Source organism: Streptomyces sp. NPDC001348, assembly GCF_053597535.1.
Genome location: NZ_JBSFIK010000007.1, coordinates 1 through 57,671, shown reverse-complemented (window position 1 = coordinate 57,671; position 57,671 = coordinate 1). Strand labels below are relative to the sequence as shown.

The 57,671-nt window shown below is 71.9% G+C and carries 40 protein-coding genes and 1 rRNA gene (1 of these 41 running past the window's edge); 25 read left to right on the top strand and 16 right to left on the bottom strand.

The window, feature by feature from the left end; translation table 11 throughout:
• From ACWC21_RS09790 to ACWC21_RS09755, 8 genes are all read left to right on the top strand, one after another.
• Positions 1 to 2,297 carry the 3' portion of an FHA domain-containing protein gene (locus tag ACWC21_RS09790; protein WP_450879924.1) on the top strand. 1,087 nt of this gene lie to the left of the window's left edge, so only the last 2,297 of its 3,384 coding nucleotides appear in the window; the start codon falls outside the window, past its left edge; its stop codon occupies positions 2,295 to 2,297.
• A 142-nt stretch (positions 2,298 to 2,439) separates the two neighbouring features.
• Positions 2,440 to 3,819 carry an ABC transporter substrate-binding protein gene (locus ACWC21_RS09785; protein WP_450879922.1) on the top strand — a complete coding sequence of 460 codons (1,380 nt, stop codon included), beginning with the start codon at positions 2,440 to 2,442 and terminating at the stop codon, positions 3,817 to 3,819.
• Between the two features lie 7 nt (positions 3,820 to 3,826).
• Positions 3,827 to 5,170 carry a carbohydrate ABC transporter permease gene (locus ACWC21_RS09780; RefSeq protein ID WP_450879920.1) on the top strand — a complete coding sequence of 448 codons (1,344 nt, stop codon included), beginning with the start codon at positions 3,827 to 3,829 and terminating at the stop codon, positions 5,168 to 5,170.
• A gap of 282 nt (positions 5,171 to 5,452) precedes the next feature.
• Positions 5,453 to 6,361, top strand: coding sequence for a carbohydrate ABC transporter permease (locus ACWC21_RS09775; protein ID WP_450879918.1), 909 nt, complete (start codon positions 5,453 to 5,455; stop codon positions 6,359 to 6,361).
• 159 nt (positions 6,362 to 6,520) lie between these two features.
• The gene (locus tag ACWC21_RS09770) at positions 6,521 to 8,782 is read left to right on the top strand and encodes a bifunctional glycosyltransferase/CDP-glycerol:glycerophosphate glycerophosphotransferase (protein WP_450879916.1); all 2,262 of its coding nucleotides are present in this window, start codon (positions 6,521 to 6,523) and stop codon (positions 8,780 to 8,782) included.
• 172 nt (positions 8,783 to 8,954) lie between these two features.
• The gene (locus ACWC21_RS09765; protein WP_450879914.1) at positions 8,955 to 11,156 is read left to right on the top strand and encodes a bifunctional glycosyltransferase/CDP-glycerol:glycerophosphate glycerophosphotransferase; all 2,202 of its coding nucleotides are present in this window, start codon (positions 8,955 to 8,957) and stop codon (positions 11,154 to 11,156) included.
• Positions 11,157 to 11,161: 5 nt separating this feature from the next.
• Complete coding sequence (locus ACWC21_RS09760; protein ID WP_450879912.1) at positions 11,162 to 13,396, top strand: bifunctional glycosyltransferase/CDP-glycerol:glycerophosphate glycerophosphotransferase; 2,235 nt, start codon at positions 11,162 to 11,164, stop codon at positions 13,394 to 13,396.
• Positions 13,393 to 14,667 (top strand): hypothetical protein, encoded by a 1,275-nt coding sequence (locus tag ACWC21_RS09755; protein ID WP_450879910.1) that lies wholly within the window; start codon positions 13,393 to 13,395, stop codon positions 14,665 to 14,667. Before ACWC21_RS09760 ends, ACWC21_RS09755 begins: the two co-directional genes overlap by 4 nt.
• Positions 14,668 to 14,689: 22 nt before the next feature.
• Here the strand turns inward: ACWC21_RS09755 and ACWC21_RS09750 are convergent, their stop codons facing one another.
• On the bottom strand, positions 14,690 to 15,103 hold the full coding sequence (locus ACWC21_RS09750; RefSeq protein WP_450880217.1) for an organic hydroperoxide resistance protein: 414 nt from the start codon (positions 15,101 to 15,103) through the stop codon (positions 14,690 to 14,692).
• A 124-nt stretch (positions 15,104 to 15,227) separates the two neighbouring features.
• On the opposite strand from ACWC21_RS09750, the gene ACWC21_RS09745 reads away from it, so the two are divergent.
• Complete coding sequence (locus tag ACWC21_RS09745; RefSeq protein ID WP_450879908.1) at positions 15,228 to 15,707, top strand: MarR family winged helix-turn-helix transcriptional regulator; 480 nt, start codon at positions 15,228 to 15,230, stop codon at positions 15,705 to 15,707.
• Here ACWC21_RS09745 and ACWC21_RS09740 read toward each other — a convergent pair.
• Positions 15,667 to 17,232, bottom strand: coding sequence for a glycosyltransferase family 39 protein (locus ACWC21_RS09740; protein ID WP_450879906.1), 1,566 nt, complete (start codon positions 17,230 to 17,232; stop codon positions 15,667 to 15,669). The genes ACWC21_RS09745 and ACWC21_RS09740 overlap by 41 nt on opposite strands.
• 93 nt (positions 17,233 to 17,325) lie before the next feature.
• On the opposite strand from ACWC21_RS09740, the gene ACWC21_RS09735 reads away from it, so the two are divergent.
• From ACWC21_RS09735 to ACWC21_RS09720, 4 genes are all read left to right on the top strand, one after another.
• A complete protein-coding gene (locus ACWC21_RS09735) occupies positions 17,326 to 18,579 on the top strand; it encodes a glycosyltransferase 87 family protein (protein WP_450879904.1) in 1,254 nt (417 codons plus the stop codon).
• Positions 18,580 to 18,659: 80 nt separating this feature from the next.
• Positions 18,660 to 20,264 (top strand): glycosyltransferase family 2 protein, encoded by a 1,605-nt coding sequence (locus ACWC21_RS09730; protein WP_450880215.1) that lies wholly within the window; start codon positions 18,660 to 18,662, stop codon positions 20,262 to 20,264.
• 62 nt (positions 20,265 to 20,326) lie between these two features.
• On the top strand, positions 20,327 to 21,319 hold the full coding sequence (galE, locus tag ACWC21_RS09725; RefSeq protein WP_450879902.1) for a UDP-glucose 4-epimerase GalE: 993 nt from the start codon (positions 20,327 to 20,329) through the stop codon (positions 21,317 to 21,319).
• Between the two features lie 34 nt (positions 21,320 to 21,353).
• Positions 21,354 to 22,313, top strand: a complete 960-nt coding sequence (locus ACWC21_RS09720; protein WP_450879900.1) for an ADP-ribosylglycohydrolase family protein — start codon at positions 21,354 to 21,356, stop codon at positions 22,311 to 22,313.
• Positions 22,314 to 22,355: 42 nt separating this feature from the next.
• Here the strand turns inward: ACWC21_RS09720 and ACWC21_RS09715 are convergent, their stop codons facing one another.
• Entirely contained in the window at positions 22,356 to 22,982 is a 627-nt protein-coding gene (locus ACWC21_RS09715) for a TetR/AcrR family transcriptional regulator (RefSeq protein WP_450879898.1), read from the bottom strand.
• A gap of 192 nt (positions 22,983 to 23,174) precedes the next feature.
• On the opposite strand from ACWC21_RS09715, the gene ACWC21_RS09710 reads away from it, so the two are divergent.
• From ACWC21_RS09710 to ACWC21_RS09695, 4 genes are all read left to right on the top strand, one after another.
• A complete protein-coding gene (locus tag ACWC21_RS09710; RefSeq protein WP_450879896.1) occupies positions 23,175 to 24,089 on the top strand; it encodes an ABC transporter permease in 915 nt (304 codons plus the stop codon).
• A gap of 4 nt (positions 24,090 to 24,093) precedes the next feature.
• A complete protein-coding gene (locus tag ACWC21_RS09705; RefSeq protein WP_450880213.1) occupies positions 24,094 to 24,951 on the top strand; it encodes an ABC transporter ATP-binding protein in 858 nt (285 codons plus the stop codon).
• Between the two features lie 103 nt (positions 24,952 to 25,054).
• Entirely contained in the window at positions 25,055 to 27,250 is a 2,196-nt protein-coding gene (locus ACWC21_RS09700) for a CDP-glycerol glycerophosphotransferase family protein (RefSeq protein ID WP_450879894.1), read from the top strand.
• The gene (locus tag ACWC21_RS09695) at positions 27,247 to 28,893 is read left to right on the top strand and encodes a glycosyltransferase family 2 protein (protein WP_450879892.1); all 1,647 of its coding nucleotides are present in this window, start codon (positions 27,247 to 27,249) and stop codon (positions 28,891 to 28,893) included. The genes ACWC21_RS09700 and ACWC21_RS09695 overlap by 4 nt, the downstream gene beginning before the upstream one ends.
• Before the next feature lie 18 nt (positions 28,894 to 28,911).
• Here the strand turns inward: ACWC21_RS09695 and ACWC21_RS09690 are convergent, their stop codons facing one another.
• From ACWC21_RS09690 to ACWC21_RS09675, 4 genes are all read right to left on the bottom strand, one after another.
• Positions 28,912 to 30,312 (bottom strand): hypothetical protein, encoded by a 1,401-nt coding sequence (locus ACWC21_RS09690; protein ID WP_450880211.1) that lies wholly within the window; start codon positions 30,310 to 30,312, stop codon positions 28,912 to 28,914.
• 154 nt (positions 30,313 to 30,466) lie between these two features.
• Positions 30,467 to 35,419, bottom strand: coding sequence for an NAD-glutamate dehydrogenase (locus tag ACWC21_RS09685; protein WP_450879890.1), 4,953 nt, complete (start codon positions 35,417 to 35,419; stop codon positions 30,467 to 30,469).
• A 529-nt stretch (positions 35,420 to 35,948) separates the two neighbouring features.
• Positions 35,949 to 36,629: an HAD family hydrolase gene (locus ACWC21_RS09680; protein ID WP_450879888.1), complete on the bottom strand. Its 681-nt coding sequence runs from the start codon at positions 36,627 to 36,629 to the stop codon at positions 35,949 to 35,951.
• Positions 36,630 to 36,685: 56 nt separating this feature from the next.
• Complete coding sequence (locus tag ACWC21_RS09675; RefSeq protein WP_450879886.1) at positions 36,686 to 37,198, bottom strand: DUF6912 family protein; 513 nt, start codon at positions 37,196 to 37,198, stop codon at positions 36,686 to 36,688.
• A gap of 302 nt (positions 37,199 to 37,500) precedes the next feature.
• Between ACWC21_RS09675 and ACWC21_RS09670 the strand changes: the two genes are divergently transcribed.
• Positions 37,501 to 38,010, top strand: a complete 510-nt coding sequence (locus tag ACWC21_RS09670; RefSeq protein WP_450879884.1) for an Rv3235 family protein — start codon at positions 37,501 to 37,503, stop codon at positions 38,008 to 38,010.
• Positions 38,011 to 38,096: 86 nt separating this feature from the next.
• Here ACWC21_RS09670 and secA read toward each other — a convergent pair whose 3' ends face one another.
• Complete coding sequence (gene secA / locus ACWC21_RS09665; protein WP_450879882.1) at positions 38,097 to 40,913, bottom strand: preprotein translocase subunit SecA; 2,817 nt, start codon at positions 40,911 to 40,913, stop codon at positions 38,097 to 38,099.
• A gap of 253 nt (positions 40,914 to 41,166) precedes the next feature.
• Here secA and ACWC21_RS09660 point away from each other — a divergent pair, with 253 nt between their 5' ends.
• Both ACWC21_RS09660 and ACWC21_RS09655 read left to right on the top strand, forming a co-directional pair.
• A complete protein-coding gene (locus tag ACWC21_RS09660) occupies positions 41,167 to 41,772 on the top strand; it encodes a GNAT family N-acetyltransferase (RefSeq protein WP_450879880.1) in 606 nt (201 codons plus the stop codon).
• Positions 41,769 to 42,941 (top strand): winged helix-turn-helix domain-containing protein, encoded by a 1,173-nt coding sequence (locus ACWC21_RS09655; protein WP_450879878.1) that lies wholly within the window; start codon positions 41,769 to 41,771, stop codon positions 42,939 to 42,941. Before ACWC21_RS09660 ends, ACWC21_RS09655 begins: the two co-directional genes overlap by 4 nt.
• A 17-nt stretch (positions 42,942 to 42,958) precedes the next feature.
• Here ACWC21_RS09655 and ACWC21_RS09650 read toward each other — a convergent pair whose 3' ends face one another.
• The 7 genes from ACWC21_RS09650 to mtnA all read right to left on the bottom strand — a co-directional run bounded on the left by ACWC21_RS09650 (position 42,959) and on the right by mtnA (position 51,579).
• Positions 42,959 to 43,705, bottom strand: a complete 747-nt coding sequence (locus ACWC21_RS09650; RefSeq protein WP_450879876.1) for a response regulator — start codon at positions 43,703 to 43,705, stop codon at positions 42,959 to 42,961.
• 204 nt (positions 43,706 to 43,909) lie between these two features.
• On the bottom strand, positions 43,910 to 44,602 hold the full coding sequence (hpf, locus tag ACWC21_RS09645) for a ribosome hibernation-promoting factor, HPF/YfiA family (protein WP_450880209.1): 693 nt from the start codon (positions 44,600 to 44,602) through the stop codon (positions 43,910 to 43,912).
• 312 nt (positions 44,603 to 44,914) lie between these two features.
• Positions 44,915 to 45,697, bottom strand: a complete 783-nt coding sequence (locus ACWC21_RS09640; protein WP_450879874.1) for a ComF family protein — start codon at positions 45,695 to 45,697, stop codon at positions 44,915 to 44,917.
• A gap of 64 nt (positions 45,698 to 45,761) precedes the next feature.
• On the bottom strand, positions 45,762 to 47,603 hold the full coding sequence (locus tag ACWC21_RS09635; RefSeq protein WP_450879872.1) for an LpqB family beta-propeller domain-containing protein: 1,842 nt from the start codon (positions 47,601 to 47,603) through the stop codon (positions 45,762 to 45,764).
• Positions 47,593 to 49,650 carry an MtrAB system histidine kinase MtrB gene (mtrB, locus tag ACWC21_RS09630; protein WP_450879870.1) on the bottom strand — a complete coding sequence of 686 codons (2,058 nt, stop codon included), beginning with the start codon at positions 49,648 to 49,650 and terminating at the stop codon, positions 47,593 to 47,595. The genes ACWC21_RS09635 and mtrB overlap by 11 nt, the downstream gene beginning before the upstream one ends.
• Position 49,651: 1 nt before the next feature.
• Complete coding sequence (gene mtrA, locus ACWC21_RS09625; protein ID WP_187281934.1) at positions 49,652 to 50,341, bottom strand: two-component system response regulator MtrA; 690 nt, start codon at positions 50,339 to 50,341, stop codon at positions 49,652 to 49,654.
• A 95-nt stretch (positions 50,342 to 50,436) separates the two neighbouring features.
• Positions 50,437 to 51,579, bottom strand: coding sequence for an S-methyl-5-thioribose-1-phosphate isomerase (mtnA, locus tag ACWC21_RS09620; protein WP_450879867.1), 1,143 nt, complete (start codon positions 51,577 to 51,579; stop codon positions 50,437 to 50,439).
• Positions 51,580 to 51,719: 140 nt separating this feature from the next.
• On the opposite strand from mtnA, the gene ACWC21_RS09615 reads away from it, so the two are divergent.
• The 5 genes from ACWC21_RS09615 to ACWC21_RS09595 are packed head-to-tail and all read left to right on the top strand — an operon-like array spanning position 51,720 to position 57,303.
• On the top strand, positions 51,720 to 53,099 hold the full coding sequence (locus tag ACWC21_RS09615) for a hypothetical protein (protein ID WP_450879865.1): 1,380 nt from the start codon (positions 51,720 to 51,722) through the stop codon (positions 53,097 to 53,099).
• A 4-nt stretch (positions 53,100 to 53,103) separates the two neighbouring features.
• Entirely contained in the window at positions 53,104 to 53,811 is a 708-nt protein-coding gene (locus ACWC21_RS09610) for a DUF4129 domain-containing protein (RefSeq protein ID WP_450879863.1), read from the top strand.
• Positions 53,808 to 55,004 carry a DUF4350 domain-containing protein gene (locus ACWC21_RS09605; RefSeq protein WP_450879861.1) on the top strand — a complete coding sequence of 399 codons (1,197 nt, stop codon included), beginning with the start codon at positions 53,808 to 53,810 and terminating at the stop codon, positions 55,002 to 55,004. Before ACWC21_RS09610 ends, ACWC21_RS09605 begins: the two co-directional genes overlap by 4 nt.
• Positions 55,004 to 55,993: an AAA family ATPase gene (locus ACWC21_RS09600; protein WP_450880207.1), complete on the top strand. Its 990-nt coding sequence runs from the start codon at positions 55,004 to 55,006 to the stop codon at positions 55,991 to 55,993. The genes ACWC21_RS09605 and ACWC21_RS09600 overlap by 1 nt, the downstream gene beginning before the upstream one ends.
• Entirely contained in the window at positions 55,993 to 57,303 is a 1,311-nt protein-coding gene (locus ACWC21_RS09595) for a DUF58 domain-containing protein (RefSeq protein ID WP_450879859.1), read from the top strand. Before ACWC21_RS09600 ends, ACWC21_RS09595 begins: the two co-directional genes overlap by 1 nt.
• Before the next feature lie 94 nt (positions 57,304 to 57,397).
• On the opposite strand, the gene rrf is transcribed toward ACWC21_RS09595, so the two are convergent.
• Positions 57,398 to 57,514 (bottom strand): 5S ribosomal RNA (gene rrf, locus ACWC21_RS09590).
• Between the last annotated feature and the right edge of the window lie 157 nt (positions 57,515 to 57,671).

The window sequence follows — 57,671 nt, the reverse complement described above, 5'->3', positions numbered from 1 at the left end:
AGGAGGAATACGAGAGATACGAGGGGGTGGAGGGAGGCGCCGGGGAGGCCGCCGCGACGCCGCCCGGTGTCACCGCGCAGCAGCCGGAGACCTGGCCGGACCCGGCGGCACTGCTGCTCACGGCGCTCGGCCCCGGGCCCCGGCTGTGGGAGCGCGGGCCGGGCCACCCGGAGACGCTCACGGTCCGGCTCGGCACCGCCGACCGGGCCGTACCGGACGGCTCGGGCCTGCTGCCCGCCGTACCGGTGACCGCCGATCTGCGGGAGGCCGGGGCGCTGGGGCTGGCCGGGCCGCGCGCGCGGCTGTCCGGGCTGGCGCGGGCGGTGCTGGCCCAGCTGGCCGCGCTGCACTCCCCCGACGTGCTGGAGATCGTCCTGATCAGCCCGGACCGCGGCCGTCCCCTGGAGGAGCGGACCGCCGAGTGGTCCTGGCTCGGCTGGCTGCCCCATGTACGGCCCGGTCACGGCCAGGACTGCCGCCTCCTGCTGGCCTACGACCGGGAGCAGGCGGCGGCCCGCACCGAGGAGCTCCTGCGCCGCGTGGACGACCCGGTGACCCGGAACGCGTTCGACCGCCCCCGTCCCGCGCGGTCCACCGAGCCGGACGACCCCACCGCCAGGCGCCCCTCCTGGGCGCGCGGCGACGCCGGCGCGGACGGGGCGGACCGGGAGGACCGCGGCGTTCCGGGGCCGTACACGGTGGTGGTCGTGGACGGCGACCCCGGGGGCGCCGGCCTGCGGGAGTCGGTGGCGCGGCTGGCCCTGGAGGGACCGCGGGCCGGGGTCCACGTGGTGTGTCTGGCCGAGACGGCACCGGCCTCCCCCGCCTCGCCGGTGACGGAGACGTACGAGGCGGCGTGCGCCGCGACGCCGACGTTCCGCGCGTGCGGGGCCGTCGCGCTGCTCAGCGGTGACGTCGCCACCGCCCTCCGGCTGGTGCGCGTCGCCCGGACCGACACCCCCGCCGCCCCCGCCGGGCCGGTGGGCCACGGCACGGTCGCCGCCGTCGACGCGGTCTCCCCGGCCTGGGCGGAGCGGTTCGCGCGGGCGCTGGCACCGCTCAGGACGGACGGCACCATCGGCGAGGGGCAGGCGCGCGTGGCGGCACCGCTGCCGCTGTCGGCGCGGCTCCTGGACGAGCTGGGCCTCGCCAGGGCGACCCCGGCCTCGCTGATGGCGCGCTGGGCCGACGCCGCCGACGACGCGGAGTCGCTCGGCGGGCGGGCCTGGGCGGTGCTCGGCGCCGGGCCGCGCGGGCCGCTCTGCGCCGACCTCGTCGCCGAGGGACCGCACCTGCTGGTCGAGGGACCGCCCGGCAGCGGCCGTACGGAACTGCTGCGCGCGGTGGTCGCCTCGCTCGCCGCCGCGGAGCGGCCCGACCGCCTCGGTGTCGTCCTGATCGACGGCCGGGACGGCGTCGGCACCGGCCCCGCACACGGCGAGGGCCTGCGGGCGTGCACCGAAATACCGCACGTCACCACCCATCTCACGGTCAACGACCCGGTCCGCATGCGGGAGTTCGCCCAGTCCTTGAGCGCCGAGCTGAAACGGCGGGCCGAACTGCTGGGGCGGGTCGACTTCACCGAGTGGCACACCCACCGCGAGGTGTCCGGCCGGATCGTCGCGCAGCGCACGCCCGCCGGACGGCCCGGCGGGTCCGGGACCGGCTCGTCCGGGACAGGTGCGTCCGGCACCGGCGGGGCCGGGGACCTCGAGACACCGCCGAGTTCGACCGTGCGGCTGCGGCCGGGAGCGGCCTCCCGGCGGCAGGCGGAGGCGGCACCGCCGCTGCCCCGGCTGGTGGTGGTCGTGGACGACCTCGACGCGCTGGTCTCCCCCGCACTCGGTTCACCGGGCCGGCCCGCCGCCGGATCGGTGATACGCGCGCTGGAGGCGGTGGCCAAGGAGGGCGAGCGGCTCGGCGTCCACCTGGTGGCCGCGACCGGCCCCGGCGGCCGTACCGCGGAGACGGAACCGGCCCGCCGGGCCACCCTCCGCGTCACCCTCGACGCACCGTCCTCCGGACCGGACGAGCCGGCGCCCGGGCGCGGGCGCCTCGCCCGCGCCGACGGGCACATAACCCCCTTCCAGGGGGGCCGCGTGACCGGCCGTATACCGCGCACCGCCACCCAGCGCCCGACGGTCGTCCCCCTGGACTGGCACCGCATGGGCGACCCGCCGACCCGTCGTCCGGTCCGTGAACTGGGCAACGGCCCGACGGACCTGGCCCTGCTCGCCAGCGCGGTGGAGCGGGCGGCACGGGAAGTGGCGGCCGCGGAAGTGCCGTCCCTCCTGTAGGTGCCAGGGCGTAATCACGAGCCGGTCACGATCTCCCGGTCGGCACGGCAGGCGCTCTTGCAGGCGTCAAGTCACCCGGCGTAGACCGGACGTCACGGGACAGTGCTCATACGTTCAACGAAGAACGAAGAACGGGGCAGTGATGCGTAGCAAAAGCAACACCATCCGGACAAACAGGGCCGTCGCGACCATCGCCACGTTACTGGCGGGAGCCCTGGCGCTCACCGCCTGCAGCGGCAGCGACGACAAGAAGGACGACGGCGGCAGCAGCGGTGCCAGCGAAAGCGGCTCCACCGTCTCCCTCCCGAAGCTGAACGGCGCGAACCTGGAGATCGCCGCGGTCTGGACGGGTACCGAGCAGAAGAACTTCAAGAAGGTCCTCGCGGAGTTCGAGAAGCGCACGGGCGCCAAGGTCACGTTCGTACCGGCCCAGGACCCGATCATCAACTTCCTCGGTTCGAAGATCGCCGGTGGTCAGCCGCCGGACGTCGCGATGCTGCCGCAGCCCGGCGCCATCAAGCAGGCCGTGGACAAGAAGTGGGCGAAGCCGCTCGGCACGGACGCGGTCAAGGAACTGCAGAAGAACTACTCGCAGGGCTGGCAGGACATCGGCAAGGTCGACGGCAAGCAGTACGGCGTCTACTACAAGGCCGCCAACAAGTCGCTGGTCTGGTACAACGCCAAGGCGTTCGAGGGTGCGGGCGCCAAGGAGCCGAAGAACTGGCAGGAGCTGCTGAAGGCGGCGCAGGCGGTGTACGACTCCGGTGTCACCCCGTTCTCCGTCGGCGGCGCCGACGGCTGGACGCTCACCGACTGGTTCGAGAACGTGTACCTGTCCCAGGCGGGCCCGGAGAAGTACGACCAGCTCGCCCAGCACAAGATCAAGTGGACCGACCCCTCGGTGAAGCAGGCGCTCACCACGCTCGCACAGATCTGGGGCAAGAAGGACTACGTCGCGGGCGGCGCGAAGGGCGCCCTGCAGACCGAGTTCCCGGAATCCGTCACCCAGACGTTCACCGGCGGCGACCAGCCGAAGGCGGCCATGGTCTACGAGGGCGACTTCGCGCAGGTCAACATCGGTGACACCAAGGCGAAGGTGGGCACGGACGCGAAGGTGTTCCCCTTCCCCGCGGTGGGCTCCACCGCGCCGGTGGTCTCCGGCGGTGACGCGGCCGTCGTCCTGAAGGACTCCAAGGCGGCCCAGGCGCTGGTCACCTTCCTCGCCTCCCCGGACGCGGCGACGATCCAGGCGAAGCTCGGCGGCTATCTGTCCCCGAACAAGAACGTGCCGGACTCGGCGTACCCGAACACGGTGCAGCAGACGATCGCCAAGGCGCTGATCGCCGCGGGTGACGACTTCCGCTTCGACATGTCCGACCAGGCCCCGCAGGCCTTCGGCGGCACTCCCGGCAAGGGCGAGTGGAAGGACCTGCAGGACTTCCTGACGAACCCGAAGGACGTCGCGGGCACGCAGGCGAAGCTGGAGAAGGACGCGGCGGCCGCGTACGGGAACGGGAGCTGATCCGGCCATGGCGTCGGCAGCGGCGGCGGGGGCCCCACCGGGCCCCGCCGCACCGAAGAGCCGCAAGAGCGTGACCGGCACCCGCACAACCGTGGCAGCCCTGTTCCTGCTGCCCGCCCTGGTGCTGCTCGGCGCGCTCGTGGTCTACCCGATCGGGTACTCGCTCATCCGCAGCTTCTACAACGCGAACGGTGACGGGTTCGCCGGAGTCGACAACTACAAGGCGCTGTTCACCGACGACGGCATCCGCACCGCCCTGAAGAACAACATCATCTGGGTGGTGTTCGCGCCGACGGTCTCCACCGCGCTGGGCCTGATCTTCGCGGTGCTGACCGAACGGGTGCGCTGGGGCACGGCGTTCAAGCTGGTCGTCTTCATGCCGATGGCGATCTCGATGCTGGCGGCGGGGATCATCTTCCGGCTGGTGTACGACCAGGACCCGGACAAGGGCGTCGCCAACGCGGTGTGGGTCGGCGTCCACGACACCTTCGCCCAGTCGTCGGCGTTCCCGAAGGCGCACCCGGGCCGCGAGTCGCCGCTCAAGCCCGACGGCGGCGGTTTCATCACCTCGGCGCCCGTGCACGCCGGCCAGGTCGTCACCCTGCCGCTGGTCGGTGTGGCCCCCGACCAGATGCCGGACGGCGCGAAGAAGGCGGTGGCGGCGAAGTCCGAGCCGGGGAAGGTCACCGGCACGACCTGGCAGGACTTCACCCGCGGCAAGGGGGTCGGCAGGCTGGGCGCCCCCGACCCGTCCGAACTCGGCTATGCGGGAATGCGGATCGAGGCGGTCAAGGGCGGCGAGGTGGTGGCCTCCACCAAGGCCGCCGACGACGGTACGTTCTCGCTGCCCGGGAAGGCGGACGGGGCGCAACTGCGGCTGCCCGCGAGCAACTTCAAGGAGCCGTACAACGGCGTCGACTGGCTCGGCCCGTCACTGGTCACCCCGGCCATCATCGGGTCGTACGTCTGGATGTGGGCGGGCTTCGCGATGGTGCTGATCGCGGCCGGGCTCGCGGGCGTGCCCCGGGAACTGCTGGAGGCGGCGCGCGTCGACGGGGCCAACGAGTGGCAGGTGTTCCGCAAGGTCACCGTGCCGCTGCTCGCCCCGGTCCTCGCGGTCGTCGTCGTCACCCTGATGATCAACGTGCTGAAGGTCTTCGACCTGGTCTTCATCATCGCGCCGGGCTCCTCCCAGGACGACGCGAACGTGCTCGCCCTGGAGCTGTACCGCAAGGGCTTCGCCGAGAGCCAGCCGGGCATCGCCAGCGCCATCGCGGTGTTCCTGCTGCTGCTGGTGATCCCGGTGATGCTGTTCAACATTCGTCGGCTGCGGCGGGAGGTCAGACGATGACGACGCGTCGGCCGTGCATCTGCCGGGGGTCCGGGGGTCGCCCCCCGGGAAGACACAGCAACATTCGTCGGCTGCGGCGGGAGGTCAGACGATGACGACGCGTCGGCCGTGCATCTGCCGGGGGTCCGGGGGGGCGCCCCCCGGGAAGACACAGCAACATTCGTCGGCTGCGGCGGGAGGTCAGACGATGACGACGCGTCGGCCGTGCATCTGCCGGGGGTCCGGGGGTCGCCCCCCGGGAAGACACAGCAACATTCGTCGGCTGCGGCGGGAGGTGCGGCGATGACCACGCACGCCGGGAGTCTCGGCAAGACGGCGCCCGTGGAGAGCGTGAAGGCCAGGCAGTCGCTGGGGTCCAGGGTCGTGGAGAAGCTCGGCGGCGGACTGGTCCGGGTCTTCCTCATCGTCGTCGGCCTGTTCTGGCTGGTGCCCACCATCGGTCTGCTCGTCTCCTCGCTGCGCGCACCGGAGGACATGAGCGCGTCCGGCTGGTGGCACGTGTTCAGCAAGCCGTCGCAGCTCACCTTCGACAGCTACCAGAAGCTGCTGGAGAACAGCGACATCACCAGCTCCCTGTGGAACACCGTCCTGATCACGGTCCCGGCGACCGTCCTGGTCGTGGTCATCGGCTCCCTCGCCGGGTACGCCTTTGCGTGGATGGAGTTCCCGGGCCGCGACTGGTGGTTCCTGGGCGTCGTCGGCCTGCTGGTCGTGCCGGTGCAGGTGGCGCTGATCCCGATCGCGGAACTGTTCGGCAAGATCGGCCTGTTCGGGACCATCCTCGGGGTGGTGCTGTTCCACGTGGGCTTCGGTCTGCCCTTCGCGGTGTTCCTGCTGCGGAACTTCTTCGCGGAGATCCCCCGCGAACTGCTGGAGGCGGCGCGACTGGACGGCGCCGGTGAACTGCGCCTGTTCGCCCGGGTGGTGATGCCGCTGGGCGGGCCGGCCATCGCCAGTCTGGGCATCTTCCAGTTCCTGTGGGTGTGGAACGACATGCTGGTCGCGCTGGTGTTCACGAAGTCGGGCAGCCAGCCGATCACGGTCGCGCTGCAGACCCAGGTACGCCAGTTCGGCAACAACATCGACGTCCTGGCACCCGGCGCGTTCATCTCCATGGTGATCCCGCTGGCCGTGTTCTTCGCCTTCCAGCGGCAGTTCGTGACGGGCGTGATGGCGGGCGCGGTCAAGTAGGCGCCGCCGCGGCGCTGTTCGCAGGGGGTGGGCCGGGACCCGGGCCCACCCCTTCGCATTCGCCCGGATGTCCCCCACATGCCGTACGAACCGTAACCAAATCACTCCATCGGCCGTTCCCGGCCACAACGTCCGCGCCGACCGACCGATGGATGCCCCTTGCCCAGGTTCAGTGTCATTGTCCCCGCGTACAAGGTCCAGGCGTACCTGTCCGAGTGCCTGGACTCGGTGCTCTCGCAGTCGTGCCCCGATCTCGAACTGATCGCCGTGGACGACCGCTCGCCGGACGCCTGCGGGGAGATCATCGACGAGTACGCGACCCGGGATCCCCGCGTGCGGGCGGTGCACCTGCCGGAGAACCAGGGCCTGGGCCGCGCGCGCAACGCCGGCATCGAGCGGGCCGTGGGCGACTACCTGGTCTTCCTGGACGGCGACGACACCCTCACCCCGGGTGCGCTGCGGGCGATCGCCGACCGGATCAAGGAGACCGGCGACCCGGACGTCCTGGTCTACGACTACGCGCGTACGTTCTGGACGGGTGAGGCGGTCCGCAACAACGTCGCCTCCGAGCTGGCCGAGGAGGGCCCGGCGCCCTTCCGTCTGGAGGACCGCCCGGGGCTGCTGAAGGTGCTGATGGTGGCCTGGAACAAGGCCTGCCGGCGGGAGTTCGTCGAGCGCGCGGGCTTCCGCTTCCCGCCGGGCTACTACGAGGACACCCCCTGGACGTTCCCGGTGCTGATGTCGGCCGGGTCGATCGCCACGCTCGACCGGGTGTGCGTGCACTACCGGCAGCGCCGACAGGGCAGCATCCTGCGCACCACCAGCCGCAGGCACTTCGACGTCTTCGAGCAGTACGACCGGGTGTTCGCGTACGTCGAGGAGCGGCCGGAACTCGCCCGGTGGCGGCCGTTGCTGTACCGCCGCATGGCCGACCACTTCGCGGCGGTGTTCACCCGCCGGGACCGGCTCCCCCGCGGCACCCGCTCCGAGTTCCTGCGTCTGGCCCGCGCCCGGCTCCGCCGCCACCACGCCCCCGGCGCCCCCGCCCCCCTGCGTGCCCGCCTCGGCCACGCACTGCTCCGCCTCGGCCTGCACCGCACCTACCGCGCCCTCCGGCTCACGGGGGCCGGGTGCCGTCGCACGGGCAGGCTCGCCGCCAAGCCGGCGCGCGCCGTGCGGGACGCCGCGCTCCTGCTGCACTACCGGATCCAGCTCCGCCTCCCGCTGCGCGCCGACCGCGCGCTGTTCGCCGCCCACCACGGCCGCGGCCACGGAGGCGACCCGGGCGCGCTGGAGGCCGCGTTCCGCACACACGCACCGCACATCCGCACCGCCTGGATCACCCGCCCCGAGTACCAGCACACGGTCCCGCCCGGCCCGCGCCGGGTGCGCCCCGGCACCGCCGCCTACTGGACCGCACTGGCCCGCTCCAAGTACCTGGTCACCGACGCCGCCTTCGACCGGCGCCTGGTCAAGCGCCGGGGCCAGGTGTTCGTACAGACCCAGCAGGGCACCCCGTTGGGGCACATGGGCCTCGACCTCCAGGAGCGCCCGGCGGCCGCCCGGGACACCGACTTCGAGGAACTCCTCGAGGAGGTCGACAAGTGGGACTACGTCCTGTCCGCCAACCGCCACACCACCCTCACCCGGGAGCGCGTCCTCCCCGGCCGCTACACCACCCTGGAGTACGGCCGGCCGCGCAACGACGTCTTCCAGCGGGCCACCACCGCGGACGTGACCCGGCTGCGCGAGTCCCTCGGCGTCCCGCACGGGTCCGTCGCGATCCTGTACGCCCCCGCCCACCGCGACTACCGCCGCACCCAGCACCCCGTCCTCGACCTGGAACGGATCCTGCGCCGGCTGGGCCCCCGCCACGTGATCCTGGCCCGCACCCCCCACCGGGACGCGGGCCGACCGGGTGAGAGCGGCCGGATCATCGACGTCGGCGACCACCCGAGTACCGAGCAGCTCTGCCTCGCCTCGGACGTACTGCTCACCGACTACGCGTCGATCATGTTCGACTACGCCAACCTGGACCGCCCGATCGTCGTGCACACCGAGGACTGGGAGGCGTACGACGCGGCCCGCGGCACCTACTTCGACCTGCGGTCCTTCCCGCCCGGCGCGGTCGCGCGCAGCGAGGACGAGCTGATCGACATCTTCGCCACCGGCCACTGGCGCGGCTCCCGCTCCACCCAGCTGCGCACCGAGTTCCGGGAGCGTTTCTGCCCGCACGACGACGGACGCGCCGCGGAGCGGGTCGTCCGGCACGTCGTGCTGGACGAGCCGGCGGGCCTGCCGGGGGTCGTGCCGTTGCAGGCCCGGCACCCGGTGCCGTCGGCGGCGTCGGGGCTCGCGCGCTCCCCGCTCGCCACCGTGTCGCAACCTTCCGGCTTCCTCCCCGTCACCGATAGCCGCTGAACACCGTTTGCCCTTCCGGGAGTTCCCATGCCCCGCAGCACCTCGCGGCCCACTCCGTCCCGGCCGTCCACCTGGCGGCCGGCCGGGCGGCCCGGCCGCGCCCGTACGGCCTGAGCACCAGGGCGGACCGAGTCGGCCCCAGGCGATCAGGACAGACAACAGAAAGAACAGAATGCCCCGCTTCAGCATCATCGTCCCGTCCCATGGGGCCGCCGGCCGGCTGTCCCAGGCTCTGGACTCGGTTCTCGCCCAGTCCTTCGGCGACTTCGAGCTGCTCCCGGTCTGCGACGCGCCCGACGCACCGGCGAGCGGTGTCGCCTCCGGGTACGCCGAGCGGGACCCCCGGGTGCACCCGTTGCACTCGCCGCCGGCGGACGGTCTGGCGGGGGCGCGCAACGCCGGGATGCGGGCGGCGAGCGGTGACTGGCTGCTGTTCCTCGACGGCGACGACATGCTCGTGCCGGGCGCGCTCGCCGAACTCGACGCCCGGCTGGCGGAGACCGGCGACGTCGACGTGCTGTACTTCGAGCACGAGCGGGTGCCCTGGTGGACGGGTGAGCCGGCCAACACGGCCGCCCCGCTGCTGGCGTCGGCCCCGTCCGGTGCCTTCTCCCCCGACCAGGCCCCCCGGCTGACCGGCGTGCAGCTTCCCGCCTGGAGCGCCGCCTACCGCGCCGCGTTCGTCACCGGACAGGAACTCACCTTCCCCGCCGGGCATTTCACGGACATCGGGTTCGGCGGTCTGAGCGCGATCCGGGCGGAGCGTGTGGCGGTGCTGCGCAGTGTGGTCGTACGGCACCGGCTGCGCAGACAGGGCAGCCGGCTCAACGCGCCGGGGGAGCACCAGCTGGACCTGCTCGACCAGGCGGAGCTGGTGCTCGCACTCGCCGCGGAGGCGGGGCTGTCGCCGGACCGGTCGGCGGCGCTGTTCGAGCAGGTCTTCGCCACGGTCCTCAAGGCGGTCGCCTATCCGCGGCGACTGCCCCCGCGGCTGCGCCGCACCTTCTTCCGAAGGGCCGGCCGGCTCCACCGGCGGCACCGCCCCGCCGGTTTCCGGGTACCGGGCGGCAGCCTGGGGGTGCAGCACCGGCTGCTGGCGGCCGGCGCGTACACGGCGTTCCGCGCGCTGCGTGCCGGCAACCAGCTCGCCGCGCGGGCCGCGCAGATCGGCCCGCGCCCGCGCATGCTGCGCACCCGGCTGTACTACCGGCGCCGGCTGCGCCGCCCGATCGACCCGAACCTCGCCGTGTACTGCGCGTACTGGGGCCGCGGATACGCCTGCAGTCCGGCGGCGATCCACACCAAGGCCCGTCAACTCGCCCCGCACATCCGCTCGGTGTTCCTGGTGGAGCCGGAGGCGGTGGACAGCATGCCGGCGGACGTCGAGCACGCGGTCATCGGCAGCCGGAAGTACTGGGACGTGCTCGCCCGCGCCAAGTACCTGATCAACAACGCCAACTTCGCGGACGCCGTCGTCAAACGCCCCGGCAGCGTGCACCTGCAGACCCAGCACGGCACCCCGCTGAAGAAGATGGGCGTCGACCAGTCGACGTATCCCGTGGTGGCGGCCGCGACCGGCAGCTTCGCCAAGCTGCTGGCCCGGGTGGACCGCTGGGACTACAACCTGTCCTCCAACAGCCATTCCACCCAGATGTGGGAACGGGCGTTCCCCAGCTCGTACGAGGCACTCGAGTACGGCTATCCGCGCAACGACGTCTACTACACGGCGACCGCCGACGACGTCGTCCGCGTCCGCCGGGAACTGGGCGTCCCGGAGGGCAGGACGGCGATCCTGTACGCCCCCACGCACCGGGACCACGCCTCCGGTTTCGACGCCCGCCTGGACCTGGAGGCGTTCTGCGAGGCGATCGGTGACGACTACGTCGTGCTGCTGCGCGCCCACTACTTCTACGACCGGGGGGCCGCCCGCGCCGACGGCAGGATCATCGACGTCACCGGGCACCGTTCCTCCGAGGACGTCTGCCTCGCCGCCGACGCCCTGATCACGGACTACTCGTCGATCATGTTCGACTACGCCAACCTGGACCGGCCGATCGTCGTGTACGCGGACGACTGGGACGTCTACCGGGAGGTCCGGGGCGTCTACTTCGACCTGATGGAGGCCCCTCCGGGCCGGGTGGCCGCGACCCCCGAGGCGCTGGCCGCGCTCTTCCGTGACGGCTCCTACGCGGACGACCGTGCCGCCGCCCTGCGCGCGGCCTTCCGGCAGCGCTTCTGCCAGTTCGACGACGGACGCGCGGCCGAGCGGGTCGTGCGCCGGGTGCTGCTGGGCGAACCGCCCGAGTCGATCCCGCCGGTCGTCCCGCTGGCCGAGCGGATCCCGGCCCCGACGCCCGTCCTCGAGAGGAGCTGACCGAAGTGCCCCGCTTCAGCATCATCGTCCCCGTCTTCAAGGTGCAGGGCTACCTGCACGAGTGCCTGGACTCGGTGCTCGGCCAGTCCTTCGCGGACTTCGAGGTGATCGCGGTCGACGACCGCTCTCCCGACCGCTGCGGCGCGATCCTCGACGAGTACGCCGACCGCGACGCCCGGGTGCGGGTGCTGCACCTGCCCGAGAACGTCGGTCTCGGCCGGGCCCGGAACGCGGGCCTGGAACAGGCGAGCGGCGACTACGTCCTCTTCCTCGACAGCGACGACCACTACACGCCGGGTCTGCTGGAAGCCGTCGCGACACGTCTCGACGCGACCGGCGACCCGGACATCCTGGTCTTCGACCATGTGCGCACCCACTGGTGGGGCCGCGGCGGCCCCAGCGCGACGGCCGAGCTGCTGGCCGCCGCGGGCACGGACGCCTTCAGCATCCGGCAGAGCCCGCAGTACCTGCATCTGTTCCTGGTCGCCTGGAACAAGGCCTTCCGGCGGTCCTTCTTCCTGGAGCACGGCCTGCGGTACGCGCCCGGTCTGTACGAGGACGCGCCGGTCACCTACCGGGCGATGGTGCTGGCGGACCGGATCGTCTGCCTGGACCGCGTCGGGGTGGAGTACCGGCAGCGCCGGCAGGGCGCGATCACGAAGACCCCGGGGCGGCGCCACTTCGACATCTTCCAGCAGTACGAGGGCCTGTTCGCGTTCCTGGCGGAGCGTGCGGACCTCGCCTGGGCGCGCCCGCTGCTGTTCGAACGGGCGCTGAACCACATGCTGTTCGTGCTGGCCCAGGAGGATCGCGTCACCCCGGCGGACCGGCCGGACTTCTACCGCGCGATCCGTTCCTTCCACCGCCGTCACCTGCCCGCGGGGTTCACCGCGCCGGACGGCGACACCGGCCTGAAGATGCGGCTGCTGGCGACGGCGCCCTACGCCTCGTACGCGGCGCTGACCGGTCTGGGCAGACTGGGCAGGGCCGCCGCGCACCAGGGCCGGCGTGCGGCGGGGACGGTCGCGCGGCCCGCCCGGAAGGCGTGGTACGCGGTGCAGTCGAGGCGCCCGCTCGACCCGCACCTCGCCGTCTACTCGGCGCTCCACCACGGGGGCGTGTCGGGCGACCCGGCCGCGATCCACGCCGAGGCCCTCCGGATCGCGCCGCACATCCACGGCGTGTGGGTGGTCCGGGAGGACGCGGTGGGCTCGCTACCCCCCGGCATCGACCATGTGACGCCGGGTTCCCGCCGCTACCACCAGGTCATGGCACGGGCGACGTACTGGGTGAACAACGTCAACTGGCCGGGCACGGTCGTCAAGCGGCCCGGCAGCGTCCACATCCACACCCATCTGGGCACCCCGCTGAAGTACATGGCAGCCGATCTGCTGACCAAGCCGGGTGCCCGGCACGGGTTCAACGTGCCGCAGATGCTGCGCCGCGCCGACCGCTGGGACTACAGCCTGGTCGCCAACCGCCACTCCGAACTGGTGTGGGACCGGGCGTATCCGTGCCACTTCACCTCGCTGCGGACCGGGAGCCCGCGCAACGACGTCCTCGTCGGCGCGGCCGACGGGGCGGGGGCCGGGTTCCGGTCCCGGCACGGCATCCCGGAGGACCACACGGTCGTGCTCTACGCTCCCACCCGCCGCGACTACCGCCGGGGCGGCCATGTCGACCGGATCGACCTGGCGCGGTTCGCCGCGGACCTCGGGGAGGGGTACACCCTCGTCGTCCGTCTGCATCCGTCGCTGGCGACCGGCCCGGCACGCCGTTTCGGGCTCAGCGAGCTGCACCGGCGCGGGGCGCTGGTCGACGCGACGGACGAGCCGCACGTGGAGGAGGTCATGCTCGCCTCCGACGTCCTGGTCACCGACTACTCGTCCCTGATGTTCGACTACGCCAACCTCGACCGGCCGATCGTGGTCCACGCCGACGACTGGGGTGCGTTCGCGGCCTCCCGCGGCGCCTACTTCGACATCACGGCCCAGCCGCCGGGCCATGTCTCCCGCTCGCACCGGGAGCTGGTGTGGCTGTTCGGCTCCGGGGGCTGGCGGGACGAGGAGTCGGCGCGGCTGCGGGCGGAGTTCCGGGCGCGTTTCTGCGAGTTCGACGACGGGCGGGCCGCGGAACGGGTGGTCCGGACCCTGATGCTGGGTGAGTCCATGCCGGGTCCGGCCGCCGCGGTCCGGGTGCCGGAGCCGGCCGCCGGTCACGACCAGCTGGCCTCGACATGAGGGCACGTACCTGGGCCGCGGTCCTGGCCGCCGTCTTCGCGCTGCTCCAGTCGGCCAACGTGGAGGGCCGCGGAACCCCCGACTCGGAGAACTACGTGTCGTACGCGCTGAGTCTGAGCGGCGAGGACACGCGGTCGGCGGCCCGCGCCACCATCGACTGGTCGTGTGCGGGCCAGGCCTCCCTCGCGCGCCGCGGCCAGAGCGTGGACGTGGTGCACTTCCACCGGCCGGATCCCGCCCCGCGGGTGCTGGCCGAGTGCCGGGCCGACGAGTGGCGGCGGGTGGAGCGGCGGCTGCGGGCCGGGGAGTCCGTGGGGCACGTGGCGCCGTTCATGTCCGCCCGGATGCGGCCGATCTTCGAGGTGCGGCCCGGCTACCCGCTGTTCCTGCTGCCGTTCGTGGCGGTGTTCGGTGTGACGTGGGGTGTGTGGCTGGCGAGTGTGGTCGTCGCGGCGGCGGGCGGAGTCCTGGCGTTCCTGGTACTGCGCACCCTGTCCGTGTCCGTGCGGTGGGCGCTGGCCGGCCAGGCGTTGTTCTACGTGCTGCCGTGCGGGGCGACGGCGATGCGCCCGATGACGGAGGGCCTCCTGCTGGCGCTGTCCCTGGCGGCGGTGTGGGGCTGCGCGCTCGCCCTGACCGGCCGGGCGCGGGCGGGGGCGGTGCTGACCGCCTGCTCGCTGGTCTCGCTGTTCGCGGTCAAGCACTCGCAGGCGCTGTTCCTCGGGCTCTGTCTGGCCGGGGCGGGCGCGGTGCTGGCCGTACGGCGCCGGCGCCGCGGCGGGTCGGCGGGGCGCGGGGTGGTGGCGGTCACGGCGGTGGGCTGTGGTGCCGCGCTGGGGACGGTACTGCTGGCCCGGCTGCTCGGTTACCCGTCCGAGTCCGAGAGCGTGCAGGATCTGCTGACCGGCCACTTCGCCCGTCCGGACCGCGTCCACCCGTGGGCTGAGCTGCTGCAGCTGGAGGGGAACTTCTGGTGGGAGTGGACGCGCCGGCAGCTGTGGGAGCCGCTGTTCGCGGCCGCCCTCGCGGCCGGGGCGTGGGGCGCGGTGCGCCGGCCCGCGTTCGGCTGCTTCCTGCTGGGGGCGGCGTTCACGGGCATCCTCACCCAGGCCGCGCACCCCGACATCTCCATCGGGGGCGACCGGCTGATCGTGCTGGCCTGGCTGCTTCCGGTGGTCGGCGTGCCGCTGCTGCTGGAGCGTCCCGGCCGGCGTCCGCTGCCGGTGCCCGCGCAGGGGCACGCCGGCCGGGAGGTTCACCCGGCGAAGTGAGGCGGGCCGAGGAAGGCGCCGGTCACTCGATGACGAGGTCGACCTCGATGTTGCCGCGGGTGGCGTTGGAGTAGGGGCACACCTGGTGGGCGGTCTCGACCAGCTTGCGGCCGGTCGCCTCGTCCACGGTGTCGGGCAGCTCCACCCGCAGCGTCACCTTCAGGCCGAAGCCCTCGCCCTGCTTGCCTATGCCGACCTCGGCGGTCACGGCGGCGTCGCTGACGTCGACCTTCGCCTGGCGGCCGACGAGGCCGAGGGCGCTGCCGAAGCAGGCGGCGTAGCCGGCGGCGAAGAGCTGCTCCGGGTTGGTGCCCTCGCCGTTGCCGCCGAGCTCCACCGGCGGCGCCAGCTTCACGTCGATCTTGCCGTCGTTGGTGAAGGCACGGCCGTCACGGCCGTGGGTGGCGGTGGCGACAGCGGTGTAGAGCGCGTCCATGGGTGACCATCCCTCTCGAAACGTCATGTCCCGGCGGTCCTTCTGCGGCCGCCGCACGACCACAAGTAGAGCACACAATTCAATTGTGCACAACTAAATGACTCGCCAGGGTTATCCTGGAGGCATGACCGCCACTCCGTCCCCCGCACCGGCAGCCGAGGCCGACTGGCTCCGCCTGGACCGCCAGATCTGCTTCTCCCTGCACGCCGCGTCCCGCGCCTTCAACGGCGTCTACCGCGTGATCCTCAAGGACCTGGGTCTCACCTACCCCCAGTACCTGGTGATGCTCGTGCTGTGGGAGCACGGGGACCTGCCGGTCAAGAGGCTGGGCGAGCACCTGCGCCTGGACTCCGGCACGCTCTCGCCGCTGGTCAAGCGACTGGAAGCGGCCGGACTGGTGCGCCGGGAGCGCAGCACGCGCGACGAGCGCTCGGTGGAGGTGCGGCTGACCGAGGAGGGCGCCGCCCTGCGCGAGCGGGCCCTCCAGGTACCGCGCCGCATCGTCGAGGTGACCGGCCTCGGCCTCGACGAGATCGGTGAGCTGCGCGACCGCCTCGACCGGCTCACGAACGCACTGGACGCTGCCGCACCGGACATGCCGTAGCGCCCGCGGCCAGGGAACCGCGGACGTAGAGCCGCATGATCACCCCGTCGCGTTCGGACTCCTCCCGCAGCACGAACCGGTCCTGCACGACGGCCAGTTTGGCCCGGTCGGTGGGATCACGGGGGTACCAGGTTCCGTCGGCGGTGCGCCGTTCGGCGATGACCCACACCCGGTCCAGGCCGGCCAGTCGGCGGCGCAGCAGCACCGGGTCCACCTCACGCCCGTACAGGGTGCCGGACACGGGCGCGCCGGCCGCCAGGGCCACGTCCCGGGTGCCGCGGAACCCGGCCGGGTACGCCAGCGCCGTGCTCCGCGCCTGCGACGGGAGGAAGAGCACCGGGTCGCCGGGGCGCAGTTCGCGGGCGGCGTCCGAGGAGATGGCGGCGAGGTTGTCGGGGCGGTGGGCCGGGGAGCGGTCCTGGCGGAGGACCGGGAGCTGGTGGACGAGGGCGAGGGCGACGGCCAGGACACCGGTGAGGGTGCCGAGGGGGAGGCGGGTCCGCGGCAGCCGCGGCCCCCCGGCCCGCGCCGGCAGCCGGGCCGCCCGGTCGGCCCCGGCCGCCACCAGCAGCGGCGCCCCCGCGAGCGCGTACAGCACGTACCGGGGGACGTACAGCGGCGTGAGGAGCGAGACCAGCATGAGGACCACCGGCGGCACCACCACCAGCGGCAGCGCGACAGCCGCGCACGTCAGCTCCCCGCGGCCGCCCACGAGCCGCGTCAACCCGAGGGCGGCCAGCGCCAGGCAGGTCCAGTACACGCCGGAGGTCGGTCCCACGAACTGCCGCAGCAGTTCCCACGCGGTGTCCGCCGTGGGTTCCCGCACCCAGGCGACCTGCGCCGACTGGGCGTGCGAGACCACCACCATCGGCAGCAGCGCGAGCACCACGGACGCGGCCGCGCGGCCCCACCCCCGCCACACCGGCCTCGGCACCCGGGCCAGGGCGAGGGTCGAGGCGTGGGCGAGCAGGAGCAGGACCGCGAGTTCGTGCAGCCAGCAGGTGACGCCGAGGACCGTGCCGTACGCCCACCAGGACCGGCCGCCGGCCGGCACCGCGCGCACGAGGAGCAGGGTGGCCCCGGCCGCCCCGGCCGCGACCATGGCGTAGGAGCGGCCCTCCTGCGCGTAGTGCCCGACCATCGGTGTGACCGCGTAGAGCAGTCCCGCCCACAGTCCCACGCGGGGCCCGGCCAGCCGGCTGCCGAGTGCGGCGACGAGGCCGGTGGCCAGCACCGCCGCGCACACCGACGGAAGCCGGAGCAGCACCTCGCCGGGGTGGGGGGCGAGGACGGCGTGCATGAGCAGGTAGTAGAGGCCGTGCACCGCGTCGACCCCGTGCAGCAGGCGCCAGATCTGCGGCACCGTGCGGCGCGCCACCTGGAAGGTGACCGCCTCGTCGCGCCACATGCCGCCGCGGTCGATCCCCCACAGTCCGAGCGCGAGCATCACGGCCGCGGGGACGGCCACCGCCGCGCCGTGACGGACACGACTCGACTCGGGGTCGATGAGGGAACGGATGCTCACCACAGCCCGATCTTTTGCGATTAGCAAACGTTTGGTGTGTATTGACGGCGTATCAGCATGAAAACACCATCCTCGCGGCTTACCCTCCCTGGGATGAACCGCCGTGTGCTCTCCCTCGCCGTCGCCTGGCCGGCCACCCGCGCCACCATGCTGTGGCTGCTCGTCCACGACTCCGTCCCCCTGCTGGGCAGGGGCTCCGTCGCGCGTGAGGTGTGGCGGCTGTACTTCCACTGGTTCGGCGTCCTGTCGCGGGGCGCCTTCCCGGCGCACGACACGCTGTGGCAGTACCCGCCGGGCGCCGGCGCGGTGCTGCTGGCGCCGGGGCTGCTGCCCGGGCTGACGTACTTCCAGGCGTTCGTCGTTCTCACGCTCGCCGCCGACGCGCTGATCGCACTGGCGCTGGTCCTCGCGGGCACCCGGCCGGGCCGCAGCCTGCGCGGGGCGGCGCTGTGGGTCGGCGCACTGCCGCTGCTGCTGCACCTTCCGCTCGCCCGCTACGACGTGCAGGTCACGGCGTTCGCCGTCATCGCCCTGTTGACGTTGTCGCGCTCCCCGCGCACGGGCGGGGTGATCGCGGTGCTGGGCGGGCTGGTGAAGGTGTGGCCGGCGCTGGTGCTGCTCGGGGTGCCGAGAGGGCGGGCGACCAGGTCGGCGTGGACGTGGGCGGCGGGAGCGGGGATGCTCGCCTTCGCGGCCCTCGCCGGCTTGTTCGACAACCCCCTGTCCTTTCTGCGGCAACAGGGGGGCCGGGGGATCCAGATCGAGTCCCTCGGCGGTACGGCGCTCAGCCTGGCCACCCACGCGGGCTGGACCGGCAGGTCCCGCTACCGGTACGGCTCGGTCGAGCTCGTCGGCCCGCACGTCTCCGCCGTCGCCACCGTCTGCCTCGCGCTCACCGCGATCGCCTTCGGGCTGCTGGTGCTGTGGCGCGTACGGGCCCGGCGCTGGACCGAGGCGACGCCGTACGACGCCGCGCTGTGCGCCGTACTGCTGTTCACCGTCACCAGCCGGGTCATCAGTCCGCAGTACATGGTCTGGCTGATCGGCCTGGTCGCCGTCTGTCTGACCTCCCGGCACACCGTGCAGCGTCCGGTGGCCGCGCTGGTGGTGGCGGCGAGCGCGGTCAGCGCCGTCGCCTATCCCGCGCTCTACCGGGAGGTCGTGGGATGCACCTGGACGGGCTGTGCGCTGATGCTCCTGCGCAACGGACTCCTCGCGACGGCCGCCGTGCTGTCCCTCGTCCGGCTGTGGCGCTCCACGCGGCTCCCGGTCGCGAACGCCGCTCCCGTGACCGGCCCCCGCCCCGCGTCCGCCCGCCTTCCGCGCCGGGCACCGGTCCCCCATTAGCGCACGGCCGCCCATCGGCGCACGGCCGTCCATTGGCGAATGGCCGCCCATCATTCGTACGATTCCGCTATATGACCGGTATGCACCAGAATGCCCCTCAGTCTCCGCACGTCGGTGTGGTCGTCATCGGGTACAACGACGCCGCCCATGTGAGGGACGCGGTGCGTTCCGCGCTGGCTCAGGGGCCGGCCGTGCACGAGGTCCTCGCCGTCGACGACTGCTCGACGGACGGCAGCCCGGCGGCGCTGGCCCGGCTGGCCGCCGGGGAGCCGCGGCTGAGGGTGCTGCGCCGCGCGGTCAACAGCGGCGGGTGCGGCAGCCCGCGCAACACGGGGCTGGACGCGGTCACGGCACCGTACGTGATGTTCCTCGACAGCGACGACGTGCTGCCGCCCGGCGCGGTGGACGCGCTGCTCGCGGCGGCGACGGGGGCCGACGCGGAGGTCGCGTCCGGACTGTGCGTGCGCCGGGAGCTGCCCTCGGGGCTCGAACAGCCGTGGCAGGCGCCGCTGTACCGGGCGCACGCCGTCCTCGCGCACCCCTCCCGGCTCCCCCGCCTGGTCCACGACACCCTGTGCGTCAACAAGCTCTACCGCACCGGTTTCCTGCGGGAGCACGGCATCCGTTTCCCCGAGGGCCGTTTCCTCTACGAGGACTTCGTCTTCACCGCGCGCGTGCTGGCCGCCGGGCCGCGCATCGCCCTGGTGCCGGATCCGGTGTACGTCTGGCACGTACGCCGCTCGGCCGGCCGGCTGTCGCTCTCCCTCGACCGGGCCGGCATCGACAACTGGCGGGCGCGGACCCGGGCGTGCGCCCTGGCGTACGACATCCTGCTGGGCGCGGGGCAGAAGGAGCTGGCCCGGGCGGCCCGGGCCAAGTTCCTCGACCACGAGCTGCGCATGTACGCGCGCGAGCTGCCGGACCGGGACGCGCGGTACCGGTGCGCGTGGTGGGCCCACACGCGCGAGTACCTCGGTGCCTACGACGCCGCCGACTGGGAGCTCGACCCGGCGGCACCCGGCCGGCTGATCGCACGGGTCGTCCTGGAGTCCCCCGAACCCCGTGACCTGCCCCGCCTCAGGGAGCTCGCCGCCCGCCCGGCCCGTCTGCTGCCGCCCTACGCCCGCACCCCGGACGGCATCCCGGTCTGGGCCGACGACCTCCCGCAGGTCACCCTCGCCCCCTTCCGCACCCGCCCGCTTCCCTCGCTGCCGCTCGCCGTCGAGGCCGAACTGCGTCCAGGCGCGCGGGTGACGCGTCTGCGGTTGCGCCTGCACGACCTGTACGGCCGGGTGGCGGGCGCCGGGCCGGAGGCGGTGGACGTGGAGTGGCGGCGACGCGAGGACGGGCGCCCGGACCGGCGCCGTACGTCGGCGCTCACGCCGGACGGTGACGGCACGTCCTGGACCGCGGAGACGCCCGTCGATCCGGGTGCGCTCGGCTCGGGCACGTGGGACCTGAGACTGCGCGTGCGCTTCGCCGACGGCGCGCATCGCGAGGTGACGGCGCACGCCGTCGCGGGCGCCGGCCTACTGCGCCCACGCGCCCTGCCGAGCGTCCGGCACGGCGTGCTGCTGGTACGGCCGTACGCCACACGCTCCGGCGCGCTGGCACTGCGCGTGGCCACGGGGGCACGAGGAGTCGGCAAGCTTGTCCGTGGAAGGCTGCGCCGCCTGCTTCACTGAGAGCCGGCGCCGGCAGCCGACCGACGCACCACCGCGGCCACGGAACGAGGAGACGACCTCACATGACCTGGTTGATCACCGGCGGCGCCGGCTACATCGGGGCGCACGTCGTGCGCGCGATGGCCGAGGCGGGAGAACGGGCCGTGGTGTACGACGACCTGTCCACCGGCATCGCCGACCGCGTCCCGCGGGGGGTGCCGCTGGTGGTGGGTTCCACGCTGGACGCCGGCCTGCTGGCGCGCACGCTCGCCGAGCACTCCGTCACCGGGGTCGTCCACCTCGCGGCCAAGAAGCAGGTGGGCGAGTCGGTGGACCGCCCGCTGCACTACTACCGGGAGAACGTCGAGGGCCTGCGTGTCCTGCTGGAGGCGGTGACGGCGGCGGGTGTCCTGTCCTTCGTCTTCTCCTCCTCCGCGGCCGTCTACGGCACGCCGGACACCTCGGGCCCCGGGGACCTGGTGACGGAGGAGACGCCGTGCGCGCCCGTGTCCCCGTACGGCGAGACCAAGCTGGCCGGCGAGTGGCTGGTGCGGGCGACCGGCCGGGCCACGGGGCTGTCCACGGCGTCGCTGCGCTACTTCAACGTGGCGGGCGCGGCCGCCCCCGAACTGGCGGACACGGGCGCCTTCAATCTCGTCCCCATGGTCTTCGAGAAGCTCACGGCGAACACCTCGCCGCGGATCTTCGGCGACGACTACCCCACCCCGGACGGCACCTGCGTCCGCGACTACATCCACGTGGTGGACCTGGCCGAGGCGCACGTGGCCACCGCCCGCGCCCTGCAGTCCTCCCCCGGCGCCCACCTGACCTTCAACATCGGCCGCGGGGAGGGCGTCTCGGTGCGCGAGATGATCGACCGCATCAACGCCGTCACCGGCTACGACCACCCCCCGACTATCGCCCCGCGCCGCCCCGGCGACCCCGCCCGCGTGGTCGCCTCCGCCGACCGCATCGCCGCGGAACTCGGCTGGCAGGCCAAGCACGACGTCGAGGACATGATCACCTCGGCCTGGGAGGGCTGGGTACGCCTGCATCCGCAGTCGGCACGTTCCTGAGCCCGGGGCGACCGGGCGCCCTTAGGCTGCCCGGGTGACCGATCCACACCGCGTCGAGCGCGCCATCGGCTCCGTCGTCGGCTCCGCCGTCGGTGACGCCCTGGGCGCGCCCTTCGAGTTCGGGTCCGAGGGAGCCTTCTCCGCGCGCTTCCCGCGGGCCGGGCAGGGCGGTGAGATGTGCGGGGGCGGCGGCTGGGATCCCGGCGAGGCGACCGACGACACGCAGATGGCCGTGCTGACCGCCGAGTCACTGCTGGAGCGCGGCGGACTGGATCTGCCGGACGTGTTCCGGCGGTTCCGGCGGTGGGCCGCCGCCGGCCCCAAGGACATCGGCCTGCAGACGGAGGCGGTGCTCGGCAGCGGCGATCCGTGGGATCTCGCGGCGGCGCTGCACTTCCAGAGCAGTCAGCGGGCCGCCGGGAACGGGGCGTTGATGCGGGCGGCGCCCTCCGCCGTGCGCTTCGCCGCCCTGGGGCGGCAGGCGACGATGGACGCCGCCCGCCGTCTGTCCGCGCTCACCCACGGGGATCGCGCGGCATGGGAGGGCACGGCCGTCTTCCACGAGCTGGTACGGGTCGCCCTGGACGGGTGCGACCCCCTGGCCGCTCTCCCGGAGACGCTGCGGGCCGTCCACCCCGACCACCGCGAGCGGTACGCGGTCGTCCTCGCGCCCCACTGGCACCCGGACCTCGCCACCGAGTTCAACGGGGCGGTCTGGCCCTGCCTGGGGTCCGCCGTCTGGGCGCTGCGTACCACCTCCTCGTACGAGGACGCGGTACGCGCGGCCGTCGACCTGGGCGGCGACACGGACACCGTGGCGGCGGTCACCGGGGGTCTCGCCGGGGCCGTGTACGGCATCGGGGCGGTGCCGGCTCGCTGGACCGAGGCGCTGCACGTGCCGCTGCCCGGATTCGGGCGGGTGCTGCATGCGGCGGAGCTGGCCGGGCTGGCCGGCGGACTGCTCGAGGCCGCCGATGCGGAGGCGGGCGGGTGAGGAGCGGGACCGGGCAGGGCGGCGGCGCCGTTCCGGAACGGCTCAGAGTGCCTTGAGGGCCGCGGTGGTCGTCCTTGCCAGGGCGGAGAGGTAGCCCTTGGGCAGCTTCGGGCTGCGGATCACCACCGAGCGCCAGTACAGGGGGCCGGAGATCAGGTCGAGGGCCAGTTCGTCGTCGGCGGCCACGCGGAGTTCGCCGCGCTCTGCGGCCGCCGCGATGATCTTGCTGGCGACGCCCTCCTGTCCGTCCCGCAGGGCTTTCTGCATGGCCTCGGCGATCTCGGGGTTGCGGGCCGCCTCGGCCTGGAGGTCGGGGATGATCTGCGAGGCGACGGGGTGGCGCAGTGCGCGGGCGGTCAGCTCGTACAGCAGTCGCAGATCGCCCTCGAGGGAGCCGGTGTCCGGCACGGGCAGGCCCATCACGGCGAGCGCCGAGACGACGTCGAGGACGAGGTGCAGCTTGGAGCGCCAGCGCCGATAGACGGCGGTCTTGCCGACTCCGGCGCGGCGCGCGATGCCCTCGATGGACATGCGTGCGTAGCCGCTGGCCGCGAGTTCCTCGAAGACAGCCGCCCGGATCGCCTCGGTCACGTCCTCCCGGAGTACGGCCGCCCCGGCAGGGGTCCTTCGGCGCGGACGCGTCTGGGGCTCGTCGGCGTTCGTCGTCATGTGGTCCAGCATAGGGCGTTACGACGAAACGGTTGCGTTGCGACGTCGATTGGCCCTACTCTCACGTTGCGACGATACGGTCCCGTTCCGACGTAAGAAAACGTGAAGAGAAGCGTAAGGAAACGCCGGGCGAAGCGGACCCGGCGGCAGCCCGCACGCACCCCCCTCTCCCCCCGAGTGAAAGCAGCGGATGTGAGCCAGGTTCTCCACACACCGCCCCCGACCGAGGTCCCGGCCGAGGACGACCTCTCGGCCCTGGCCGCACGGCACGGCCTCACGGTCAGCGGCGCCCGCCCCTCCCTGCCCGAGTACGTCCGCCAGCTCTGGGCGCGGCGGCACTTCATCAGTGCCTTCGCCACCGCCAAGCTCACCGCCCAGTACAGCCAGGCGAAGCTCGGCCAGGTCTGGCAGGTCATGACCCCGCTGCTCAACGCGGCGGTCTACTACTTCATCTTCGGCGTCCTGCTGGGCACCAAGCGGCACGTGCCGGACTACATCCCGTTCCTGGTCACCGGGGTGTTCATCTGGACGTTCACCCAGAGCTCCATCATGGCGGGCACCCGGGCGATCTCCGGCAACCTCGGCCTGGTCCGGGCGCTGCACTTCCCGCGGGCCGCGCTGCCCATCTCGTTCGCGCTCCAGCAGCTCCAGCAGCTGCTGTTCTCGATGGCCGCGCTGGTCGTCATCCTGCTCTGCTTCGGCGTCCCCGTCTCCGCCTCGTGGGTGCTGGCGATCCCGGTGCTGGTGCTCCAGTTCACCTTCAACGCCGGCGTTTCGATGATCATGGCCCGGATGGGCGCGAAGACCCCCGACATCGCCCAGCTGATGCCGTTCATCCTGCGCACCTGGATGTACGTCTCCGGCGTGATGTGGAGCATCGACAAGCTGACCAAGGGCGACCATCTGCCCCACTGGCTGACGATCGCCCTGGAGACCAACCCGGCCGCCGTGTACATCGACCTCATGCGCTTCGCGCTGATCGACAGCTTCCACGCGAGCCAGCTGCCCCCGCACGTGTGGGCGGCGGCCACGGGCTGGGCCCTGCTCGCCGGGGTCGGCGGCTTCATCTACTTCTGGAAGGCTGAGGAGACGTACGGCCGTGGCTGACACCATGAACGACACCCGCATCCCCACCGTCGTCGTCGACGGCGTCGACATCGTCTACCGGGTCAACGGCACCGGCGCCGGACGCGGCTCCGCCACCGCCGCCCTCAACCGCATGCTGCGCCGCGAGCAGGCGGAGAAGGCGGCGGGCGTGCGCAGGGTGCACGCGGTCAAGAAGGTCTCGTTCGTCGCCTACAAGGGCGAGGCGATCGGGCTCATCGGCACCAACGGCTCCGGCAAGTCGACGCTGCTGAAGGCGGTGGCCGGCCTGCTCCCGGTGGAGAACGGCCAGATCTACACCCACGGCCAGCCGTCCCTGCTCGGCGTCAACGCGGCCCTGATGAGCGACCTGACCGGCGAGCGCAACGTCTACCTCGGCGGCCTCGCCATGGGCATGTCCCGCGAGCAGATCAAGGAGCGCTACGAGGACATCGTCGAGTTCTCCGGCATCAACGAGAAGGGCGACTTCATCACCCTTCCGATGCGCACCTACTCCTCCGGCATGGCCGCCCGTCTGCGCTTCTCCATCGCCGCCGCCAAGGACCACGACGTCCTGCTGATCGACGAGGCACTGGCCACCGGCGACCGCTCCTTCCAGAAGCGCTCCGAGGAACGCATCCGCGAGCTGCGCCGGCACGCGGGCACCGTGTTCCTGGTCAGCCACAACAACAAGTCGATCCGCGACACCTGCGAACGGGTGCTGTGGCTGGAGCGCGGCGAACTGCGTATGGACGGGCCGACGGAGGAGGTCATGGCGGAGTACGAGGCCTTCACCGGCGACAAGGGGCCGAAGTCCGCACCGGCGGCCACGCCGAAGGTCACGCCGACGAAGGAGCTGCAGCCGGAGGTCTCCCTGCCTTCCTGAGCTCCCCGGTCGGCGCAGTCAGGCCCGCCCCTTTCATCCCACCGGTGGCACTATGGGCTGAAAGGTGCGACCCCCGTGGCGACGAGGCGAAGGAGTCCCCGCGATGCCCGAGCTCAGCGTCATCGTCTACGGGCCGAACACCCAGGGACACCTGACCGGGCTCCTCGACTCCCTCGACGCCCACCCGCTCCCGGACGCCGAGGTGATCGTGGCCGCGGTCGGCGACTGGGCCCGGGAGACCGCCGAGGCGCACTCCCCGGAGACGGTGGTGCTGCCCCTGCCGGCCGGAACGGGGGACGCGGCGGCCCGGACGGCGGGCGCCGCACGTGCGTCCGGACGCTGGCTGCACTTCGTCCACGCCAAGGACGGCCTGCCCGCCGGCGCCCCCCGCATGGTCGCCGAGCGCGCCGCCGAACTCCCCGACGAGGTCGACGTCCTCCTCCTCGACCACGTCACCAGCACCTGGGAGACCTCCGGCAGACCCTCCGGCGGCGGCCGCCTGCTGGCCCGGGCGGGCCGCGCCGCGCTCACCCTGGACGAGGCCCCCCACCTGCTGCGTCTGCCCCCACTCCTCGGCAACCGGGCGCTGCGCGCCGGTTTCTGGCACACCAACCAGGAGCGGCTCGCCACCGACGACGAACCCCGCGCGGCGTACACGGCGCTGCTGCACGCCGGCCGGATCGCCTGCCTGAACCAGGTGGCGTACGAGGACCGCCTGCTGCGCCCCGAGAGCCTCCCGCCCGTCGCCCCGGAGGACCGCTACGGCCTCGTCGACCGCTACGAGACGCTGCTCGCCCTGGCCAAGGACCGCCCCGCCACCCGCGCGGTCCTCTACGACCTCATGGTCGGCGACCTGCTGCGCACGTTCGCCCGGGAGAGCCTGCCCGAGCCGGTGGCCCGGGAGTTCTTCCGCCGGGCGTCCCTGGCGGCGGTCCGCTGGCGCGCTCCGGACCACCGCCGCCCGGCCGGTCCGGAGGGCGTGCGCCGTGCCCTGCTCGAGGAGGGCGCCTACCACCGCTACCGCGCTTTCCAGGCCGCCAACCGCACCCGCCGCGCGGCGAAGGCGACGCTGGGAACCCGCAAACGGCAGCTCGGCACCAAGCTGCGCGAGCAGCAGTACCGCAGGGCGCTCGGCCGCCCCGTCGACCTCGGCCTGGCGGTCTTCGCCGCCTACTGGGAGCGGGGGGTCGCCTGCAACCCGGCCGCGATCGCCGCCAAACTCGGCGAACTCGCCCCGCACATACACCCGGTGTGGGTGGTGGCCAAGGAGAACGTGCCGCTCCTGCCACCCGGCACCGACCACGTCGTCCCCGGCACCCGCCGCTACTGGGAGGTGCTGGCCACCGCCAAGTACCTCACCAACAACGTCAACTTCCCCAACGCGGTGGTCAAGCGCCCCGACGCGATCCATCTCCAGACGCACCACGGCACCCCGCTCAAGCGCATGGGCGTGGACCAGATGCGGCACCCGGCCGCCGCCAAGGGCATGGACTTCGCCGCCCTGCTGGCCCGCGTCGACAGGTGGGACTACAGCGTCTCCGCCAACAACCACTCCACCCGCATGTGGGAGCGCGCCTACCCCTCCCGCTACACGTCGCTGGATTACGGCTATCCGCGCAACGACGTCTACTACAGCTGCGACGCCCGGGGAGTGCGCGCCGTCCGCGAACGCCTCGGCATCGCCCCCGGACGGCGGGCCGTCCTGTACGCCCCCACCCACCGGGACTACGAGGCCGGCTGGACTCCCCGGCTCGACCTGGCCGCCCTGGCCGACCGCCTCGGCGAGGACACCGTGCTGCTGGTGCGCGCCCACTACTTCTACGGCGGCGCGGCCTCCCCCCTGGCCGGTCTGCGCCGCGCGGGAAGGGTCGTCGACGTCTCGGCGTACGACCCGGTCGAGGACCTGTGCCTGGCGGCGGACGCCCTGGTCACCGACTACTCGTCCATCATGTTCGACTACGCCAACCTGGACCGGCCGATCGTGGTCTACGCCGACGACTGGGAGACGTACGCGACGACCCGCGGCGTCTACTTCGACCTGATGGCCGAACCGCCCGGCCAGGTGGCCCGCACCCAGGAGGAACTGGCGGAGATCCTCACCACGGGCGCCTGGCGGGACGAGGCCGCGGCGAAGGCACGGGCCGCCTTCCGGCGGCGGTTCTGCGAGTACGACGACGGGCGCGCCGCCGAGCGGGTCGTACGGCGGGTCTTCCTCGGCGAGAGCGAGGAGTCGCTGCCCCCGGTGATCCCCCTCGAGCAACGCACACCGGCGCCCCGCCCGGAGGAGGCCGACGCATGACCCCCGACGTCACCGTCACCGTGATCGTCCACAACGACGCGGCACGCCTGCCCCGGGCGGTCGCCTCGCTGCGGCGGCAGACCCACCCCGACCTCGAGATCATCATCAGCGACGACCACTCGACGGACGACACCCCGGCCGTGGCACGGAGGCTGGCGTCCGGCGACCCCCGCATCCGCTGCCATAGGCTGCCGGAGAACAGCGGCGGCTGCAGCGCCCCGCGCAACCGGGCCCTGGAGATCGCCCGGGCGCCGTACCTGATGTTCCTGGACAGCGACGACGAGCTGCCCGAGAACGCCGTCGAGCTCCTGCTGGCCGCCCACCGGGAGCGGGAGATCGACTTCGCGATGGGCGCGGTACGGCGGATACGGGTGGACAACGGCCACCGCTCGACCTGGATGCCGCACCTGGTGGCCGAGCGCCGCACGGTGAACGGCATAGAGTCCGAACCCCGGCTGCTGTTCGAACACCTGGCGACCAGCAAGATGTACGCCCGCTCCTTCCTCGACCGCCACGACCTGCGGTTCCCCGAGGGCATCCACTACGAGGACCAGCTGTTCACCGCGCAGGCGTACTGCCTGGCGAAGTCGTTCACGATCATCCCCGAGCCGGTCTACCACTGGTACATAGAGCCGCACGCCACCGCCGACTCGGCCTCGATCTCCAACCAGCGCCACCGACTCGGCAACGTCCGCGACCGGATCCACGTCCAGCGCCTGATCGACGGGTTCCTGACCGAGAGCGGGCACGAGTCGCTGCGGGAGGACAAGGACCACAAGTTCCTCAAGCACGACTTCCGCATGTACGCCGGGGACCTGCCCTACCGCGACGACGCGTGGCTGGCGTCCTTCGCCGACATCGTCACCCCGTACCTCGACACGCTCTCGCCCGACGCGTACGCCCGACTGCCCCGCCCGGAACGGGTCGTGCTGCAGCTCGTCCGGGACCGCCGCCTGCCCGAGGCCCGGGAGGCCGCACGCGGCCTGGGTCACGCGGTCGCGCCGAGACAGGTGACCCCCTCGCCCGAGGGCGACGCCACGTACTGGGGCGACCGCGTCCCCGGGACCGTCCGGGCCCGCCGCGAACTGGACGTGACCGACCTCGAACTGGACGCGCGCCCCTTCCACAGCGCCCTGTTCCGCCACGAGATCACGGAGCTCACCCCCGGCCCCGGCGCCTCGCTCGACCTGGGCATCCGCACCTACGACCCGGGACTGCGGCTCCCCGTCGGCCCGCAGCGCGCCGCACTCATCCTCACCCCGGGCCGCCGCCGCGTCACGGTCCCCTTCCGTCTGACCCCCGTCCGCCCCGGCGTCTACGAGGGCCGGATCCATCTGGACCTGACCACGGCATCGCTCCCCCTCCACGGCTTCGAGGGCATACGGCATCCGGTCCTGCGCATCACCCAGCAGGACCTCGCCCACACGGGCATGCTCCTCGCCCCCATCGCCTTCCCGTCCCTCTCCCACCAGGTCGGCCACCACCGGCTGACCGTGGAACCGGAACCCCACAACCCGGGCCGGCTCCAGGTGCGCTGGGAGCCGACGGGCGTGACCGCGCGAGTCGTGCGGCCGGTCGTACGGCGGATGGCGCGACCGCGGATACGGAGGGCCGCGCGGCTGGTGGCGAGCGCCCTGCGGTGACTCAGGCCCTGCGGTGGCTCACGAGCCGGCCACCCGGTACAGCACCTGCCCGTCCGGCCCCCGGGCCACCACCCGCAGCCCGGGACCGGGCCCCGCGCTCCCCCGGTCCACCACCCACCGCACCCCGTACTCCCGCAGGATTCCGCGCCGCACCTCCCCCGCCGTCCCCGCCGCGAAGTACCGCCGCACGGCCGTCTCCCTGCGTCCCGCGTCGGCGAGGAACACATCGGGGTACCCCGGCGCCACGGTGTACGCCCCGTACGCCGGGATCTGCCGGGCCGGCCTCGTCCGGGCCATCACCACGTCCCCGTACCCGACCCACGGGGTGATCCACCGGTAGCCCGCCCACGGCGCCCGGTACCGTGCCGCCACCGCCCCGGGCAGGGCACTTGGCCGCACGACATACCCGACCGTCCCCATCTGCGTCCATGCGCCCACGGCCAGCGCGGCGCCCACCACACACGCCCACACCGCCCGCCGCCGCCCGCCCGTCGCCTCGAGCGCGGCCGCCAGCTGCGCCGGGATCAACGCGGCCGGCAGCACCCGCCCCCAGGAGTAGTGGCCGCTCAGCCCGCCCGCGGCGAACACGAGCACCCCCAGCGCGAAGAAGATCACCAGCGGATCCCACCGGTCCCGCCTGAACCGCAGCCCGAGCGCCACCACCCCGACCAGCGCCAGCCCGAACCGCCCGAGCAGGTGCCCGTACAGCGGCCGGTGGATCGCCTCCAGACCGGCTCCGGCGGAGAACAGCGAGAAGAAGTCGTAGTAGGGCCACAACCAGAGCACCACCAGGCCCAGCAGCAGCGCCGCCGCCGGCCGCGCCGTCACCGCCCGCCCGGGCCGTGCCGCGATCACCGTGGCCAGCGCACCCAGTGAGGCGACGACACCGGTGAACTGGTGGCAGAGCAGGATCAACGCCCACAGCGCCCCGAGCCCCAGCCACGTCCCCCAACCGGTCCCGGCACCGCCGCGCAGCGCCCTCGTGAGCCAGGCCCAGAAGTGGAAGGCGAGACCGAGCGCGAAGACGCTCGGGTACGACACCGTCAGCGCCAGCGAGTTCAGTCCGAGGAACCCGCTCCACTCGAACAGACGCGGCCCCCAGAGCAGGAGCAGGCACAGCAGCGCCACCGCCGGCGCGGCCCGGTCGGCACCGAGCGTCCGGACGTACCGCCACACACCGCTGACCAGCAGCCCGAGCCCGACGACCGCGGCGACGCGCAGCACCACGAACACCGAGAGCCCGGTGACGCGGGCGAGGCAGCCGAGCAGCAGCATCCACGGTGAGTAGTAGGGGCTCGGCGTGTCCGCGTCGACCAGCGGATTGCCGGGGTGCAGCAGACTGTGCCGCAGGCGCTGGATCGTCGCCGCGTGCATCCCGAGGTCGCCCACCCAGGGAAGGCGGACGATCACCAGGACCATCAGGAGCAGGACGAGCACGGCGGCGGCCTGCGGAAGGGCCCTGCCGGGCAGTGCGGCGCCCGTCCGACGAAAACTCACATTCCGGACTCTATCCAAGACAAGACGGGGCGCCCCGAGCCGTGCGGCTCGGGGCGCCCCGTCGTCGCCGTACGGCCTAGGAATGCGTGCGCAGGAGCGTTCGCATCGTCCGCATCGCCACCGACAGGTTGGCGAGATCGAAGGTCTCCGAGCTGCGGATCTCCTCGAGGGTGGTGCGCGCCCGGCCCAGGATCGCCGCGTTCTTCGCCTCCCAGGCCTTGAAGCGCTGTTCGGGGGTCGAGGTGCCGTTGCCGACGGCCAGCACGTCCGCGGTGAGGGCCGCGTGGGCCGCGTACAGGTCCTCGCGGATGGACGCGCGGGCCATCGACTGCCAGCGGTCGTGGCGGGGCAGCTCGATGATGCGGTCCATGAGCTGGGTGATGTGCAGCCGGTCCGCGAGGTCGTAGTAGACCTCGGCGACGTCCAGCGGCTCCTTGCCCATACGGTCGGCCACCGAGACGATGTCGAGCGTCGGGAAGGCCGAGGAGAATCCGGCGACCCGCGTGGCCAGCTCGTCCGGGACCCCGGCGCCGGCCAGCTCGTCGTACACGTGCTGGTACCACTCCAGGTCCGCGCCGCGCAGCAGCTTCGGCAGCTGCTGCCAGACCTGCTCCACCCGCTCGGCGAAGAACTCGACGGTCTCGGCGAGCTGCAGCGGCTGCGGCCGGTTGTTCAGCAGCCAGCGCGTGCCACGCTCGACCAGGCGGCGCGAGTGCAGCCGGATGCGGGTCTGGACGTCGGCGTCGACCTTGTTGTCGAGCGCCTCGACCGCGTCCCACACCGGCGCCGAGCAGAAGATCGTACGGGCCGCGGTCTGCGCCCGGACGATCTCCTCCAGGGAGGCGCCGGTCTCCTCGCGCAGGCGGTGCAGGTAGGTGGTACCGCCCGTGTTGACCGTGTCGTTGACCAGGACCGTCGTGGTGATCTCGCGGCGCAGCGGGTGGCTGTCGATCCGGTCGGCGAGCTGCTCGCGCAGCTCGGTCGGGAAGTAGGCGTGCAGCAGGACGCGCAGGTACGGATCGTCCGGCAGCGAGGTGTGCAGCAGCTCCTCGGCGACCGTGATCTTCGTGTAGGCCAGCAGGACGGCCGTCTCCGGGCTGGTCAGTCCCTGGCCCTGGGCGAGCCGCTCGCGGATCTGGCGGTCGGTGGGCAGGAACTCCAGCGCCCGGTCGAGGTGGCCCTCGCGCACCAGGTGGCGGATGAAGCGCTGCTGGGCGTGGAGCATGTCCTTGGACTGGGCCAGCGCGTTGGCGATCGCCGTGTTCTGCGCGTAGTTGTTGCGCAGGACGAGACGGCCGACCTCGTCGGTCATCTCGGCGAGCAGCTTGTTGCGCTGCTTGACGGTCATGTCGCCGTCGGTCACCAGGCCGTTGAGCAGGATCTTGATGTTCACCTCGTGGTCGGAGGTGTCCACACCGGCGCTGTTGTCGATCGCGTCCGTGTTGATCTTGCCGCCGTGCATCGCGAACTCGATGCGGCCCAGCTGGGTCAGGCCCAGGTTGCCGCCCTCACCGACCACCTTGACGCGCAGGTCGGCGCCGTCGACGCGGATGGCGTCGTTGGCCTTGTCGCCGACGTCCGTGTTGGACTCCGTGGACGCCTTGACGTACGTGCCGATGCCGCCGTTCCACAGCAGGTCCACCGGGGCCTTGAGGATCGCCTTCATCAGGTCGGCCGGGGTCAGCTTGGTGACCTTGCCCTCGATGCCGAGGGCCTCGCGGATGTGCGCGTTGACCGGGATGGCCTTGGCGCTGCGCGGGAACACGCCGCCGCCCGCCGACAGCAGGCCGGTGTCGTAGTCCTCCCAGCTGGAGCGGGGCAGCTCGAACAGACGGCGCCGCTCGGCGTAGGAGACGGCCGCGTCGGGGTTCGGGTCGATGAAGATGTGCCGGTGGTCGAAGGCGGCGACCAGCCGGATGTGCTCGCTCAGCAGCATGCCGTTGCCGAACACGTCACCGGACATGTCGCCGATGCCGACGACCGTGAAGTCCTGGCTCTGGGTGTCCACGCCCAGCTCCCGGAAGTGCCGCTTGACGGACTCCCAGGCACCGCGGGCGGTGATGCCCATGCCCTTGTGGTCGTAGCCCGCGCTGCCGCCGGAGGCGAACGCGTCACCAAGCCAGAAGTTGTACGCCTCGGCGACCTCGTTGGCGATGTCGGAGAACGTCGCGGTGCCCTTGTCGGCGGCGACCACCAGGTAGGTGTCGTCCCCGTCGTGCCGCACGACGTCCTGCGGGGGCACGACCTCGCCGGCCACCATGTTGTCGGTGATGTCCAGCAGCGCCGAGATGAACGTCTTGTAGCTGGCGATGCCCTCCGCCAGCCAGGCGTCCCGGTCCACGCTCGGGTCGGGCAGCTGCTTGGCGACGAAGCCGCCCTTGGCACCGACCGGCACGATGACGGTGTTCTTCACCATCTGCGCCTTGACCAGGCCGAGGATCTCGGTACGGAAGTCCTCGCGGCGGTCCGACCAGCGCAGGCCGCCCCGGGCGACCTTGCCGAAGCGCAGGTGCACGCCCTCGACGCGCGGCGAGTACACCCAGATCTCGTACGCCGGGCGCGGCGCCGGCAGGTCGGGGATGGCCTGCGGGTCGAACTTCATGGAGACGTATTCGTGCGGCTTGCCGCCGAGCGTCTCCTGGAAGAAGTTGGTGCGCAGCGTCGCCTTGATGACGGTGAGGAAGGAGCGAAGGATGCGGTCCTCGTCGAGACTCGCCACCTGGTCCAGGGCCGCGTCGAGCTCCTCGAGCAGGGCCTCGACGATCTCCAGGCCGGCGCGCTGCCGCTCCGGCGACATCCGCGCCTCGAACAGGGAGACGAGCAGCCGGGTGGTGTGGACGTTGTTGCGGAGGGTGTCCTCCATGTAGTCCTGGCTGAAGGTGGAGCCGGCCTGCCGCAGGTACTTGGCGTACGCCCGCAGCACCATCGCCTGCCGCCAGGTCAGACCGGCGCTCAGCACCAGGGCGTTGAAGCCGTCGTTCTCCGCGTGGCCGGTCCAGGTGGCGGCGAATGCGTCCTGGAAGCGCTCGCGTGCGTCGTCGCCGAGCTGCTCCGCGCCACCGCCGGCCGCCTTGGGCATGCGCAGACCGAAGTCGTAGATCCACGCGGTCGTCCGGTCGGTGCAGCGCAGCTCGTACGGCCGCTCGTCGGTGACCTCGACACCGAGCCGGCTCAGCACCGGCAGCACCGCGGACAGGGAGACCGTGCCGCCCTTCTGGTAGATCTTGAAGCGGCGCTCCTCGGGCCCGGCGCCCACCGGCTCGTACAGGCTCAGGGAGAACGTCCTGTCCTCGCTCAGCCGCTCCAGGTGGACGAGGTCGGCGACGGCGGCGCGCGGGCTGTGGTCGGCCTTGTACCCCTCGGGGAAGGCGTTGCTGTAGCGGCGCAGCACCTCGGCCGCGTGCTCCTCGCCGCATTCGGCGGTCAGTGCCTCGGCGAACGCGTCGGTCCACGACCGGGCGGCCTCCACGAGGCGGGCCTCGATGCGCTCCTTGTCGCTGTCACTGAGCTGGGGCAGGTCGGTGCCCTGCGGAACACGGACGACGAAGTGCAGCCGGGAGAGGATCGACTCGGTGTTCCAGGCCGTGAAGTCGACGCTGGTGCCGCCCAGCTCCTCCTTCAGGATGTCGATGATCCGCAGCCGGACACCGGTGGTGTAGCGGTCGCGGGGCAGGTAGACCAGCGCGGAGTAGTAGCGCCCGTACTCGTCCTGCCGTAGGTAGAGCCGGAGGCGTCGCCGCTCCTGCAGGTACAGCACCGATGTGACGATGGACTGCAGCTCGGCGACCGGGGTCTGGAAGAGCTCGTCGCGCGGGTAGGTCTCCAGGATCTGGAGCAGGTCACGGCCGTCGTGGCTGTGCGGCGAGAAGCCGGCGCGCTCCAGCACCTCGTCGACCTTGCGCCGGATCACCGGGACCCGGCGGACGGACTCGGTGTAGGCGGCGGAGGAGAACAGGCCGAGGAAGCGGCGCTCGCCGACGACTTCGCCGTTCTCGTCGAACTTCTTGACGCCGATGTAGTCCAGGTACGACGGCCGGTGCACGGTGGCCCTGCTGTTGGCCTTGGTGAGCACCAGCAGCTTGTGCTCACGGGCCTTGGCCCGGGCGTCGGCCGGGAGCCGCTCGAAGGACGGGCTGACGGGGTGCTGCTCGTCATCGGAGTGGTGCGGGTCCGAGCGCAGTATGCCGAGACCGGTGCCGGGGACGGCGGCCAGGGAGTCGTCTCCGCGCAGCTGGTACTCGCGGTAGCCGAGGAAGGTGAAGTGGTCGGCGGCCAGCCAGCGCAGCAGCTCGCGGGCCTCCTCCACCTCGGGCGCGGCGAGATCGCCGGGAACGGATTCCGCCGGGAGTTCATCGGCCATGCGCAGCGCCGCGTCGCGCATCTTCTCCCAGTCCTCGACGGCCTCCCGGACGTCGGACAGCACGCGCAGCAGGTCCGAGGTGATCTGCTTCAGGTCGGCGCGGTCGGTCTCACGGTCGGTCTCGACGTGGATCCAGGACTCGACGTGCGCGTCGTGCGGGAGATCGCCGTCGGCGGGCGGGGTCGGCAGCACCTCGATGAGCTTGCCGGTGAGGTCGCGCCGGACGACGAACTGCGGGTGGATGACGACGTGGATGCCACGCCCCTGCCGGGTCAGCTCGTTGGTGACCGAGTCGACGAGGAAGGGCATGTCGTCGGTGACGACCTCGACGACGGTGTGGCTGCAGGTCCAGCCGTTCTCCTCGACGGTCGGGGTGTGGACCCGCACGTTGGCCGTGCCCTGAGGTCGGTTCTCGGCCAGCCGGTAGTGCGAGACAGCGGCGCCGAAGACGTCGACCGGGTCGCGGTCGGCGAGGTCCTCGGGGGCGGTGTGCAGGTAGTAGCGCTGGAGGAACGCGAGCATGGATTCCTGGTCAGGGCTGCCCGGGGTGCCCGGAACGCCCTCGCCCGTGGTCCCGGTCGGTAGGTGCCCCCCGACCGGGCTGTTCTCAGCTACCCGAGCAGCCCTCTCGAGCAGCTCGGCCTTGGCTTCGTCCAGCTTGGTCTGCATTGTCCTCTGGCTCCTGTCGCGCGCCGTTGCGTGACGTAGAAGGAAGTACGGTCTCTTTCCTTCCGGCTCGACGCCACGGCCCGGGGTGTCCGGTCCGATCCGACGCTATGCCGCAAGGGGAGATGAGCGGGGGGTTATCGGCCATTCTCGGCGTGCCCGACGGGTGTGACGCTGCTCTCTGCGATGTCGTGGCCCATGGGGTGCGCGGCGCCTCGGGGACCCTCGTGTCCCCGTCCCGCCCGCGAAGACCAGCGACCGCCGCCCGGTCACGGATGTGGTCCGTGCTCCCCGGGCGCGGGGCGGAGACACCAGTGCCCCCGCGAACTATCGCGCTGATCACGCCACAAGGCTATCGCTCCTCGAGGGGGGCTCGTCATGAGCCACTCACGTACAAAACCAGGGGTGGAAGTTTGACGTTCTGCACAGGGGCGGCGAGGCGCCGGGTGGCGTATCCGCTCCGGCTTGCCGGCTGGCCGCGGGACCCACCGCCCCAGCCCCGGTCACGGGCTCGACGCAATCCCGGCGCAGATCAATGCGTCGAAGCCGCGCAGCGCTCCGCCTCCGCCACGGCCTCCGCCAGCGTGTCCACCACCGGCACCCCCACCGACTCCAGGCTGGCCCGGCTGTGCGACCCGCCGGTGTACAGCACGGCCAGTGCCCCCACGTGCCGCGCCGCCACCGCGTCGTCGGCCGCGTCCCCGATCACCACCGTACGCGTCGGCTCCACCCCGTTGCCGGCCAGCGCCTCGAGATGCCGCACCATGTGCTCGGCCTTGCTGCCGCCCGACGGCCCGGTCCGCCCGTCGACCCGCATGAAGTGCGACTCGATCCCGAACCCCCGCACCAGCGGCACCAACTCGTCGTGCCCGTACATGCTCAGCAGCGACTGGCTGCGTCCCGCGGACCGCCACCCCGCCAGCAGTTCCACCGCCCCCTCGGTCAGCCCGCACCGCACCCGGTGCTCGGCGTAGTACCGATGGAAGACCCCGTCCATGACCTCCCACTCGGCGTCGGTCGGCAGCCTGCCCAGCAGCCGCTCGTAGAACTTCGGCACCGGCACGCAGTACAACGCCCGGTACTGCTCCAGTGTGATCGGCGCCAGCCCCAGCTCGCCGAACGCCGCGTTCGTCGCCCCGATGATCGCCTCGTTGTCGTGGAACAGCGTTCCGTTCCAGTCCCACACGATGTGCGCGTTTGAGTGCATCCCCATGCCTGAAAACGTACCCGCCGCCACTGACAATCAGTGACGATCGCCGATGCGCAGGGTCACCCGAGTCCCACCAGGTTCGGGATCTCCTGCGTGGCGAACCACAGCAGCTCGTGGTCCTCGGCACCGTCCACGACGAACTGCGCGTCGTCGTCCCCGCCGTCCGCCGCCTCGAGCGCCCCCGCCGCCGCGGTCACGTCGTGCTCCGCGTCCTCCGCGTCCACGTGCACCGCGGCCGCCTTCGCCAGCCGCACCGTTCCGGCCAGCCGCACCTCGCCGAGTGCCGCCGGGTCGAGCCCGCGGTCCGGGTCGGCCGTGGCCGCGCCGTCGGGCACGTCCACGGCGACCACGACGCGTCGCCGCGCCGCGTCCGGATCCGCCGCCAGCAGCCGGAGGGAGGCGAGCGCGGCCCGGCTCAGCGCCGCGTACTCCAGTTCCTCGATGTCGTCGGAGAGGTACCACTCACGCAACCCGGGCGTGACGGCGTACGCGACGAGCGAGCCGCTTCCCAGTTCACCCGTCTTGTACGCCTCGGCGAGCCCGGTCAGGGTCAGGGGGACGTAGACGCGCATGCTGGCCGCTCTTTCTGGTCGACGGGCTCCGCTCCAGGAGCGGCCTACAGGATACGCGCGGGAGTCCTCTTTCGAGTTGCCGCCCAGGACGCTCCACACGTCCACCCGACACCCCCCGGTTCACCCGGGCGCAGCCCGTCGGTACCGGGTTCACACCCCTGCCGACCACTCGGATAGGTGAACTTCCCTGCCGCCCGACACCGGCCGGACCTTCCTTGCCGCTGCCGTCCCGCGCCCCGTACAAGGTCCCCACCAGCAAGTTACCGCCCGGTACCAGTCGGGCCCGCAGAACGGGGATTCCCATGAACAAGGTCATGACCAGAGCAGCGGCGCAGCACCGCCCCGGCACCCGCCCGCCGAGCCGCCGCGACCCCCGCCGCCCGGCCGGCGCCCCTCCGCGCAACCCGGCCAGGCGGACGCCGGCCGGTACGGCTCCGGGCGGGGGCCGCACCGCCGCGGTACCGCGCCCGCTCCCCCGCCCCACCGACCTCTTCGCCGACCGTCTCCTCGCCGTGCTGAGCGGCCGGCGCCCCGTCCACTGGATGCTCCGGCACACCGTCGGCCGCGCCTACGACGACCTGGCCCGGCTCGCCGAAGCCGGCCCCCTGCGCACCCGCGGCACCCGTCCCGTGGTCCGTGACATCGGCTACTACGTCCCCCGAGCGGGCGCCGTCGAGGCCTTCGCCCGGATCGGCGCGGGCGACCGGCTGCGCGCCATGGCCTTCCGCCTGGAACAGGGCCCCGACCTCCGCTGGCGCTGCACGGCGGTGGAACTGGACGGACCGCGTGCCCCGCACGCGGACGACGACTGAAACACCGGCGGGCAAGCCGAAGGGCCGGTCCCCCCGCCCGCGGGGTCCCGGCCCTTCCCGTCACCGGTGCGCCACCGGCGGTGCGATCACTTCTTGCGGCGACGACCCGCCTTGGCCTGCTTGCGCCGCTCGGCACGGGTGAGACCGTCGGCCTCGGAGCGCACGGGCTCGTCGTCGCTCTCGAAGTCGCCCTCGATGGTGCCGCCCTCACCGTCCACGGTCGGGGCGGAGAAGTGCAGGTTCCGGCGCTGCGGGGCGTCCAGCCCCTTGGCGCGGATCTCGGGACGTGCCCCGGCCTGCGCCGGAACCGTGTCCTGCGGCTGCTTCTCGAGGGACGGGGCGGCGTCCTCGACCGGGACCTCCTCGACCTGCTGCTCCACCTGGACCTCCAGGTTGAACAGGTAGCCGACGGACTCCTCCTTGATGCCCTCCATCATGGCCTGGAACATGTCGAAGCCCTCGCGCTGGTACTCCACCAGCGGGTCCTTCTGCGCCATCGCGCGCAGGCCGATGCCCTCCTGGAGGTAGTCCATCTCATAGAGGTGCTCACGCCACTTGCGGTCCAGGACCGACAGCACGACCCGGCGCTCCAGCTCACGCATGATCTCGGAGCCGAGCTGCGCCTCACGCGCCTCGTACTGCTCGCGGATGTCGTCCTTGATGGACTCGGAGATGAACTCGGCGGTCAGCCCGGCCCGGTCGCCGGCCGCCTCCTCCAGCTCCTCGATGGTGACCCGCACCGGGTAGAGCTGCTTGAAGGCGCCCCACAGCCGGTCAAGGTCCCAGTCCTCGGAGAAGCCCTCGGAGGTCTCCGCGTCGACGTACGCGTCGATCGTGTCGTCCATGAAGTGCTGCACCTGCTCCTGCAGGTCCTCGCCCTCCAGGACCCGGCGGCGCTCGCCGTAGATGACCTCGCGCTGCCGGTTGAGCACCTCGTCGTACTTCAGGACGTTCTTACGGGTCTCGAAGTTCTGCTGCTCGACCTGCGACTGGGCGGACGCGATCGCGCGCGTGACCATCTTGTTCTCGATCGGCACGTCGTCCGGCACGTTCGCCATGGACATCACGCGCTCGACCATCTGGGCCTTGAACAGCCGCATCAGGTCGTCGCCGAGGGAGAGGTAGAAACGGGACTCGCCGGGGTCGCCCTGACGGCCGGAACGACCGCGCAGCTGGTTGTCGATCCGGCGGGACTCGTGCCGCTCGGTGCCCAGCACGTACAGGCCGCCGAGCTCCTCGACCTCTTCCTTCTCGGCCTTGACCGCCTGCTCGGCCTTCTCCAGGGCGGCGGGCAGGGCGTGCGCCCACTCCTCGATGTGCTCCTCGGGGTCGAGGCCGCGCTGACGCAGCTCCGCCTCGGCGAGGTCCTCGGGGTTGCCGCCGAGCTTGATGTCCGTACCACGGCCGGCCATGTTCGTGGCGACCGTGACCGCGCCCTTGCGGCCCGCCTGCGCGACGATCGTCGCCTCACGGTCGTGCTGCTTGGCGTTGAGCACCTCGTGCTGGATGCCGCGCTTGCTCAGCTGCTGCGACAGGTACTCCGACTTCTCGACGGACGTCGTGCCGACGAGGATCGGCTGGCCCTTCTCGTGCTTCTCGGCGATGTCGTCGACGACCGCCTCGAACTTGGCCACCTCGGTGCGGTAGATCAGGTCCGACTGGTCCTTGCGGATCATCGGCTTGTTCGTCGGGATCGGGACCACGCCGAGCTTGTAGATCTGGTGGAACTCGGCGGCCTCGGTCATCGCCGTACCGGTCATGCCGGAGAGCTTCTTGTAGAGGCGGAAGAAGTTCTGCAGGGTGATCGTGGCGAGCGTCTGGTTCTCGTCCTTGATGTCCACCCCTTCCTTCGCCTCGATCGCCTGGTGCATGCCCTCGTTGTAGCGGCGGCCGGCGAGGATACGGCCGGTGTGCTCGTCGACGATCATGACTTCGCCGTCGATGACGACGTAGTCCTTGTCCTTCTTGAAGAGCTCCTTGGCCTTGATGGCGTTGTTCAGGTAGCCCACCAGAGGGGTGTTCACCGACTCGTAGAGGTTGTCGATGCCCAGCCAGTCCTCGACCTTCGAGACGCCGGACTCGTGGATGGCCACCGTCCGCTTCTTCTCGTCGACGTCGTAGTCGCCGGTCTCCTCCACGCCCTTGAGCGGGTTGCCGGCCTCGCCCTTCTTCAGACGCGTCACCAGCTTGGCGAAGTCGCCGTACCACTTGGTGGCCTGGTCGGCCGGGCCGGAGATGATCAGCGGCGTACGGGCCTCGTCGACGAGGATGGAGTCGACCTCGTCGACGATGGCGAAGTTGTGGCCCCGCTGGACGAGCTCGTCCTTGGCCCACGCCATGTTGTCGCGCAGGTAGTCGAAGCCGAACTCGTTGTTCGTGCCGTACGTGATGTCGCACAGGTACTGCTCGCGGCGCTGGGCCGGCGTCATGTTGGCGAGGATGCAACCAACCGTCAGGCCCAGGAACTTGTGGACGCGGCCCATCATCTCGGAGTCGCGCTCGGCCAGGTAGTCGTTGACCGTGATGAGGTGGACCCCGTCGCCGGAAAGGGCGTTCAGGTACGCGGGCAGCGTGCCGACGAGGGTCTTGCCCTCACCGGTCTTCATCTCGGCCACGTAGCCGAGGTGCAGGGCGGCGCCGCCCATCATTTGCACGTCGTAGTGCCGCTGGCCGAGGACGCGCTTGGCGGCCTCGCGGACGGTGGCGAACGCCTCGGGGAGCAGGTCGTCGAGGGTCTCACCATCGGCGTACCGCTGCTTGTACTCCTCGGTGAGAGCCCGCAGCTCGGCGTCGGAGAGGTCGACGAAGTCCTCTTCGATGGAGTTGACCTGGTCCGCGATGCGGTGCAGCTTGCGCAGGATTTTGCCTTCGCCTGCACGCATGATCTTCGAGAGGACGGACACGGGGGCTGGTCTCCTTGCCGGTCGGGCCTTGGGACGGTCGGTTTCCATTTGACGTACTGAGCAACGGCCATCGTATGCGAGGACCCGGCCACGCCGGGAGGGCCTGGCCGTCCGGGGAGTGCTCCAACCGGCACAACGGACGGGTCGTCCGGATAGTGCCGCACCGGCGCGAGGAATTGTGCGAAGTGTGATCACCCGCTCACGCATCGCTCAACGACTGGCCTCCCCGGGGCGGCCCGTCCAGAATCGGCCGATGGAACCCGTCACGCTGACCACGGACCGTCTTGTGCTGCGCACCGTCGGTCCGGACGACACCGAGGCGGTGTACGAGGCCGTGCAGGACCCCGGCATCCAGCGCTGGACCACGATCCCCTCGCCCTATCTGCCGGAGCACGCGCGCGGCTTCACGGAGCGGACGGTCCCCGACGGCTGGTCACAGGGTTCGATGTTCACCTTCGGGATCTTCCTCACCGGCGGGGAACTGGCCGGGATGCTCGGCCTCACGATGCGCGCGCCGGCCGTGGCCGAGGTCGGATACTGGGCGGCCAGGGAACACCGCGGCCATGGCTATGTCACGGAGGCGACGCTCACCGCCTGCCGGTGGATCTTCACCGGGCTGGGCGTCGACCGTGTCGAGTGGCGTGCCGAGGTCGGCAACCACGCCTCGCGCGCGGTGGCCGAACGCGCGGGCTTCACCATCGAGGGCACGCTGCGCTCCGCGCTCAACAACAAGGGGGTGCGGCGGGACTGCTGGGTCGGCTCCCTGCTCCCGTCGGACCTGGGGCTGCCGTCCACGTCCCCATACCTGCCCGGGCGCGACACCAATGTCAGTGGCATCCCCTATCGTCCGAACCCATGACGACCCCGCGCCCCGCCATCGAACTCTCCGCAGACGACGCCCGCCGTATCGCCCTGCGCGCACAGGGCTTCCTCGGCGCACCGGACCGCCGGGCGGGCGTCCGCGGTGTCCTCCGCCACCTCGGCGCGGTCCAGCTGGACACCATCTCGGTTCTCGCCCGCTCCCATGAACTCGTCCCCTACGCGCGCCTGGGCGCGGTCGGCCGCAAGACGGTCGAGCAGGCCTACTGGCGGGACACGCACGCCTTCGAGTACTGGTCCCACGCCGCCTGCATCCTCCCGGTCGAGGAGTGGCCGCACTTCGCGTTCCGCCGCCGCGCTTACCGCGACCGCCCGCACTGGCACCACCAGCTGCCCGACGGCGTCTACGAGCAGGTCATCAAGCAGTTGCGCGCCGAAGGCCCGCTCACCGCCACCGAACTGGGCGGCGCCAAGCGGACCAGCGAGTGGTGGGACTGGTCCGGCACGAAGGTCGCCGTCGAGCGGGCGCTGATGTACGGCGAGGTGGTCTGTGTGGAGCGCCGCGGCTGGAAACGCGTGTACGACCTCGCCGAACGCGCCGTCCCGGACGCGCTGCTGCACGACGAGCTGGACGACACCGAATGCCTGCTCCGTCTGGTCCGGCTGGCGGGCCAGTCCCTCGGTGTGGGCACGCGCGCGGACATAGCCGACTACCACCGCCTCAAGGGTGAGCAGGTCGACGCGGTGATCGCGGACTCGGGCCTGGTCCCGGTCACGGTCGAGGGATGGGGCAAGCCCGCCTGGGCCGATCCGGCGGCTCTGGAGACACCCCCGCGCGGTCGGCACCGCACCACGCTGCTGTCCCCGTTCGACTCACTGATCTGGGAGCGGGCCCGCACGGAACGGATCTTCGGCTTCACGCACCGGCTGGAGGCCTACGTCCCCAAGCCGAAGCGGGTGTACGGCTACTTCGCCATGCCGGTCCTGGCCGGCGGCCGTCTGGTCGGCCGGGTGGACCCGGCCCGCGAGGGCAGCACCCTGGTGGCCAGACAGGTGACGCTGGACGGCCCCAAGGCGGTCCCGTCCGTGGCCCAGGCCCTCGTCGAGGCCGCGAGCTGGGTGGACTGCACAGGCGTACGAGTGGAACGCGTCGACGCCCCGGAACTCCGCGGGCCCCTGACCGTGGAACTCGCCCGCCTGCTCGGCTGAGTCACGACGAGCGCCGCTCACCGGATCTCGAGGATCTTCTCCCGCATCGCGTAGACCACCGCCTCCATCCTGGAGTGCAGCTGCAGCTTCTCCAGGATGTTGCGGACATGGTTCTTCACGGTGTTCTCGGAGATGAACAGCTCCTTGGCGATGTCCCGGTTGTTCATCCCGGTGGCGACCAGCTTGAGCACCTCGAGTTCCCGGTCGGTGAGCCGCGGCGCGGGCACCAGCCGGCGCTCGTCCGTGCGCTGGATCATCGACTTGAACTCGGTGAGCAGTTTCGACGCCATGGACGGGCTGATCTGCGACTGGCCGTCGGCCACCGCACGAATGGCGGTGGCCACCTCGTCGGTGGAGATCTCCTTGAGGAGGTATCCGGTCGCGCCGGCCTTGATCGCTTCGTAGAGATCGGCCTCTTCGTCGCTGATCGTCAGCATGATGATCTTCGCGCTGGGGGCCACCTCCTTGATGGAGGTGCACGCCTCGATCCCGCCGCGCTTGGGCATCCGCACGTCCATCAGAACGATGTCGGGCAGCAGATCGGCGGCCTTGTCGACGGCCTCGGCGCCGTCACCCGCCTCTCCCACCACCTGGATGTCCTCCTCGGCGGCGAGCACGATCTCCAGACCACGGCGGAAGAGGGCATGGTCGTCCACGACCAGGACTCTGATCGGCTCCTTGCGTGGAGCGCCCGCGTCCGGGCCCATGCCGACGACGCCGCCGTCGGCATCCTCCTCCTGCATCGGTCCGAAACTCTCCGCCATCGTTCCTCCCCCTGAAGGCTGTGGCCTGTGGTCCTGTGCCATCGCCAACCCAAGGCAGCGGCCCACCGGTTGGGCCGGTGCGGCCATGATTTCATGCCGGGACGCCACTGCGGTGACAGAGCGGGGCGCGAACCGGTCGCACACCGGTGCCCCTGGGGGCGCACAGCGCTCCAGGGGCACCTGATCGGCTGTCAGCCGGATGGTTCAGCCGCCCAGCGTGCCGCCGCCGGCCGCCGGGGGCTGTGCCTGAGCGACCATCGGGTCGGTGTTGAGGTGGATGACGCCGTAGTCGTAGGCGTGCCGCCGGTATACGACGCTCGGTTCCTTGGTCTCGGAGTCGACGAACAGGTAGAAGTCGTGCCCGACCAGTTCCATCTCGTAGAGAGCCTGGTCGAGGGTCATCGGGGAGGCGACGTGGGTCTTCTCGCGGACGATGAGGGGGCCTTCACCCTGCACTTCCAGCGAGCCGATCTTCTTCGTCGGTACTCCGCCCGTCTCTTCCTCGTGGACCGGGTGGCCGTTGCCGTTGAGCGTCGCCGCGTCCGGGACGTGGTCGGGGACCTCGGCTGCCGAGATCCGGCGGCCACGGCGCGAGAAACGCTTGTCGTGCTGCTTGCGCAGCCGGGCTTCCAGCTTCTCCGCCGCCAGGTCGAGTGCCGCGTACGGATCATTGGCCGCTGCCTCCGCCCGGATCACCGGACCGCGGGAGCGGAGAGTGATCTCCACCCGGTCGGAGCGGTCGGCCTGTCGGGGGTTGGGCTCCTTGGACACCTCGACATCGAGGCTGATCACCTTGGCATCGAGCTTCTGGATCTTGTCCAGCTTCAGCTTATCGGCCACGTGCTTGCGGAACCGCTCGGGCACCTCGGTCTTGCGGCCCTTGACGACGATGTCCACGCAGAACTCCGTTCCCGGATCACTCCGCATCAACGGCGGAGCATCTCCTTTTGCACCCGGTTCCGGTCAACCCCGGAACCCTCGGACTCGGTGACGTCCACCTCCTCCCCCACGGGCGAGCTCTCCACCCCGCCGGCGCGGGTGATTGCAGGAAACCCGCGGCACGGCATTCGAATATGAGGGGTATGGCCTGCGGCTTTCCCTCACAACCGAACATATCTCGCCCGGACGGATGTCGTCACCCTCTACTGCGGCGTACCTCCGTTCAGGTGAATTAGCCCTCTCACAACCTGCAACGTCGTAAGTTCGAAGTCAGTTCCGGTTCGTTTCGAAGGAATCCGGCGGCGCCGCGATCACAGCCGCGCGGACCACCGTTCCTCCCGTTGATCCAGCCCTCCGTTCCCCCATCTCTTCCCGGGTTGGGTGGGCGTACACAGCCGTTCTCGCGCCGTCGTGGGCGAGGGCGTGCCGTACGGCACGCGCCGCTTCCGTCAGGGAGGCGCCCGTCGTGATCAGATCGTCCACGAGTACGAGCCGACCCCCGCCGAGCAGCCGGGCACCGCCCGCCCGCACCTCCAGCGCGCCCGCGAGATTGTCCAGCCGCCGACGCGAGTCGAGCCCTGACTGGTCGGCCACGGCACGCCGCTGCCGCAGTACCGCCGCCACCCGGGCCGGAGTCCCGGCGCGCCGCAGCTCACCCGCCGCTGCCAACGCGATCCGCCGCACCGGATCGTGCCCGCGTGACCGCACGGCCCGCCGTGCGGAAGGCACCGGCACAAGCAGCACGGGCCCGCCGACCGGCCCGGCGGCCGACGCCCGCACCGCCCCCGCCAAGGCCGCCCCGAGGGCACCCGCCAGGGTCAGCGCGCCCCGCTCCTTGTGGGCGAGGAGAGCCGCCCGCACCTCGTCCCCGTAAGGAGCCGCCGCATGGACCTCCGGCAGCCCAGGCGGCTCCGGCACCGGTCGCACCCGGCACGGTGCGGCTCCGCTCAGGGCAGCACGGCACTCAGGGCAGAGCACCGTGCGAGGCCTTCCGCAGCCTCCGCACTCGGCCGGCAGCACCAGGTCGGTGAGGTCCTGCCACCACCCCCGCATGGCTTCCACTGTGCCAACGCCCGTCCGGACCGGCCACCCCTGTGGAAAACTCCCTGTGGACAACTCACCCCGGATAGACCGGCGCGGATCCCTCCTTGACCACCTTCTGCCACTGGGCCCCCGACGGCAGCCGTACGATCCCGTCCTCCGAGTACGCCACCAGCGGCAACTGGTCGTCCTCGGACGCGGTGATCGCCCGCACACCCGAAAGAGCCGCGGGCGCCGGCCCGTCCGGTGTGGAGCCGTCGATCTGGACGTACCGCATCTGCAGCACGCCTCCGTGCTCCTGTCCCGCCACCACGAGCCGGCTGTCGCCCGCCCAGGACATGGCGGTGACCTCCTCCAGCTCCGGTGTCACCGAACGCAGTTCGGTGACGGAGACCGGGTGTCCCGCCGACCTTTCGTCCCGCTCGATGCGTCCCACGAGCAGGGACTGCTTGCCGTCCTTCTCCACCACGAGCGCCATCCGCACCCCGTCGGCGGCCACCCGCACGTCCTTGATGCGTCCGGGCAGCGCGGGGGTCTGCACGGTGACCGGCTCCCCCCTGCCCTGCTCCAGCAGGAGCAGCCTGGGACGGTGCGGATCACGGTCGGCCACCCAGAGGTCGCCCCGGGCGTCCCAGCTCGGCGTGGTCAGCCGGTCGTCCTTGGTCGCGCCCTGACTGGTGACCAACGGGTCACCGAGCGGGCTTCCCGGGGTCAGCGACGCGACAAAGAGCGACTTGCCGTCGACGTCGACCCCGGCCGCGGTGCGCTCGTCGCGCGCGACGGCCGCCGAGCGCAGCTCCTTGCCGGTCTCCCCCAGCGCGCCCGGCACCGGCACCGGCACGGCGCTGGTCCCGCCGCTGTGGCCGGCCATCCGTACCAGCCGGTGCTTGCCGTCGAGGAAGTACAGGTACTCGGGGCTCTTCGCCGCCGCGTCCCAGGTGGTGCGCTCGGCATGTTCCTCGTCGAGGTCGCACAGCCTCCTGCCGTCGGCGCTCCGCAGCTCCACCGTGTCCACCACGGGCGCCATGCCGCGCAGGGTGAACAGCAGCTGGGTGGCCATCTCGGCGCACTGTGCCGGCCCCACCCGGGAGGCCTTGCCGTTCAGCGGCACCGTCAGCTTGTTCTGGTCGTCGGGTGTCAGCGAGGCGGTGCCCTTACGCAGCGCCGCACCGGTGGGGAAGCTGGATCTGACCACGGGCGACAGCCAGGTCGTGGGTCCGTGGATCAGGGACCGCACCACTTGGGTCATCGGGTCCACGCCCTCGCGCACGAAGACCGGGTCGGCGACGGCCGCCGGCTGACCGCTCGTCCCGACCGAGGTGTTCGAGGCGAAGTAGTACTTGTTGACGGACCTGTAGTTGCGCTGGAAGTCGGACTGGCCCATCACCACGCCCTGGGGCAGCTCGCTGATGCGCCACTGCTTGGTCTTCGCGTCCTGCGTCAGGCGCACCTTCCTGCTGTACGCCCTGTCGGCGGGCGCATAGGCCTGCTGTTTGTCCACCGTGGCGACGCTGGTTCCGGCCAGCGTGTACGAGCGGCTGCCGGCGTCCTCACGGTCGGCCACCCGCCCGTCGGATTGGATATTCGGCCCGTCCGCGAGCACGGTGGCCGACTGCTCCGGCCGCCATCGGCGCGCGGCGTCGGCGGTCAGATACTTGCGCGCGGTGTCGTAGTGCGGGTCGTCGCTGGTCAGCGCCTCCAGGAAGCCCTGCACTATCTCCCAGGGCTGGGCGCCCTCGGCGGGCGGCATCGCGAAGACCCGCACCTGGGTGTCCTGCCTGGGCGTGGACTCGACGTCGCGCAGGTCTCCGCTGTCGGGCATCGAGGCGCACCCCGCCAGCAGTACGACGCCGCACGCGGCGTACGCCGCCGCGCGCACCGGCCGCCGACGCACGCCCCCCTCGTGGTCAGCGCCCACGAAATGCCTCCCCTGGCTTGTTCGAGTCCTCAACGGCGTCCTCGCGTGCCGTACCGGCCGGCGGGTCGTCCTGCCGCCGTGCGCCTCCGATGGGCCGGGGCACCACGCGCGCGCCGTTGCCGGGCAGCGCGGTCGGGTCGGCGGCGGGAGTCACCGTGGCCATCCGGGGCACGATCGGGGCACGCGCCGGCAGCTGCGTCTGCCCGCCGGTCGGCTGCATCGGGACGGTGGCGTGCTTGTCGTCGCCCCCGCCCGGCAGGCCGGCGTCGTCCAGTCCGCGGTTGCGTCGCGAGTCCTTGGGTTCCAGGGGTATCGGCGAGCCCCGCAACGGTTCGTCCGCGGTCCGCGGCAGCGTCAGCCGGAACTGCGATCCGCCGCCCGGCTCGCCCCAGGCCTGCAGCCAGCCGCCGTGCAGCCGGGCGTCCTCCAGCGCGATCGACAATCCCAGACCCGTGCCTCCGGTGGTACGCGCGCGTGCCGGATCCGCACGCCAGAAGCGGCTGAAGACGCGGGTCGCCTCGCCGGGCTTGAGCCCGACGCCGTAGTCGCGCACCGCGACGGCGACCGCGCCGCCCGCCGCGGCGAGCTTGACGATGACGTCCTTGCCCTCACCGTGCTCCACGGCGTTGACGACGAGGTTGCGCAGCACCCGCTCCACGCGCCGGGCGTCCGCCTCGGCCACGACCGGCTGCTGGTCGCCGACCACACGTATGCGCGTGCCCTTGCGCTCCGCGAGCGGCGCGGCACCGCTGACGACCCGCCGTACGACCTCCCTGAGGTCGATCGGCTCGGCCTCCAGGGCAGCCGCGCCCGCGTCGAAGCGGCTGATCTCGAGCAGGTCCGCGAGCAGCGACTCGAACCGGTCCAGCTGGTCGGCCAGCAGCTCCGCCGACCGGGCGGTCACCGGGTCGAAGTCCTCGCGGGCCTCGTGAATGACGTCGGCGGCCATCCGCACGGTCGTCAGCGGGGTGCGCAGCTCGTGCGACACGTCGGACACGAACCGCCGCTGCATCCGCGACAGGTCCTCCAGCTGGCTGATCTTCAGCTGCAGGTTCTGCGCCATCTTGTTGAAGGCCTCGCCGAGCCGCGCGATGTCGTCCTCGCCGGTGACCTTCATCCGTTCCTGCAGCTTCCCCGCGGACAGCCGCTCGGCGATCCCGGCCGCCATCCGCACGGGTGTGACGACCTGCCGGACAACCAGCCATGCGATGGCCCCGAGGAGTACGACCACGAACAGCCCGGCGGTCGCCAGCGTGCCCTTGACCAGGCTCAGCGACTTCTCCTCCTGCGTGAGCGGGAAGAGGTAGTAGAGCTGGTACGGGTCCCCGTTGGGATCGTTGACCTGCTTGCCGATGACCAGCGCCGGCTGGGACTCCTGGCCGTTGTTGTAGACGATGCGGGTGTAGCTCTGGGCCGCCGTCGTGTTCTCGTCGATCCGCGTGCGCAGATCGTCCGGCACGCTGTTCGTGGCGTCCACGTACCGCGGGCCGCGCGGGCTGCGCCCGCCACCGCTCCCGTCGCCGGCCGGCAGCGTCACCACGTCGAACGCGCCCTGACCGCCGCTGGAGAGCGACTCGACGAGGTCGCTCATCCACGGGGCGACGTTCTGGGACTGGCGTCCGTCCGCGGGCGAGGTGTCGTCGGCGGTGGCGGTGCTTCCCGCCGCCTCGTCGGCCTTCTGCTTGGCCACGGCGAACCCGCCGGTGGCCTGGCTCTGCGACGCCTTCACCTTGGCGTCCAGCAGACCGTTGCGCACCTGGCCGATGACGACGAAGCCCAGCAGGAGGACGACGCCCAGCGACATCAGCAGCGTCGTGGCGACGACCTTCAGCTGGATGTTGCGCCGCCACAACCGCATCATCGGCAGCAGCGGCCGGCGCACCCAGCGCATGATCAGCCGGAGGACCGGGCTGCCCTGGACCCCGCCCTGCAGCAGCCCGCCCTCCAAGAGACGCCCCCAGCGCGAACCCGCCGCCTTACGGCCGACAGACCGCCCCGGACGGTCCCCGGACCGGCCGGGAGCCGAAGCGGCACTGTCTCCTGACATGTCAGCTCGGTCCCGCCTTGTAACCGACACCCCGCACCGTCACCACGATCTCCGGCCGCTCCGGGTCCTTCTCGACCTTGGAGCGCAGCCGCTGCACATGCACGTTGACCAGCCGGGTGTCCGCCGCGTGCCGGTAACCCCACACCTGCTCCAGCAGCACCTCACGCGTGAACACCTGCCACGGCTTGCGTGCGAGCGCGACCAGCAGGTCGAACTCCAGCGGCGTCAGCGCGATCGACTGCCCCTCCCGCTTCACCGAGTGACCGGCCACATCGATGACCAGGTCACCGATGGCCAGCTGCTCCGGCGCCGGCTCCTCCGACCTCCGCAGCCGCGCCCGGATCCGGGCCACCAGCTCCTTGGGCTTGAAGGGCTTCACGATGTAGTCATCGGCGCCGGACTCCAGGCCCACGACGACATCGACGGTGTCGCTCTTCGCCGTGAGCATCACGATCGGCACACCGGACTCGGCCCTGATCAGGCGGCACACCTCGATGCCGTCCCGTCCGGGCAGCATCAGGTCGAGCAGCACAAGGTCCGGCTTGGCCTCCCGGAATGCGGCCAGCGCCTTGTCGCCGTCGGCCACGAAAGACGGCTCAAAACCTTCACCACGCAGCACGATGCCGAGCATCTCGGCCAGTGCGGTGTCGTCGTCGACGACGAGGACTCGTCCCTTCATAAACGACATCATCCCATTCTCGTAACGGTGACCAGGCTGGTGGTGAGGGAGGTCACTGACCTGTGACGATAGTCGTACGGGACTACTACTGTCTGCGCTTCCCCTCGTCAGCCGATCACCGCCCCGCGGGAACCGGCGGTCAGCGCCGCCAGCGCCTCGGCCGTCACCGGTGAGACGGCGCCCTCCTCGGTGACGATCGCGGTGATCAGCTCCGGCGGCGTCACGTCGAACGCCGGGTTGTACGCCTGGGTCCCCAGGGGGGCCACCGGTATCCCGCCGCCCGGTCCCGTCACCGGCATCTGCGGTGCGGCGACCTCGGTCACCTCGAAACCGGGGCGCTGCTCGACCTCGATGGACGCCCCGTCCGGCGTCTGCGGATCGACCGTCGTCACCGGCGCCACCACGATGAACGGCACATGGTGGTACCGCGCCAGCACCGCGAGCGGGTAGCTGCCCACCTTGTTCGCCACCGAACCGTCGGCCGCGATACGGTCCGCCCCGACCAGCACCGCGTCCACCTCCCCGGCCGCGAACAAGGAACCCGCCGCGTTGTCGGTCAGCAAGGTGTACGCCATGCCGCTGCGCGCCGCCTCGTACGCCGTCAGCCGGGCGCCCTGCAGCAGCGGGCGCGTCTCGTCCACCCACAGGCGGCGCAACCGGCCGGCGCGGTGCGCGGCGAGCGCAACCGCGAACGCCGTTCCCTCACCGCCCGACACCAGGGAACCGGTGTTGCAGTGGGTGAGGATCCGGTGCCCGCCGCCGGGCAGCAACTCGTCCAGCAGCGCCACCCCGTGCTCGGCCATGCGCACGCTGGCCTCGGCGTCCTCCCTGTGCAGGGCCCGTGCCGCGGCCAGCGCAGCCGCAGCCGCCTGCCGCCCGTCCCCGCCCCTGCCGAGCGCGGCCTGGTAAGCGGCCCTGGCCCTGCGCACTCCGACGGACAGGTTCACAGCGGTGGGCCGTGCACCCTCGAGCGCCCCGGCGGCCTCCTCCACGTCGAAACCCCGCGCGGCGGCGAGCGCGACACCGTACGCGCCCGCGATACCGAGCAGCGGCGCACCGCGCACGGCCAGCGAACGGATCGCCTCGACCAGCGCCGCCGCGTCCGTACAGACCAGCTCGACCTCCTCGGTCGGCAGCCTCGTCTGGTCGAGGAGGACCAGTACGGGCCCTTCGGGTGGCTCCTCCCATCGGATCACAGGTTTCTCGGTCGGCCGTGTGTCCTCTTGGGCTTGCGCGTACTGATCAGCCATGCCGTCAGTCTGCCCCGGATCCGGCGGACAATTGAAGGTGCGCTGCGCATACCGCGGCCGATCCCCCCAGGACCGCCCCATGGCACGATGGCTGCCAACCTTCCGCCGCGACCGCGGGCGGGCACCGTGAAGGAGCTTCGATGAAAGACACTCCGGGCTGGGCCTCGCCCGGATCCGTCCCCTCCGACGGGCAGGAAGCCGGCACGTCGCAGCCTGCCGAGCCGGCCGACCGGCCGGACCCCGCGCAGCCCGCCGGACAACCGGGCGCCGGCGCGCAGGACCCCGGCTCGAAGTGGTCCAAGGAGCAGCCACCGCCAGGCCAGTGGTCCGCGCCCGCTGGTGGTACCGGCCCGGCGCAGGCACCGCCGCCTCCACCCCCCGGCCCGGGCTGGGGCGGCCAGTACCCAGGCGGCGGACAGCCGGGCCCGGGCGGATACGGCCCCCCCGGCGGGTACGCGGGCCCCGGTGGCCCCGGTGGATATGGCCGGCCCGGCGGATACGGTGCCTGGGGCGGCTGGGGCGGTCCCCCGCCCGCGGCCAAACCGGGCGTGATCCCGCTGCGCCCGCTCGGCGTCGGAGAGATCCTCGACGGCGCCGTCTCCACCATGCGCACCTACTGGCGCACCGTCCTCGGCATCTCGCTGACCGTCGCGGTGCTCACCGAAACCCTCGTCGTCCTCCTCCAAGGCCTCGTCCTCAAGGACACCGCCGGCACCGCGGCCCTCGACGACCCGAGCGCCACCCTCAGCGAAGTCACCCGCGCCATGGGTGACGTCATGCTCAGTTCCGGCGTCGTCATCCTGATCTCCCTGATCGGCACGATCGTCGCGACCGCCATGCTGACGGCCGTGACCAGCCGAGCCGTACTGGGCAAGCCGGTGACCACCGGGGAGGCCTGGCGGGACGCCCGCCCGCAAATCCCGAAGCTGTTCGGCCTCATCTTCCTGCTGCTGCTCATCGCCTTCGGCATCGCTCTCGCGGGAGCACTGCCCGGAATCCTCGTCGCGGTCGCCGGCGGAGGCACGGACGGCGCCGCCGCGCTCGCCGTCCTCGGCCTCTTCGGCGCCGCGATCGTCACCCTCTGGCTCATGATCCGCTTCTCCCTCGCCTCGCCGGCACTGATGCTGGAGAAGCAGGGCATCCTGAAGTCGATGAGCCGGTCCGCGAAGCTGGTCCGCGGTGCCTGGTGGCGAGTCTTCGGCATCCAGCTGCTCGCCGCGATCATCGCGAACATCGTCGCCTCGATCGTCGCCATCCCCTTCGCCGTGATCGCGGCCGCGGTCAGCGGCAACGGTTTCGCCCACTTCGTCAACGGCTCCGGTGGCGACCTCGGCTGGGCCTTCCTGATCATCAGCGGTATCGGCTCGGTGATCGGCTCCATGATCACTTTCCCGATCACCGCGGGCGTCACCGTGCTCCTGTACATCGACCAGCGCATCCGCCGCGAGGCCCTCGACCTCGAACTGGCCCGCGCCGCCGGCGTCCAGAACTACGGCACCGGCACGACCCCGGGGAGCTGATGCGGTGAGCCTCACGGGGGGAGTTCTCGCCTCACTGGCGAGCTCCGGCGACGAGCCGCCGGTGACCATTTCACGCGACCCCGCGCGGGACGCGGCACGCCGCGAACTGGCCAAGAGGATGTACCACCAGAACGACCCCAGCCTCCTCGAACGCGCTCTCAACGCCCTCTGGGACTGGGTCGGCCGGGTGCTCAACGCCGCCTCGTCGGCGACCCCCGGAGGCACACTGGGCCTGGCCGTCGCCGTTCTGGCCGTAGTTGCCGTCCTGGCCGCACTGTGGTGGCGCCTGGGCACACCCCGCCGCGGGCCGACATCCGCCGCAGCCCTGTTCGACGACCGCCCCCGCAGTGCCGCCGAGCACCGCGCGGCCGCCGAGGCACACGCCGCCCAGGGCCACTGGAACCAGGCCGTCCAGGAACGCATGCGCGCCATCGTCCGCGCCCTGGAGGAACGAGCCCTGCTCGACGTCCGGCCCGGCCGCACAGCCGACGAGGCCGCCGCCGAAGCCGGCCGCTCACTGCCCTCGCACACCGACCGACTGAGGGCCGCCGCCCGCGAGTTCGACGACGTCACATACGGCGGACGCCGGGCAGGCCAGCAGTCGTACCACCGCATCACCGAACTCGACCAGGCCCTGGAAAACACCCGCCCAGCCCTCGCGAGCAGCGCCGGCAGCGCGCCCCCCGACAATCGCTCAGGGGCCGCCGGATGACCGCCGGGGCCACCCTTCCGTCCACCTCCGCCTCGCTCACCGCCCGACAGGCGTGGACCCGCGCTCGAGGCGTAGCCCTCGCTGTGGTGCTGCTCCTCATCGGTGCCGTCGCGATCGCCGTCGTACGCTCCGACGCCAGACACGGCGAGCTCGACCCCCGCTCGGCCGACCCCTACGGCAGCCGAGCGGTCTCCGCGCTCCTCGCCGAACGGGGCGTCTCCACGCGGGTGGTCACCACCCTCGACGAGGCACGCGCCGCGGCCGGCCCGAAAAACACGCTCCTGGTCGCAGAGCCCGACCTGCTGACCCACCGACAACAGTCGGAACTGCATTCCGCCACCGCCGACTCCGGCGGGCGCACCGTCCTCGTCGCCGCGGGGAGCTGGTCCGTCGGGCGGCTCTCCCCCGGCGTCACCGCGGACCCGGCCCACAGCTTCGACTCCACGCTCACCCCCCACTGCACCCTGCCCGCCGCCCGGCGCGCGGGCGCCGCGGACACGGGCGGTATCCGTTACACCACCAGCCACCTCGACGCCGACTCCTGCTACCCCAGCGAGCGCCTGGCCACCCTGATCCGCGTCCCTGCGGCATCCGGGGGTGGCGACACCGTCGTCCTCGGCGCGCCCGACATCCTCTTCAACGACCGTCTCGACGAGCAGGGCAACGCCTCGCTCGCCCTGCAACTCCTCGGCTCGCGCCCCCATCTGGTCTGGTACCTCCCCTCGCTCTCCGACACCTCGGCCACCGACACGAGCGACCGCAGAAGCTTCTTCGACCTGCTCCCGTCGGGCTGGCTCTGGGGCACACTGCAGCTCTTCATCGCCGCCGCCCTCGCCGCGCTCTGGCGGGCACGCCGGCTCGGCCCCCTCGTCCCCGAACGACTCCCCGTAGCGATTCGGGCCTCCGAAACCGTCGAAGGCCGCGCCCGCCTCTACCGCAAGGCCAACGCCCGCGACCGCGCCTCGGCCGCGCTGCGCTCCACCGCCCGCACCCGCCTCGCTCCCCTCGTCGGCGTCCCCGTCACCCAGGCACACGCGCCCGAGGCCCTGCTGCCCGCACTGTCAGCCCATCTGCACGGCGACGGACAGTCCCTGCACTCCCTCCTGTTCGGCCCGCCACCCGGCGACGACGCCGCTCTCATCGCACTCTCCGACCAACTCGACGCCCTCGAAAGAGAGGTACGCCGTCCATGATGGACCCGACCACCGACAACGCCGGGTACACCCGGGATCCGGGCGCCGCCCGGGCCTCCCTGGAGGCCCTGCGCGCCGAGATCGCCAAAGCCGTGGTCGGTCAGGATCCCGCCGTGACCGGCCTCGTCGTCGCCCTCCTCTGCCGCGGACACGTACTACTAGAAGGAGTCCCCGGAGTCGCCAAAACGTTGCTCGTCCGGGCCCTCGCATCCGCACTCGAACTCGAGACGAAACGCGTCCAGTTCACCCCCGACCTCATGCCCAGCGACGTCACCGGCTCCCTCGTCTACGACACCCGCACCGCCGAGTTCTCGTTCCAGCCGGGCCCGGTCTTCACCAATCTGCTGCTCGCCGACGAGATCAACCGCACGCCTCCCAAGACCCAGTCCTCCCTCCTCGAGGCCATGGAGGAACGCCAGGTCACGGTCGACGGCACACCCCGTCCACTCCCCGAGCCGTTCCTGGTCGCCGCCACCCAGAACCCGGTCGAGTACGAAGGCACGTACCCCCTGCCCGAGGCACAACTGGACCGTTTCCTCCTCAAACTGACGATCCCTCTCCCCTCACGCCAGGACGAGATCGACGTCCTCACCCGGCACGCCGAGGGCTTCAACCCACGCGACCTGCGCGGCGCCGGCCTACGTCCCGTCGCAGGCCCCGCCGACCTGGAGGCCGCGCGCGCCGCCGTCGCCGAGACGGCGATCTCACCCGAGATCACCGCTTACGTGGTCGACATCTGTCGCGCCACACGCGAGTCCCCGTCGCTGACCCTCGGTGTCTCGCCCCGCGGCGCGACCGCCCTCCTGGCCACCGCACGCGCCTGGGCGTGGCTGACCGGCCGCGACTACGTCATCCCCGACGATGTGAAGGCCCTGGCCCTGCCCACTCTCCGCCACCGCGTGCAGTTGCGCCCGGAGGCCGAGATGGAGGGCGTCACGGCCGACTCCGTCATCAACGCGATCCTCGCCCACGTTCCGGTGCCCCGCTGATGGCCTTCACCGGACGCGCAGCTCTTGTCGCGGCCCTCGGCTCGATTCCCGTCGGCATCTGGGGACCCGGCTGGACGGGGATCCTCGCGGTCAACGCGCCGTTGGCCGTGGCCTGCGCATGCGACTTCGCTCTCGCGGCGCCCGTACGACACCTCTTGCTGACCCGCTCCGGGGACACGTCCGTGCGCCTGGGTGAGACCGCCGACGTGACGCTCACCGTCACCAACCCCTCCCGGCGCCCGTTGCGGGCCCGGCTGCGGGACGCCTGGCCGCCGAGCAGCTGGCTGCCCGGCACGGAGGTCGACGCGTCCCGGCACCGCCTCTCGGTGCCGGCGGGCGAACGCCGCCGCGTGACGACCAGGCTGAGGCCCACCCGCCGCGGTGACCGGCAGGCCGACCGTGTGACCGTTCGCTCCTACGGCCCCCTCGGTCTGTTCGCCCGCCAAGGCGCACACCGGGTTCCGTGGACCGTACGGGTGCTGCCTCCGTTCACCAGCCGAAAGCACCTTCCGTCGAAACTCGCTCGGCTGCGTGAACTCGACGGCCGCACCAGTGTGCTGACCCGCGGCGAGGGCACCGAATTCGACAGCCTGCGCGAGTACGTTCCGGGCGACGACACCCGCTCCATCGACTGGCGTGCCACGGCCCGTCAGTCGGCGGTCGCGGTACGCACCTGGCGCCCTGAACGCGACCGGCACATCCTCCTGGTACTCGACACCGGCCGCACCTCTGCGGGACGGGTCGGCGACGCGCCCCGGCTGGACGCCTCCATGGACGCGGCGCTGCTCCTCGCCGCCCTCGCGTCCCGGGCCGGTGACCGCGTGGACCTCCTCGCTTACGACCGCCGGATCCGCGCCCTGGTGCAGGGCCGTGCCGCGGGGGACGTGTTGCCGTCCCTCGTCAATGCGATGGCGACGCTGGAACCGGAACTCGTGGAGACCGACGCCCGGGGCCTCACTGCCACGGCGCTCAGGACGGCCCCGCGCCGCTCCTTGCTCGTCCTGTTCACCACTCTCGACGCGGCTCCGGTCGAGCAGGGCCTGCTTCCTGTCCTTCCGCAGCTCACCCAGCGCCACACCGTCCTGCTGGCGTCTGCGGCGGATCCGCATGTCGCGCGCATGGCGACGGCTCGTGGAAGCACCGAGGCGGTTTACGAGGCTGCTGCCGCCGCCCAGGCGCAGACGGAACGGCACTGGACGGCCGAGCAGCTTCGCCGTCATGGTGTGACAGTCGTCGACGCGGCGCCCGATGATCTGGCTCCGGCGCTCGCCGATGCGTATTTGGCTCTCAAGGCGGCGGGGCGGCTCTGAAACGCCGGCCCCGCCGGGCCCTTCGAGCCTTTAACTCGAGCCTTTAACGCAGAAAACCCCCGCACCGTGTGGTGCGGGGGTTTTCCCAAGAATTGTTCGGCGGTGTCCTACTCTCCCACAGGGTCCCCCCTGCAGTACCATCGGCGCTGTGAGGCTTAGCTTCCGGGTTCGGAATGTAACCGGGCGTTTCCCTCACGCTATGACCACCGAAACACTATGAAACTGAACGCCGCACCATGTGTGGCACATGGGGCTGTTCGTGGTTTCAGAACCAACACAGTGGACGCGAGCAACTGAGGACAAGCCCTCGGCCTATTAGTACCGGTCACCTCCACCAGTTACCTGGCTTCCAGATCCGGCCTATCAAC

What these genes read in the sequence shown, in the direction of transcription:
- ACWC21_RS09775 (WP_450879918.1), top strand. Translation starts at nt 5,453, where the DNA reads ATGACCACGCACGCCGGGAGTCTCGGCAAGACGGCGCCCGTGGAGAGC.
- ACWC21_RS09715 (WP_450879898.1), bottom strand. Translation starts at nt 22,982, where the DNA reads ATGACGACGAACGCCGACGAGCCCCAGACGCGTCCGCGCCGAAGGACC.
- ACWC21_RS09685 (WP_450879890.1), bottom strand. Translation starts at nt 35,419, where the DNA reads ATGCAGACCAAGCTGGACGAAGCCAAGGCCGAGCTGCTCGAGAGGGCT.
- ACWC21_RS09755 (WP_450879910.1), top strand. Translation starts at nt 13,393, where the DNA reads ATGAGGGCACGTACCTGGGCCGCGGTCCTGGCCGCCGTCTTCGCGCTG.
- ACWC21_RS09700 (WP_450879894.1), top strand. Translation starts at nt 25,055, where the DNA reads ATGCCCGAGCTCAGCGTCATCGTCTACGGGCCGAACACCCAGGGACAC.
- ACWC21_RS09655 (WP_450879878.1), top strand. Translation starts at nt 41,769, where the DNA reads ATGACGACCCCGCGCCCCGCCATCGAACTCTCCGCAGACGACGCCCGC.
- ACWC21_RS09595 (WP_450879859.1), top strand. Translation starts at nt 55,993, where the DNA reads ATGGCCTTCACCGGACGCGCAGCTCTTGTCGCGGCCCTCGGCTCGATT.
- mtrA (WP_187281934.1), bottom strand. Translation starts at nt 50,341, where the DNA reads ATGATGTCGTTTATGAAGGGACGAGTCCTCGTCGTCGACGACGACACC.
- ACWC21_RS09730 (WP_450880215.1), top strand. Translation starts at nt 18,660, where the DNA reads ATGCACCAGAATGCCCCTCAGTCTCCGCACGTCGGTGTGGTCGTCATC.
- ACWC21_RS09745 (WP_450879908.1), top strand. Translation starts at nt 15,228, where the DNA reads ATGACCGCCACTCCGTCCCCCGCACCGGCAGCCGAGGCCGACTGGCTC.
- mtnA (WP_450879867.1), bottom strand. Translation starts at nt 51,579, where the DNA reads ATGGCTGATCAGTACGCGCAAGCCCAAGAGGACACACGGCCGACCGAG.
- ACWC21_RS09750 (WP_450880217.1), bottom strand. Translation starts at nt 15,103, where the DNA reads ATGGACGCGCTCTACACCGCTGTCGCCACCGCCACCCACGGCCGTGAC.
- ACWC21_RS09670 (WP_450879884.1), top strand. Translation starts at nt 37,501, where the DNA reads ATGAACAAGGTCATGACCAGAGCAGCGGCGCAGCACCGCCCCGGCACC.
- ACWC21_RS09680 (WP_450879888.1), bottom strand. Translation starts at nt 36,629, where the DNA reads ATGGGGATGCACTCAAACGCGCACATCGTGTGGGACTGGAACGGAACG.
- ACWC21_RS09765 (WP_450879914.1), top strand. Translation starts at nt 8,955, where the DNA reads ATGCCCCGCTTCAGCATCATCGTCCCGTCCCATGGGGCCGCCGGCCGG.
- ACWC21_RS09605 (WP_450879861.1), top strand. Translation starts at nt 53,808, where the DNA reads ATGACCGCCGGGGCCACCCTTCCGTCCACCTCCGCCTCGCTCACCGCC.
- ACWC21_RS09735 (WP_450879904.1), top strand. Translation starts at nt 17,326, where the DNA reads ATGAACCGCCGTGTGCTCTCCCTCGCCGTCGCCTGGCCGGCCACCCGC.
- ACWC21_RS09600 (WP_450880207.1), top strand. Translation starts at nt 55,004, where the DNA reads ATGGACCCGACCACCGACAACGCCGGGTACACCCGGGATCCGGGCGCC.
- ACWC21_RS09785 (WP_450879922.1), top strand. Translation starts at nt 2,440, where the DNA reads ATGCGTAGCAAAAGCAACACCATCCGGACAAACAGGGCCGTCGCGACC.
- ACWC21_RS09660 (WP_450879880.1), top strand. Translation starts at nt 41,167, where the DNA reads ATGGAACCCGTCACGCTGACCACGGACCGTCTTGTGCTGCGCACCGTC.
- mtrB (WP_450879870.1), bottom strand. Translation starts at nt 49,650, where the DNA reads ATGTCAGGAGACAGTGCCGCTTCGGCTCCCGGCCGGTCCGGGGACCGT.
- ACWC21_RS09615 (WP_450879865.1), top strand. Translation starts at nt 51,720, where the DNA reads ATGAAAGACACTCCGGGCTGGGCCTCGCCCGGATCCGTCCCCTCCGAC.
- galE (WP_450879902.1), top strand. Translation starts at nt 20,327, where the DNA reads ATGACCTGGTTGATCACCGGCGGCGCCGGCTACATCGGGGCGCACGTC.
- ACWC21_RS09640 (WP_450879874.1), bottom strand. Translation starts at nt 45,697, where the DNA reads ATGCGGGGGTGGTGGCAGGACCTCACCGACCTGGTGCTGCCGGCCGAG.
- ACWC21_RS09650 (WP_450879876.1), bottom strand. Translation starts at nt 43,705, where the DNA reads ATGGCGGAGAGTTTCGGACCGATGCAGGAGGAGGATGCCGACGGCGGC.
- ACWC21_RS09695 (WP_450879892.1), top strand. Translation starts at nt 27,247, where the DNA reads ATGACCCCCGACGTCACCGTCACCGTGATCGTCCACAACGACGCGGCA.
- ACWC21_RS09705 (WP_450880213.1), top strand. Translation starts at nt 24,094, where the DNA reads ATGAACGACACCCGCATCCCCACCGTCGTCGTCGACGGCGTCGACATC.
- ACWC21_RS09690 (WP_450880211.1), bottom strand. Translation starts at nt 30,312, where the DNA reads ATGGTCCTGGTGATCGTCCGCCTTCCCTGGGTGGGCGACCTCGGGATG.
- ACWC21_RS09675 (WP_450879886.1), bottom strand. Translation starts at nt 37,198, where the DNA reads ATGCGCGTCTACGTCCCCCTGACCCTGACCGGGCTCGCCGAGGCGTAC.
- ACWC21_RS09780 (WP_450879920.1), top strand. Translation starts at nt 3,827, where the DNA reads ATGGCGTCGGCAGCGGCGGCGGGGGCCCCACCGGGCCCCGCCGCACCG.